At 31.4% G+C, this 57,671-nt stretch carries 50 protein-coding genes and 1 tRNA gene (1 of these 51 running past the window's edge); 48 read left to right on the forward strand and 3 right to left on the reverse strand.

Annotated features, from left to right (window positions below):
* Positions 1-440 precede the first annotated feature (440 nt).
* From KPL51_RS17120 to KPL51_RS17135, 4 genes are all read left to right on the forward strand, one after another.
* Positions 441-1,436: a Gfo/Idh/MocA family protein gene (locus KPL51_RS17120; protein ID WP_244998121.1), complete on the forward strand. Its 996-nt coding sequence runs from the start codon at positions 441-443 to the stop codon at positions 1,434-1,436.
* A 275-nt stretch (positions 1,437-1,711) separates the two neighbouring features.
* Positions 1,712-2,116: a hypothetical protein gene (locus KPL51_RS17125; protein WP_216163995.1), complete on the forward strand. Its 405-nt coding sequence runs from the start codon at positions 1,712-1,714 to the stop codon at positions 2,114-2,116.
* A 180-nt stretch (positions 2,117-2,296) separates the two neighbouring features.
* The gene (gene orr, locus KPL51_RS17130) at positions 2,297-3,367 is read left to right on the forward strand and encodes an ornithine racemase Orr (protein WP_216163997.1); all 1,071 of its coding nucleotides are present in this window, start codon (positions 2,297-2,299) and stop codon (positions 3,365-3,367) included.
* 63 nt (positions 3,368-3,430) lie between these two features.
* Positions 3,431-4,195 carry a histidinol phosphate phosphatase gene (locus KPL51_RS17135; protein ID WP_216163999.1) on the forward strand — a complete coding sequence of 255 codons (765 nt, stop codon included), beginning with the start codon at positions 3,431-3,433 and terminating at the stop codon, positions 4,193-4,195.
* A gap of 128 nt (positions 4,196-4,323) precedes the next feature.
* Here KPL51_RS17135 and KPL51_RS17140 read toward each other — a convergent pair whose 3' ends face one another.
* Positions 4,324-4,761 carry a cytochrome b5 domain-containing protein gene (locus KPL51_RS17140; RefSeq protein WP_216164001.1) on the reverse strand — a complete coding sequence of 146 codons (438 nt, stop codon included), beginning with the start codon at positions 4,759-4,761 and terminating at the stop codon, positions 4,324-4,326.
* Between the two features lie 153 nt (positions 4,762-4,914).
* Between KPL51_RS17140 and KPL51_RS17145 the strand changes: the two genes are divergently transcribed.
* Complete coding sequence (locus KPL51_RS17145) at positions 4,915-5,823, forward strand: AEC family transporter (RefSeq protein WP_216164002.1); 909 nt, start codon at positions 4,915-4,917, stop codon at positions 5,821-5,823.
* Positions 5,824-6,009: 186 nt separating this feature from the next.
* On the opposite strand, the gene KPL51_RS17150 is transcribed toward KPL51_RS17145, so the two are convergent.
* Together KPL51_RS17150 and hisS are read right to left on the reverse strand one after the other, a co-directional pair.
* On the reverse strand, positions 6,010-7,359 hold the full coding sequence (locus KPL51_RS17150; RefSeq protein ID WP_216164004.1) for an aminotransferase class V-fold PLP-dependent enzyme: 1,350 nt from the start codon (positions 7,357-7,359) through the stop codon (positions 6,010-6,012).
* Between the two features lie 122 nt (positions 7,360-7,481).
* Positions 7,482-8,798, reverse strand: a complete 1,317-nt coding sequence (gene hisS / locus KPL51_RS17155; protein WP_216164006.1) for a histidine--tRNA ligase — start codon at positions 8,796-8,798, stop codon at positions 7,482-7,484.
* Between the two features lie 328 nt (positions 8,799-9,126).
* On the opposite strand from hisS, the gene KPL51_RS17160 reads away from it, so the two are divergent.
* The 43 genes from KPL51_RS17160 to KPL51_RS17370 form a co-directional block, all read left to right on the forward strand.
* Positions 9,127-9,567: an RrF2 family transcriptional regulator gene (locus KPL51_RS17160; protein ID WP_216164008.1), complete on the forward strand. Its 441-nt coding sequence runs from the start codon at positions 9,127-9,129 to the stop codon at positions 9,565-9,567.
* Positions 9,560-10,744, forward strand: coding sequence for a cysteine desulfurase NifS (gene nifS / locus KPL51_RS17165; protein ID WP_216164010.1), 1,185 nt, complete (start codon positions 9,560-9,562; stop codon positions 10,742-10,744). Before KPL51_RS17160 ends, nifS begins: the two co-directional genes overlap by 8 nt.
* Before the next feature lies 1 nt (position 10,745).
* Positions 10,746-11,174 (forward strand): Fe-S cluster assembly scaffold protein NifU, encoded by a 429-nt coding sequence (nifU, locus tag KPL51_RS17170; protein ID WP_216164012.1) that lies wholly within the window; start codon positions 10,746-10,748, stop codon positions 11,172-11,174.
* 10 nt (positions 11,175-11,184) lie between these two features.
* The gene (mnmA, locus tag KPL51_RS17175; RefSeq protein ID WP_216164014.1) at positions 11,185-12,261 is read left to right on the forward strand and encodes a tRNA 2-thiouridine(34) synthase MnmA; all 1,077 of its coding nucleotides are present in this window, start codon (positions 11,185-11,187) and stop codon (positions 12,259-12,261) included.
* 235 nt (positions 12,262-12,496) lie between these two features.
* Positions 12,497-12,892 (forward strand): Fe-S cluster assembly scaffold protein NifU, encoded by a 396-nt coding sequence (gene nifU / locus KPL51_RS17180; protein WP_512699089.1) that lies wholly within the window; start codon positions 12,497-12,499, stop codon positions 12,890-12,892.
* A gap of 459 nt (positions 12,893-13,351) precedes the next feature.
* Positions 13,352-13,858 (forward strand): PRC-barrel domain-containing protein, encoded by a 507-nt coding sequence (locus KPL51_RS17185; RefSeq protein ID WP_216164018.1) that lies wholly within the window; start codon positions 13,352-13,354, stop codon positions 13,856-13,858.
* On the forward strand, positions 13,845-14,873 hold the full coding sequence (locus KPL51_RS17190; protein ID WP_216164020.1) for an AI-2E family transporter: 1,029 nt from the start codon (positions 13,845-13,847) through the stop codon (positions 14,871-14,873). Before KPL51_RS17185 ends, KPL51_RS17190 begins: the two co-directional genes overlap by 14 nt.
* 379 nt (positions 14,874-15,252) lie before the next feature.
* Positions 15,253-17,898: an alanine--tRNA ligase gene (gene alaS, locus KPL51_RS17195; RefSeq protein WP_216164022.1), complete on the forward strand. Its 2,646-nt coding sequence runs from the start codon at positions 15,253-15,255 to the stop codon at positions 17,896-17,898.
* Between the two features lie 182 nt (positions 17,899-18,080).
* A complete protein-coding gene (locus KPL51_RS17200; RefSeq protein WP_216164024.1) occupies positions 18,081-18,335 on the forward strand; it encodes an IreB family regulatory phosphoprotein in 255 nt (84 codons plus the stop codon).
* 73 nt (positions 18,336-18,408) lie between these two features.
* A complete protein-coding gene (ruvX, locus tag KPL51_RS17205) occupies positions 18,409-18,828 on the forward strand; it encodes a Holliday junction resolvase RuvX (protein WP_216164026.1) in 420 nt (139 codons plus the stop codon).
* 71 nt (positions 18,829-18,899) lie between these two features.
* Positions 18,900-19,157, forward strand: a complete 258-nt coding sequence (locus tag KPL51_RS17210; protein WP_216164028.1) for a DUF1292 domain-containing protein — start codon at positions 18,900-18,902, stop codon at positions 19,155-19,157.
* Positions 19,158-19,311: 154 nt separating this feature from the next.
* Entirely contained in the window at positions 19,312-19,764 is a 453-nt protein-coding gene (locus KPL51_RS17215; RefSeq protein WP_216164030.1) for a Fur family transcriptional regulator, read from the forward strand.
* 173 nt (positions 19,765-19,937) lie between these two features.
* The gene (gene typA / locus KPL51_RS17220) at positions 19,938-21,761 is read left to right on the forward strand and encodes a translational GTPase TypA (RefSeq protein ID WP_216164032.1); all 1,824 of its coding nucleotides are present in this window, start codon (positions 19,938-19,940) and stop codon (positions 21,759-21,761) included.
* A gap of 21 nt (positions 21,762-21,782) precedes the next feature.
* Positions 21,783-22,781 (forward strand): endolytic transglycosylase MltG, encoded by a 999-nt coding sequence (gene mltG, locus KPL51_RS17225; RefSeq protein ID WP_216164034.1) that lies wholly within the window; start codon positions 21,783-21,785, stop codon positions 22,779-22,781.
* Between the two features lie 89 nt (positions 22,782-22,870).
* Complete coding sequence (locus KPL51_RS17230; protein ID WP_216164036.1) at positions 22,871-23,539, forward strand: O-methyltransferase; 669 nt, start codon at positions 22,871-22,873, stop codon at positions 23,537-23,539.
* Complete coding sequence (locus KPL51_RS17235; protein WP_216164038.1) at positions 23,536-24,768, forward strand: peptidase U32 family protein; 1,233 nt, start codon at positions 23,536-23,538, stop codon at positions 24,766-24,768. Before KPL51_RS17230 ends, KPL51_RS17235 begins: the two co-directional genes overlap by 4 nt.
* On the forward strand, positions 24,768-25,403 hold the full coding sequence (gene udk, locus KPL51_RS17240) for a uridine kinase (RefSeq protein ID WP_216164040.1): 636 nt from the start codon (positions 24,768-24,770) through the stop codon (positions 25,401-25,403). Before KPL51_RS17235 ends, udk begins: the two co-directional genes overlap by 1 nt.
* A gap of 60 nt (positions 25,404-25,463) precedes the next feature.
* The gene (locus KPL51_RS17245; RefSeq protein WP_216164042.1) at positions 25,464-27,173 is read left to right on the forward strand and encodes a penicillin-binding transpeptidase domain-containing protein; all 1,710 of its coding nucleotides are present in this window, start codon (positions 25,464-25,466) and stop codon (positions 27,171-27,173) included.
* A gap of 102 nt (positions 27,174-27,275) precedes the next feature.
* Entirely contained in the window at positions 27,276-27,995 is a 720-nt protein-coding gene (gene sigK / locus KPL51_RS17250; protein ID WP_244998123.1) for an RNA polymerase sporulation sigma factor SigK, read from the forward strand.
* Between the two features lie 89 nt (positions 27,996-28,084).
* Positions 28,085-28,864, forward strand: coding sequence for a shikimate dehydrogenase (aroE, locus tag KPL51_RS17255; RefSeq protein WP_216164046.1), 780 nt, complete (start codon positions 28,085-28,087; stop codon positions 28,862-28,864).
* The gene (locus KPL51_RS17260; RefSeq protein ID WP_216164048.1) at positions 28,864-29,919 is read left to right on the forward strand and encodes a type IV pilus twitching motility protein PilT; all 1,056 of its coding nucleotides are present in this window, start codon (positions 28,864-28,866) and stop codon (positions 29,917-29,919) included. The genes aroE and KPL51_RS17260 overlap by 1 nt, the downstream gene beginning before the upstream one ends.
* 372 nt (positions 29,920-30,291) lie before the next feature.
* Positions 30,292-31,545 carry a cell division protein FtsA gene (ftsA, locus tag KPL51_RS17265; RefSeq protein WP_216164050.1) on the forward strand — a complete coding sequence of 418 codons (1,254 nt, stop codon included), beginning with the start codon at positions 30,292-30,294 and terminating at the stop codon, positions 31,543-31,545.
* A 15-nt stretch (positions 31,546-31,560) separates the two neighbouring features.
* Entirely contained in the window at positions 31,561-32,652 is a 1,092-nt protein-coding gene (ftsZ, locus tag KPL51_RS17270) for a cell division protein FtsZ (protein WP_216164052.1), read from the forward strand.
* Positions 32,653-32,998: 346 nt separating this feature from the next.
* Positions 32,999-33,805 carry a sigma-E processing peptidase SpoIIGA gene (gene spoIIGA / locus KPL51_RS17275; protein WP_216164054.1) on the forward strand — a complete coding sequence of 269 codons (807 nt, stop codon included), beginning with the start codon at positions 32,999-33,001 and terminating at the stop codon, positions 33,803-33,805.
* A gap of 55 nt (positions 33,806-33,860) precedes the next feature.
* A complete protein-coding gene (gene sigE / locus KPL51_RS17280; RefSeq protein WP_216164056.1) occupies positions 33,861-34,568 on the forward strand; it encodes an RNA polymerase sporulation sigma factor SigE in 708 nt (235 codons plus the stop codon).
* Positions 34,569-34,643: 75 nt separating this feature from the next.
* Complete coding sequence (sigG, locus tag KPL51_RS17285; protein ID WP_216164058.1) at positions 34,644-35,417, forward strand: RNA polymerase sporulation sigma factor SigG; 774 nt, start codon at positions 34,644-34,646, stop codon at positions 35,415-35,417.
* 185 nt (positions 35,418-35,602) lie between these two features.
* Positions 35,603-35,863 carry a YlmC/YmxH family sporulation protein gene (locus tag KPL51_RS17290; RefSeq protein ID WP_216164060.1) on the forward strand — a complete coding sequence of 87 codons (261 nt, stop codon included), beginning with the start codon at positions 35,603-35,605 and terminating at the stop codon, positions 35,861-35,863.
* Between the two features lie 133 nt (positions 35,864-35,996).
* Positions 35,997-36,452, forward strand: coding sequence for a transcriptional regulator NrdR (gene nrdR / locus KPL51_RS17295; RefSeq protein WP_216164062.1), 456 nt, complete (start codon positions 35,997-35,999; stop codon positions 36,450-36,452).
* Positions 36,453-36,528: 76 nt separating this feature from the next.
* Positions 36,529-37,242, forward strand: coding sequence for a peptidoglycan editing factor PgeF (pgeF, locus tag KPL51_RS17300; RefSeq protein WP_216164064.1), 714 nt, complete (start codon positions 36,529-36,531; stop codon positions 37,240-37,242).
* 28 nt (positions 37,243-37,270) lie between these two features.
* Positions 37,271-37,966 (forward strand): response regulator, encoded by a 696-nt coding sequence (locus tag KPL51_RS17305; protein ID WP_216164066.1) that lies wholly within the window; start codon positions 37,271-37,273, stop codon positions 37,964-37,966.
* A gap of 2 nt (positions 37,967-37,968) precedes the next feature.
* Positions 37,969-39,678 carry a two-component system histidine kinase PnpS gene (gene pnpS, locus KPL51_RS17310; RefSeq protein WP_216164068.1) on the forward strand — a complete coding sequence of 570 codons (1,710 nt, stop codon included), beginning with the start codon at positions 37,969-37,971 and terminating at the stop codon, positions 39,676-39,678.
* A 147-nt stretch (positions 39,679-39,825) separates the two neighbouring features.
* Entirely contained in the window at positions 39,826-40,713 is an 888-nt protein-coding gene (locus tag KPL51_RS17315) for a phosphate ABC transporter substrate-binding protein (RefSeq protein ID WP_216164070.1), read from the forward strand.
* Between the two features lie 70 nt (positions 40,714-40,783).
* A complete protein-coding gene (gene pstC / locus KPL51_RS17320) occupies positions 40,784-41,695 on the forward strand; it encodes a phosphate ABC transporter permease subunit PstC (RefSeq protein ID WP_216164072.1) in 912 nt (303 codons plus the stop codon).
* Positions 41,695-42,582: a phosphate ABC transporter permease PstA gene (gene pstA, locus KPL51_RS17325; protein WP_216164074.1), complete on the forward strand. Its 888-nt coding sequence runs from the start codon at positions 41,695-41,697 to the stop codon at positions 42,580-42,582. The genes pstC and pstA overlap by 1 nt, the downstream gene beginning before the upstream one ends.
* Before the next feature lie 12 nt (positions 42,583-42,594).
* The gene (gene pstB, locus KPL51_RS17330) at positions 42,595-43,347 is read left to right on the forward strand and encodes a phosphate ABC transporter ATP-binding protein PstB (protein ID WP_216164076.1); all 753 of its coding nucleotides are present in this window, start codon (positions 42,595-42,597) and stop codon (positions 43,345-43,347) included.
* A gap of 23 nt (positions 43,348-43,370) precedes the next feature.
* A complete protein-coding gene (gene phoU / locus KPL51_RS17335; protein ID WP_216164078.1) occupies positions 43,371-44,027 on the forward strand; it encodes a phosphate signaling complex protein PhoU in 657 nt (218 codons plus the stop codon).
* Between the two features lie 78 nt (positions 44,028-44,105).
* Positions 44,106-44,930: a substrate-binding domain-containing protein gene (locus KPL51_RS17340; protein ID WP_216164080.1), complete on the forward strand. Its 825-nt coding sequence runs from the start codon at positions 44,106-44,108 to the stop codon at positions 44,928-44,930.
* A gap of 323 nt (positions 44,931-45,253) precedes the next feature.
* Complete coding sequence (locus KPL51_RS17345) at positions 45,254-46,591, forward strand: DUF512 domain-containing protein (protein WP_216164082.1); 1,338 nt, start codon at positions 45,254-45,256, stop codon at positions 46,589-46,591.
* Complete coding sequence (gene der, locus KPL51_RS17350) at positions 46,591-47,907, forward strand: ribosome biogenesis GTPase Der (RefSeq protein WP_216164084.1); 1,317 nt, start codon at positions 46,591-46,593, stop codon at positions 47,905-47,907. The genes KPL51_RS17345 and der overlap by 1 nt, the downstream gene beginning before the upstream one ends.
* A 1-nt stretch (position 47,908) precedes the next feature.
* Complete coding sequence (locus KPL51_RS17355) at positions 47,909-48,901, forward strand: NAD(P)H-dependent glycerol-3-phosphate dehydrogenase (protein WP_216164086.1); 993 nt, start codon at positions 47,909-47,911, stop codon at positions 48,899-48,901.
* A 136-nt stretch (positions 48,902-49,037) separates the two neighbouring features.
* A complete protein-coding gene (gene spoIVA / locus KPL51_RS17360; protein WP_216164088.1) occupies positions 49,038-50,516 on the forward strand; it encodes a stage IV sporulation protein A in 1,479 nt (492 codons plus the stop codon).
* A gap of 111 nt (positions 50,517-50,627) precedes the next feature.
* Positions 50,628-50,703, forward strand: a tRNA-Pro gene (locus KPL51_RS17365).
* Positions 50,704-51,067: 364 nt separating this feature from the next.
* Positions 51,068-57,671, forward strand: the 5' portion of a protein-coding gene (locus KPL51_RS17370) for a DUF11 domain-containing protein (RefSeq protein ID WP_216164090.1). 4,061 nt of this gene lie beyond the right edge of the window; the window shows 6,604 of its 10,665 coding nt (coding positions 1-6,604); its start codon is at positions 51,068-51,070; its stop codon lies beyond the right edge, outside the window.

A 57,671-nucleotide genomic window follows, 5' to 3' on the forward strand; every position in this document is an offset into this window, starting at 1 on the left:
CCATTTTATAAGTTCTATATCTTCAGAAGTGAATTTTTTACCGGAGTATTCCATGATAATATTGTCCATGATTTTGTTCCACCTACCTTTCTAATATTATCATAACATTGCAGTTATAGGTTTGTTCAGCGCCATTTAAGAAAAAGTTTTTCAAAAAAAGTTTATAGCCCTTGATATACAAGGACTATATTATTATGCTTCAGCTCTGTCCATTGCCAGTTAGAATTTTTTTATTACTCAAAATACCACCTCGTTTATATTATTTTTACAAAGAACTAAAATTATTTTAAAATTCAATTAGGTTAAATTATTGTGAAGTAATAATTATTATTGTTGAATTAGGATAAGATTTATTGTATATTTTGTCAATAATATATTAAATAGCATAGAAGTATGATACCTTATATATATCTAAAATATATGTATAGGAGATGAGCTTAATGAATAAGAAAATTATAAGATTTGGAGTTATAGGAACAAATAATATTACAGACTGGTTTTTAAATGGTGGTTCGAAGGTTGAAGATTTTATTTTAACAGCAATTTATTCAAGAAATGAAGAAAAAGGGGTTGCCTTTGCAAAAAAATATGACGTTCAACATGTTTTCACAGATTTGGAGGAAATGGCAAAAAGTGATTTAATCGATGCAGTGTATATTGCATCGCCAAATGCAGTACATGCAGAGCAAGCTATATTATTTCTAAACCATAAAAAACATGTATTGTGTGAAAAAGCTTTTGCATCAAATGCAAAACAAGTGAATAATATGATAAATGCTGCAAAAGATAATGGGGTTATCTTAATGGAAGCAATGAAAACGACGCAACTCCCTAATTTTAAAATTATTAAAGATAATCTACATAGAATAGGTAAGGTAAGAAAATACTTTGGAATTTATTGTAAGTATTCTTCTAGATATGATAAATATAGGGAAGGAATAATACTAAATGCATTTAATCAAAAACTATCCAATGGAGGGCTAATGGATATAGGTGTTTATTGTATTCATCCCATGATACATTTGTTTGGTAAACCAAAGGAAATAAAAGCAAATGCACTAATTTTGGAATCAGGTGTTGATGGGGAAGGAAGCATAATATTTAAGTATGATGAAATGGATGCTATAGTTGTGTATTCAAAAATAACAAATTCAAATTTGTGTTCAGAGATTCAAGGCGAAGACGGAAATATAATAATTCAAAATATTAATAAATTTGAAAAAGTGACTTTGATTTTTAGAGATGGAAAAGAAGAAGATCTTACACAATTTCATAATGAACATGATATGTGCTATGAAATACAGACCTTTATAACTATGATTAAGAATAATGACATAGAGGGTAGCTCCAAGTTACTACAAAATTCTAAGTGGGTAATGGAGTCAATGGATGAAACAAGAAAACAAATAGGTTTAGTTTTCCCTGCAGACTTGTAGTAAAATAAGCTGAAATATGCCTCATGAGATAGCACCTAAACTGCAATCCTATGAGGCATTTCAACTATTTACCATATATGCCCACAATTTTTACATTCGTTATTTTCTTTTAAATCACCAGATGAGAATAAGCTAAAAATCGTAGTTAAAAAAGTTTGTACATATTACCTTTTAACTAGTTCAGCCAAATTTTTATATTGTTAGAAATTGCCACATGAGTGGCACCTAATATTATTATAAGACTTGGGTACAATATATATTAAGAGGTGATTTTTATGAAATTTAAGGTAGCGTGGATTTTATTTTTAGGTGTGTGCATTATGGGATATCATAGTAATGTAGAAGCAATATCGATGGTCAAATCCGGGAACATATCACAAAAACAATTTATAATAGCCCAAAGCCATTTGAAAATTATTAATGCTGCATCAGTTGTAGAACATGGTGGAACTGGTGTTATAACAATAAAAGGAATACCTAATACACAATATAATATAAAGACTTCATATAAGAAAGAAAATAAAACCGTCTCAGTTATTCAATGGAGAACTACAGATGCAACAGGAGTGGCTACATTTAATTGGATTGTTGACAATGACACTATTGCTGGAACATATCCTGCAACAATCTCTGGTGGCGGAGATATAATTAATACAAAGCACACAGTGCTTCAAAATTAATTTATAAAGACCGGATTTGAATGCAAAAATATTTGCATCCAAATTTGGTTTTATTATTTAAGGTGAGTGTGTTACAATTAAAGTTACTATGATTAAGTTGAAAAATATAATAGTATTCTCACTAAAATAGCACTTAAAATAAAAGGTTGCAATTATGCAACTAAAGGAGAGTCTTAAATTATGGGAACAAACTATCCATGTATAGAGGTAAACTTAAGCAAAATAACACATAATACTGTTGAAATTGTAAATATGTGCGAAAAAAAAGGAATAGCTGTTTTTGGGGTTACAAAATCCTATTGTGCCAATACTCCAGTTACAAAAGCAATGATTAAAGGTGGTATTAAGGGCATAGCTGACGCAAGAATAGGCAATCTTAAAAAGGCAAAGGATATAGAATGCGAAAAATTACTCTTAAGAATTCCTATGGGAAGTAATGCTGGGCTTGTAGTAAAGTATGCGGATATAAGCCTTAATTCAGAAATAGTTACTATTAAGAAAATTTCTAAAGCTGCAAAGAGAATGAAAAAGACCCATAGCATTATATTAATGATTGATTTAGGAGATCTAAGAGAAGGTGTACTTGAAGAGGATGTTTTAGATACAGTAAAAGAAATTATTAATATTGATAATATAGTGCTTGTAGGAATCGGTACTAACCTAACTTGTTATGGGGGAGTTATCCCAGATGAAGCCAATCTAGGTAAGTTAATTGAAATTAAAGATAAAATTCAAAAGGAGTTAGGGATTCAGTTACCTGTTGTATCAGGTGGAAATTCCAGTTCCCTTCCCCTAGTTATGAATGGTACTATTCCTAGTGGTATAAACCAACTTCGAGTAGGTGAGGCTATTGTTTTGGGCACAGAAACTGCCTATGGTCATAAAATAGACAATTGTTATAACGACAGCTTTATACTTAAGGGAGAAATTATTGAAGTTAAAAATAAACCATCCGTTCCAACGGGTACAATTGGTATGGATGCATTTGGAAAAAAACCTCATTTTGAGGATGAGGGTATAATAAGAAGAGCTATTATTGCGTTAGGTAGGCAAGATATTCAAATTGATGGATTATCGCCATTAAATGAGAAAGTTAAAATTCTTGGTGCAAGTAGTGATCATTTAATATTAGATGTTACTAAAAGTGAAAAAGATTATAAGGTTGGGGATATTGTTGATTTCAATATGAATTATGCTTGTTTAATGCAGGCTATGACTTCCCCATATGTTAGTAAATACTATTTAGATTAGTTTTTTTAAAAATTTTAATAAAATCTGTTTATAAAATTTTAAAAAGTGGGAGGAAGATGACTTATGGTAGATTCACATATACATACAGAGTTTTCTTCAGACTCTGAAATGAAGCTTCAGCACGGAATAGAACATGGTACAAAGCTTGATATAGGCATGACTATTACAGAACATCTAGATTTGAAATTTCCAACAGGAACAGATTTTACTTTTGATATAGATAAATATTTTAAAGACTACGAGAAGTACAAAAGCAGCAAGCTCATGCTGGGAATTGAAATTGGAATGCAATTGAATTGTATAGAAGAAAATAGAGAAATAATTAATAAATATCCTTTTGATTATGTAATTGGATCCATACATGCAGCTGATGGGGAAGATATTTTTAATCCTAAATCATATGAAGGAAAAAGTAAAAGTGAATTTTTTGAACAATATTTTTCAAGTATGGTTGATTGCGTAAAAAAATATGATTTTATCGATAGCTTAGGTCATATTGATTATATATCTAGATATGCTACTTATAAGGATAACGAAATAAATTATCTTGAATTTAAGGAATATATTGATGAAGTACTTAAAGCTTTAGTACACAATGGAAAAGTAATGGAGATAAATACTAGAAGACTTAAGAATGTGGAAGCATATAAAAATTTAGTCCAAGTTTATAGCGCATACAAACAAATAGGTGGGAAATATGTAACTATAGGTTCAGATGCTCATTATGCAGAGGATATTGGTAACAATTTTACGGTAGCGAGTAGGATATGTCAGGTATGTGACTTGAAACCTGTGTATTTTAAAAATAGAAAAATGGAGTTTATATAATTGTAAATAAATTTAGGCACATTAAAATACATTAGCATACTGAGTTGCTATTTATTTTAATGTGCCTTATTTTAAGGGAGGTTATAAGAAAAATTAAAACCGCCCAATGCATATTTAGTTATATTATCTTATTGAATTTTTAATACACCTATCTTAGGTAATTTTCCAATTATGTTTGAGGCCCCATGGCAGGTAGAAAAATTTTCAGTTGCGTCTGTTCCTGCAGATACACCAAAATGATATCCGCCACTCCAAGATAGAAAATTACTTACGTCATAAACCATTCCATTTATTGCCACATAGGATGGGTTACCGTTAGCACCATTATATTTTGCTAATTGTGCTAATGTGAATTCCTGCTGTCTAATTTCACTAACCTGAGAAGATAGATTACTTGAAACTTTAAAATCGTCTTCTAGCAAGTCGCTTAATTCACAAAGTTTTTCATTGAGCGAATTTTTATAAAAAATTTCATGATCAAATGTATTTGCACACATCATATTATATTTACAGTATTCAGCCTCTTTATAAAGTTCATACATATATTGGTCCATATTAATAAACACTTTAAATTCCCCCTTGCACTTATTAGTAACCTTATTTGTTTTAATATGAATTATTTATAAAGTATATGCTTAAAACTTTAAAATACTTCTTAACTGTCTCCAATTATTATGTTAATATTAAGTTACTAGTATGTTTTAATTGAGGAGAGTAAAATGGGAAATAGCCAGTTAATTAATCAAGTTTTAGTATTATTTATTATTATGATGGTGGGATTTTATGCAAAGAAAAAGAAATTTCTTAACAACGCAGTTGATAAAGGGCTATCAGAATTATTATTAAATATAACATTACCATTTATGATAGTTACATCATTTAATATTAAATATCAAGCAGAAATGGTTGGTAATGCTCAAAAAATTTTACTTTATTCTTTTTTAATACACATAAGTTTGATATTTATTAGTAAAATTCTGTTTTTTAAGTATCCCATTGGTAAACAACAGATTTTTAGGTTTATAACAATTTTTTGCAATGTAGGCTTTATGGGTTATCCTGTGCTTGAAAGTATTTATGGTAGTATAGGTGTTTTTTATGCAGCAATATTTAATATACCATTTAACATTTTAGTATGGACAGTAGGAGTGATGCTATTTACAGGAGAGAAAGATTTTAAATCTATGAGGAGAGCAGTAGCAAATCCAGCACTTATAGCAGTATTTATTGGACTGGTTTTATTCGCATTTTCAATAAATTTACCGTTACCTATTGCTACTTCGCTAAAACTAGTGGGATCTACCACAACACCAATATCTATGATAATTGTTGGCTCAATGCTGGCAGAAATGAAGTTTAAGACTGCGTTTTCTGACGTTTCTGTATATTATGCTACTGCAGTTAGACTTTTAATAGTCCCAATGATTGTGTATGTGGTGTTAAAACTTTTAAAGGTAGATGATTTATTACTAAATATATGTGTTATATTACAAGCAATGCCTGCAGCGGTAATGGCTCCTATAATTTCTGAAAAATACGGTGGTGATAGCCTACTCGCCTCACAGTGTGTATTTATAACTACAATAGTTTCTGGAATAACTATACCTATAGTAATATTATTTCTATAGAATAATCGAAAGCTCTTATAAAACATGAAATAACCATACTTTATATTATGGAGAAATAGTAGAAGCTTATATTAAGTAAAAAATTTACTATAACTACTACACTGAAAAAAATATATAAATCATATAAAAATAGTACACAAAATTTATAAGTGTACTATTTTTTATTTAACCCATAAATATCATGGATTATACGTCAAAAAGAGTTTTTTTCATATTTTGATATTTCAATATATAATAATTCCTCTTTAATGAAATTTTACTTAGGGCATAAACTAATATATCAATTTCTGAGTAGCTATTATATAGTCCAAAGCTTAATCTAACCATCCCAGGACGGTATAAATCAGGATTTGCTATGCGGTTTTGTGCAAATTCACTAGAAATATTTAATAACTTAGCCAGATAGGGCTGAGCACAAAAGCATCCACTTCTTACTGAAATTCCCCATTCATAGGAAAGTATTTTTGCAACTGTGGCATGGTGAATTCCACTAATATTAAAGGGGATTATGCTAACCCTATCAACCTCTTTAGAAATGTCACAATATATTTTTAAATTCGGAATGTTTTTCATTTGAGAGATGGCATAGGCGGTCAAATTCTTTTCTATAGACTCTACATTAGTCATACCAATCTTACTCAATGTCTTAATAGCTGAGGATAGAGCTATAGTTCCTATAACATTTGGGGAACCAGCCTCATGCCTTTCTGGAGAATCATTCCACTTTATAAAATTATGAGTTACAATATCTACTGTTCCACCACCTACCAAATCAGGATAGCAATTATCTAAAAAATTTTTTGGACCAATTAATACTCCGATGCCAAAAGGAGCATACATTTTATGAGCAGAAAAAATTAAAAAATCTATATTATATTCGGTATTGTCACTATTCATAATAAAAGGTGCGTGGGGTATTAATTGCGCACCGTCCACAAGTAGTTTGCAGCCGAATCTATGAACTAATTTAGCTATATCATAAATGGGGTTTTTATATCCAGTTATATTTGAGGCACCTGTAATTGTAACTAGTTTTACATAATTATTATATTTATTTAACTTAGATTCTAAATCATCTAAGGACAACCTACCAGATTCATCTATAGATATATAGTCTACAATAAATTTATCTCTCCAAGGAAGATCGTTAGAGTGATGCTCCATGTCTGTTGTTAGAATAACATTTTTTTTATTGGAATCGTATAATAGGTTGGAAAGCTTGTTAAAGGCTTCGGTTGAATTTTTAACATATATAACTGTATTATTGGAATCAGAATGTACGAACCTGCTAACCGTATTTCTAGAATCCTCATATAATTTAGTAGTAAGTTGAGACTTGAATCCTTCTCCACGATGAATGGAGGAATACCATGGAGCGAAATCAACAATATCTTTCATAACAGATTTAAAGGGTGGTGTAGTTGCTGCATTATCAAAATTGATTGCAGTTACACTTTTTCCAGATATAAGAGGGACCTTTTTGTTTACACCAAGAATCAGATCTCTGTAGCTTGGACTATTATCTTTATAAGACATAATAATCCTCCTTATAAAATTATTCACAGTATATAGTATTAGTTTTATGATGGGAAGGTGATTAAAAAAAATTAGTATCCCAATATATTTGTGGGATACTAATATTTTTGTGATATATTGATTTATGAATTAACTATTTTATAAGCATCATTAAAATTAACACTTGTTTGCTGGCCTGTTACCATATTCTTTATAGTAACAGTTTTATCTTCAACTTCTTTATCGCCTATTAAAATTACAAAAGGAATACCTAATTTATCTGCATAACCAAGTTTCTTTACTAGTTTAGTTTCCTCCGTGTATATTTCTGTGATTACTCCCTTATCCCTTAAAAAAGTTGCAAGAGAAATTCCATAATCAAGATTATTATCAAGTGGTATTATTAATACTTTTGTTATAGATTTATTAGTATCATTTTTAAAGAAACCAGCTTCATTTAATTGATAAAATAATCTAGTAAGGCCAATTGAAATTCCCACTCCTGGTAGTTTTTGCTTTGTATAGTACTCAGCTAAATTATCATAGCGTCCGCCTGAACACACAGAACCAATAGATGGGTATTCATTTAAAAAGGTTTCATAAACTGTACCTGTATAATAATCAAGACCTCTGGTAATTTTTAAATCTATTTTAAGATTATCATCAGGAACTCCAAACAATTTTACGTATTTAGTAACTATTGAAAGCTCTTCCATGCCTTTTTTAAAGCTATCATTTGAAATATTTAAGTTACTTAATAATAATAAAATATCTTGGTTGCTCCCACTAATATTAATAAATTTAAGAATTTTTTTTACAACTTCATCTTTTAACCCACTACCCAATAGCTCTTCTGTGGCTGCTTCTACACCAATTTTATCTATTTTATCGATAACCCTTAAAACTACCTCGCCATCTTGAATTTCTAAGGCTTCAAAAAATCCATTTAATAGTTTTCTATTGTTGATTTTTATAGTAAAATCCTTGAAACCAAGGTTATTGAATACTGAATAAATAATACTAGGTATTTCAGCATCATTCAAAATATTTAAATTATTGTTTCCAACAATATCAATATCACACTGGTAAAATTCACGGAAGCGACCCTTTTGATTTCTCTCTCCTCTATATACTTTGCCAATTTGGTATCTCCTAAAAGGGAACGTCAGTGAACTGTAATTTTGTGCCACATACCTAGCTAATGGTACCGTTAAATCAAATCTAAGGGATAAATCAGTGTTACCCTTTAAAAATCTATAGATTTGTTTTTCAGTTTCTCCGCCTCCCTTTGCCAGTAGAATTTCTGATTTCTCTATTATTGGTGTATCTATGGGCATAAATCCATAGCTTTCATAAGTTTTACGTATTGTGTCTGCCAATTTGTTAAACTGAATTTGATCTCCTGGTAGTAATTCCATGAAGCCAGGCAAAATTGATGGTTTTACAATTTGATTTATCATTTCAATACCTCCTAAATAATATATAAAAACCCATGCAAGTACGTAAGTACAAGGGTGCTAGTCCTTCAAACCATTTTTTAAATTATACTATAAATAAGAAAATTCTTCAAGAATGAATATAAATTCAAACTTAAGTGATTGTTTTCATTATATAATTTTGAGCATTATCGATTTATAGGTAGAGTATTAATGAATAATCTTATAATTTAGCCTATAGTAGGAAATTATAACGAGAAATTAAATTATTTATAGTTGACAAGATTACTAGGGTTTGATATTATAAATTTAGAAAGTATAGTAAAACACTCTACTTTGAAGGAGTGATTGAATGAAATTATCTACTAAGGGAAGGTATGGGGTTAAAGCCATGGTAGATTTAGCAATTAATTATGGAGATCAACCTGTATCTATAAAAAGCATCTCCGAAAGACAAAGTATTTCTGAATATTATTTAGAACAATTATTTTCTTCTCTTAGGAAAGCTAAACTTATTAAAAGTGTAAGGGGAGCTCAAGGCGGTTACATACTAAATAGATCACCAGAGAAAATAACTATATATGATGTTATCAATGTGCTTGAAGGTCCTATTGAGGTTTCAGATTGCCTTGAAGACGGGGCTTGTAATAATATTGATTGTTGTGCTACCAGATTATTATGGAAGAAAATTAAAGATAGTATAGATAGTGTGACTACATCAATAACTTTAAAAGATATTGTAGACGATTATAATGAAATTACATTAAATAAAGGAGTGAAACATAATGAATAAATCAATTTATATGGACCATGCTGCAACCACTTACACTAAACCAGAAGTTTTAGAAGAGATGATGCCTTATTTCACAGCATACTTTGGTAATCCATCTTCAATTTATACACTAGCAAGAGAAACTAAAAAGGCTATTGATATTGCAAGAGATAAGATTGCTAAAGCTATAAATGCTAATGAAAATGAAATTTTCTTTACTGGTGGAGGATCAGAAGCCGATAACTGGGCAATAAAGGGTATAGCTTCTGCATGCAAGCAAAAGGGAAATCATATTATAACAACAGTAATTGAACATCATGCTGTATTACATACTTGTGAATATCTAGCTAAGAATGGATTTGACATCACATATTTACCAGTAGATGAATATGGTCTTATAAATATTAAGGATTTAGAAAATGCTATTACAGATAAAACTATTTTAGTATCAGTAATGTTTGCTAACAATGAAATTGGAACAATAGAACCAATAAAAGAAATAGGAGCATTATGTAGAAGTAAGAAAATACTTTTCCATACAGATGCAGTTCAAGCTGTAGGTCATATTCCAGTAGATGTAAAAGAAATGAATATAGACTTACTATCAATAGCTGCTCATAAATTTTATGGCCCTAAAGGTGTTGGAGCATTATATGTAAAAAAAGGTATTAAAATAGACAATTTAATACATGGTGGTGGACAAGAAAGAAATAGAAGAGCTGGTACTGAAAATGTTGCTGGCATAGTAGGGTTTGGTAAAGCTCTTGAACTTGCAACTCAAAACATGGAAGAAAACAATAAAAAGATGGTTTATTTAAGAGATAAACTTATGAATGGATTATTAGAAGTACCATATACAAGATTAAATGGACCAAGAGGAGAAAAGAGACTTCCAGGTAATTCAAATATTTGCTTTAGATTTATAGAAGGTGAATCTATCCTACTTATGTTAGATGCAAATGGTATTGCAGCTTCTAGCGGAAGTGCATGTACATCTGGTTCTTTAGATCCATCTCACGTTTTACTCGCAATAGGTCTTCCTCATGAAATAGCTCACGGATCCCTAAGATTAACTTTAGGTGATGAAACTACTGAAGAAGAAGTAGATTTTGTATTAGAGACAGTACCAAAAATTATTGAAAGACTAAGATATATGTCACCATTATATGATGACTTCTTAAAGAAAGGGGAAAAATAATATGATATACAGTGAAAAAGTTATGGACCATTTTACAAATCCAAGAAATGTAGGAGAAATTCCAGATGCTGATGGAATTGGTGAAGTTGGTAATGCTAGATGTGGAGATATTATGAAAGTTTATTTAAAAGTAGAAGATAACATAGTAGTAGATGCAAAGTTTAAAACCTTTGGTTGTGGATCTGCTATAGCATCATCTAGTATGGCTACAGAACTTATAAAAGGTAAATCTGTAGATGAAGCATGGACACTAACCAATCAAGCTGTAGCTGAAGCCTTAGATGGTCTTCCTGCAATAAAAATGCATTGCTCAGTACTTGCTGAAGAAGCTATTCACAAAGCAATTAATGATTATAGAAGTAAGGCTGGACTTGAAGTATGGGATTACAAATCACATGATGATATACATGCCGAGGTACACGGAGAATAGGGGATATTAGATGAAAAAAAAAGTAGTTATAGGAATGAGTGGGGGAGTAGATAGTTCTGTGGCAGCATACCTTTTGAAAGAGCAAGGATATGAAGTTATAGGAATTATGATGAAACTCTCTGCAGATAATCCTGATTATGAAGAAAACGAAGGCGGATGTTGTTCTATTTCTGCAGCAAATGATGCAAGGCGAGTTGCAGATGTATTAGATATACCTTTTTATGTTATGAATTTTAAAGATGCTTTTAAGGCAAGCGTTATTGATAACTTTATTGATGAATATATGGAAGGAAGAACTCCAAACCCATGTATAGTATGTAATAAGGATATCAAGTTTAAAGAATTTTTAAGAAAAGCAGAGGCACTTGGAGCTGATTATATAGCTACGGGCCACTATGCTAAAATTGAAAAGTGCGATGCTAGATATGTTCTTAAAAAAGCAGATGATAATCATAAAGATCAAACCTATGCTTTGTATAGTTTAACTCAAGATCAATTAAGTCACACTTTAATGCCTTGCGGAGATTACACTAAGCCAGAAATACGCAATATTGCAGAGAAAATTGGATTAGAAGTTTTTAGAAAAAAAGATAGCCAAGAAATTTGCTTTATACCTGATAATGATCACGGAGCTTATATTAAAAAGTATAGTGGTAGGGAAATTAAGTCAGGTAATTTTGTTGATAAAAAGGGAAAAGTTTTAGGGAAGCACAAAGGAATAGTGTACTATACTATAGGACAACGAAAAGGGCTAGGTATAGCACTAGGTAAGCCTGTTTTTGTTACTGATATCAATCAACTAACTAATCAGGTAGTAATAGGAGACGAAGAGGATATTTTTAAAACAGAGCTTATAGCTAAAGATTTAAATTTTATTTTGTTTGATAAACTTAAATCAAACTTAAGAGTTACAGCTAAAATTAGATATTCTGCAAAACCAGAACTCGCTACTTTAATTCCATTAGAAAACAATAGAATAAAACTTGTTTTTGATGACAAGCAAAGAGCTATAACAAAAGGCCAATCAGTAGTTTTCTATTTAGAAGATTTAGTAGTAGGTGGGGGCATAATAGAAGAAGTTTTATAAGTGTAATACACATTTAATAAATAATAAGTTGAAATTTATATCATAATGACTTGTTATTTATTTGAATGTGTCTAATATAAATAAAACTATTTTGGTGGATAATAAATACAGAGGGGTATCTAGTTAAAAAACTAGGTATCCCTCTGTATCTATAGGAGATAATACTAGAACTTAAAATAGTTAGAAAATGAAAAATGCAAACTATTTTTGCTATAAGAAAAGGAGAAAAATTATGATGTATAGTGATAAGGTTATGGAACATTTTTATAGTCCAAGAAATGTGGGAATATTAGGTGATGCTAATGGTATTGGAGAAGCAGGAGACCCTAATTGCGGAGATATAATGAAAATCTATATAAAAGTTGAAAATAACATAATAAAGAGTGTTAAGTTTAAAGCGTTTGGCTGCGGATCAGCCATAGCATCTTCTAGCATAGCTACAGAGCTTGTAAAGGGCAAAACCACGGAGGAGGCATGGAAACTAACTAACAAATCAGTTATTGAAGCTCTGGAAGGATTACCAACTTCAAAAGTGCATTGCTCAGTATTGGCAGAACAAACTATACATAATGCAATAAATAATTATAGAGGGTCACAAAATCTTGAGCTTTGGAAAGATAATTTGAAATAAGAAAAAACAGCTTATTTCAGAGATTTACACTGCGTTTCAATAGCTGATAATGATAACAGAAATTTAAATTTATGCGGTTAGTAAATTTATCATCTTCTGTTATTGATAATATAAAATTTAAAGCATATGCACCACATCTGCAGCCTACCGGCTAAAAGATTTTTTGTGGGAATTATTGCGATTTAGTGTTTTTTTTAGTTGCTATCCATAGTAGATACATCTTAGTATAAATGTGATATAGTATGAATTTCTTCGGAGGTTGACTTCAAATAAAAAGCATAGAAACATTGAAATTACATTTAGAGAGCCTCAATTCTATCCTTTAAGGTGAAGAAATCATTATTCTAGCTTTTCCTATTACAAAAATTGTGAATTTAGTTTTAGTTTATGTAATAATTCTTAGACTAATTGGAAAACATAACTATAAAGTAAATGATTGGTTTTCATATAGGAGATATTATGTTTAAAAGTAAGGATTTTATATTTATGGATGTTATTACTGTAGAGGGCAAGAAAATCGGGTTTATCAAAGACTTGTTAATAGATTTTAATAATGGGAAAGTAATTGGGTTTTTAATATCTCCAAATAAACTTTTTCACAAAAATGTAAGTGTATTAAAACAAGACATTATATATGCAAATAAACGCATGATAGTTAAGAAAGTGGATAAAAATGAATATTTATGTCTGCATAGCTTTATTAATATGGACGTAATAGACAAATGTAATAATATATTTGGTATGGTGGAGGATATTACTTTTGCTCAAGATACCTTTGACATAAAGGGTGTCATAGTGTCTTCAGGATTTATTATAAATTTACTTAGAGGTAAAAGAATAATGCTAATAAATGAACTAATTCTTGGTGAAGAAAACATATTATACATTCCTAATTGTAGTGAGTACTCTTTTAAAAGTGTGCCACATAACTTTTTTGTCGAGGCTAAAACCAATGAAAAAAATTAATAAAAGAAAACTTCTTATTACCATTGTCTGTATTATTATTTTTGTACTAATAATCACTATGGCAATGAAAATACCTATTGTTAAACAATTAATAAATCTAGTTTTTATTTCCTTCATTTTGGCTTATATATTAAAACCTATGTATATGTTTTTAATTGGGAAAGGTATAAATAAAAAATTAGCATCTTCTTTAATAATAGTTGGGTTAGTAGGTTTTGTTGTAGTATTATTTATGTTACTTATTCCAGCCTTATTTAGTGAAAGTTTAAATATGGATAAGTCACTTAATGATTTAGGGAATCATTTGATTAATTTAAATATGAAGATAAAAGTATTAAATAAAAATAAAGTTATGAGTAATATTCTAAACATCATAAACCACAAAGCAAATGGTCAAATAGTTGTAATATTCGATAAAGTATTAAATTCTATTATGAACCTTGGTGAAAATATAATAACTTACACAGTAGCGCCTTTAATAATATATTATTTTTTATGGGATAGTGAAAATATGATAAATAAGTCATTAATAATTTTTCCACCAGAGAGTAGAAATGTGATAAAGAAAATTATAGAGGATATTGATAAGGTTCTGGGGAAATATATTATAAGTCAACTTATTTTATGTGGATTCATAACTATTGCTAGCTTTTTAATTTTGATATTTTTGAAAGTTGATTTTCCATTAATACTTTCCTTGATAAATGGGATTTTTAACATAATACCTTATTTCGGACCCATATTTGGGGTAATACCTGCTATTTTAATAGGGCTTTTAATTTCTCCTAAGACAGCTTTATATGTAACATTATGTTTTTTTGTACTTCAACAAATTGAAGGCGATATATTATCACCAAAAATAATTGGAGACAGTATAAGTATGCATCCCTTAACGGTAATATTATTATTAATTTTAGGTGGAAATCTTGGCGGAATTTTAGGGATGATTCTTGCGGTGCCACTGGGAGTAGTGATTAAGGTCATATATAAGGACTTAAACTATTATCTGTTTTAAAGATTACAATATTACAAATATATTCTTTTATATATTGTATATATTGTATATATTGATGTGTTAAGGCAAAATATGCTATAATGTAGTTGTATAATTAAATACTCGGTAATGATAAGAATTAATAAATATATTTGTGCATTTAGAGAGGGAGTGGATGGTGAAAACTTCTTGCTAGATATATTGAAGCTATCTTTGAACCATGTTTCTTGAGAGATATTGCATTGTAATTAATTTTGTTAATTATATAGCGGTATAATTAGGGTGGTAACGCGGAAAACTTTCGTCCCTTGTTTTGGGGGAGTAAAGTTTTTTTTATTATAGAAAATTATGAACTTTTGAAATCTAGAACAGAATGTAATAAATAAACGGAGGAGATATTATGGAAAAATTAGGACTTAATGAAATTAGAGAATCCTATCTTAAATTTTTTGAAGGTAAAGAGCATCTTAGGCTAGGGAGTTTTCCTCTAGTACCTAAGAATGATGCTAGTTTATTACTAGTAAATGCTGGTATGCAACCCCTTAAACCGTATTTTACGGGAATGCAAACACCACCGAGTGTTAGGGTGACTACTTGCCAAAAGTGTATTAGAACAGGGGATATTGAGAATGTAGGCAAGACTTCAAGACATGGTACTTTTTTTGAAATGCTTGGAAATTTTTCTTTTGGAGATTATTTTAAAAAGGAAATTATTCCATGGGCTTGGGAGTATATGACAGAGGTTTTAATGATACCAAAAGAAAAATTATATGTAACTGTATACCTAGAGGATAATGAAGCTTTTGATATATGGAGTAAAGATACAGACATTGATGCGACCCGTATTTTTAGATTAGGAAAAGAAGATAATTTTTGGGAAATAGGTCAAGGACCTTGTGGACCAAGTTCTGAAATACACTTTGATAGAAATGTAGAACTAGGTCAGATAAAAACTGCTGAAGAATTTGTAAAAGCAGGAAATGAAGATAGGGTAATAGAACTTTGGAATTTAGTATTCACCCAATTTGATAAGGATGCCAGTGGCAACTACAACAAATTAAAGAATCCTAACATAGATACAGGTATGGGTCTTGAGAGAATAGCGGCTACAATGCAAGGTACTAAAAGCATATTTGAAGTAGATACTATAAAAAATATTTTAGAAGAAGTTTCTAGGGTTTCAAAAGTAAAATATGGAGAAAATCATAAAGATGATATATCACTTAGAATTATAACAGATCATGTTAGGAGCACAACATTTATGATAAGTGATGGAGTACTTCCATCTAATGAAGGAAGGGGCTATGTTCTTAGGCGTCTACTTAGGCGCGCAGCAAGGCATGGTAGATTACTTGGAATTAAAAATACTTTCTTAAATAAACTTTGTAACACAGTTATTGAAAATTCATTTAAAGCTTACCCAGAATTAAAAGAAAAAGCAGCCTACATTAAGAAGGTTATAAAGCTAGAAGAGGAAAGATTCACAGAAACTTTAGATTCTGGTATGGATATTTTAAAAGTTTATATAGAAGAGCTTGAGAACAATAATAATAAAATTTTGAGTGGAGATAAAGCTTTTAAATTATATGATACTTTTGGTTTTCCATTTGAACTTACAGAAGAAATATTGGAAGAAAAAGGTATAGGGATTGATTTAGAAGGTTTTAATAGTGAAATGCAGAGTCAAAGACAAAGAGCAAGAGCCGCTAGAGGACATTCAAATTACATGGGCAACGGAGAAAGTCAATTGAATTTAATTCCTAAAAATATAGAAACAAAATTTGATGGATATGATAAAACAAAGCTTTCAGCTATAGCTAGAGTTTTAATTAGAGGGGAAGAGATTGTAACAGAGCTTTCAAAGGGTGTAAAAGGAATTATAGTAACAGAAGTTACTCCTTTTTATGCTGAAATGGGAGGCCAAATCGGAGATAGAGGAATAATATATAATGACAATTTCAAGGCTGAAGTTGAGGATTGTCAAAAGAATGCGTCTGGTAAAGTTGCACACTTTGTTACGGTACTAGAAGGAACACTACAAAAGGATGAAACCGTAACACTTAAGGTTGACAAAATTAGACGAACTGAAATTTGTAGAAATCATACTGCAACTCATATGCTACAAGAAGCATTAAAAAGAGTATTAGGTGATCACGTTCATCAATCAGGTTCTTATGTAGATGAAGATAGAATAAGATTTGATTTTACACATTTTTCTGCATTAACTGAAGAAGAAATTGTTAAAGTTGAGAAAATTGTGAACGATAATATTATGCAAGTATATAATGTTGATACTAATGTTATGACCATAGAAAAAGCCAAGAAAAGTGGTGCTATAGCATTATTTGATGAAAAGTATCAAGAGGATGTTAGAGTAGTTTCTGTGGGAGGATTTAGTAAAGAATTGTGTGGAGGTACTCATGTAAGAAACTCAGGGGAAATAGGAATGTTTAAAATATTATCTGAAGCAGGAGTAGCAGCAGGAGTTAGAAGAATTGAAGCTATAACAGGTAGTAATTCTATAAAATATTTAGAAGATAAAAATATTTTATTAAGAGAAATTGCTAGTACTCTGAAATGCACAGAAAAAGACATAACCAATAGATTGCAAATTCAATTAGCAGAATTAAAAGACAAAGAGAAAGAGATAGCATTATTAAAAGGTAAGTTAGCTACTTCTTCAGTAGATGAAATTTTAGATAATGTTAGAGATGTTAAAGGAGTTAAGGTTATTTGTGGAGTTGTAAAAGGTATAGACGGTGACGCACTAAGAGATTTAGCTGATAAACTTCGTGATAAACTTGGTGATGGTGTGGTGGTAATTGGAAGCCGCGTAGATGACAAAGTGGAATTTGTTGCAATGGCCTCTAAGTCTGCAATAGATAGTGGAGTACACTGTGGAAAAATAATTAAAGAAGTTGCTAAAATTGCTGGTGGCGGCGGTGGTGGAAGACCTGATATGGCTCAAGCGGGTGGGAAACTTCCAGAAAAATTAGATGACGCAATAGATAAAGTACCAGCTATAATAGAAACATTTGTAAAATAGTATACTTTTTGCTACAGTTGTTTTATAATATAATTAGTGATAAGTAAATTAATTATCGTTAACATGTAATTATGAAACTTAGTATAACTAAAAAACTGTAATAACTATAAAATTTTTATTTTAAATAATAAAATTGTATAATTTACAATATTTAGTTTATAATGAGGAAAGGAGTATATATAATGGATAATGAAAATACAGTCCAATTTGATTTTGTAAAAGATAAAAAAGATTTAACAAAAACTATTTTGACTGATGTATATAATTCACTTATAAAAAAGGGATATAACCCAGTAAATCAAATGGTAGGTTATTTAATTTCTGGGGATCCGACATATATAACGAATTACAATGGAGCAAGAGCGTTAGTAAGAAAGCTAGAGAGGGATGAAATCTTAGAAGAGGTTTTGAAATCTTATCTAGACATTAAAAAATAAAATGCCCTAGTGGGCATTTTATTTTTTAATAATGATGCTATATTAATTAGGCTGTTACAAAAGGAGTATGTGAATGAGAATATTAGGACTAGATATTGGAGACAGAACAATAGGGATAGCTGTATGTGATCCTTTAGGATTAACCGCACAAGGAATAACAACAATTAAAAGAAAAAGCATAGTTTTAGATATTGAGGAAATAGCAAAAATTTGCAAGCAGTATGATGTAGAAAGTTTTGTCTCTGGACTTCCTAAAAACATGAATGGAACTATAGGACCACAAGGAGAAAAGGTTCAAAGGTTTTGCACGCAGCTAAGGGAAACTTTGAATTTAGAAGTGAAAATGTGGGATGAAAGGTTAACAACAGTTGCAGCCAATAGAGTTATGTTAGAGGGCGATTTATCAAGAAACAAAAGAAAAAAAATAGTGGATAAAATTGCAGCTACATTTATTTTGCAAGGGTACTTAGACAGTTTAGGTACACGTCTATAAAAAAACGCATACAAAATATGTAACTGAAATTAAAATATCATTAAATGTATAATCTGAAAGGGGATAATAAGATGGATAACAATGTTGAAACTATACTATTAAACGATGAAGAGGGTAAAGAAATAGAATTTGATGTACTAACTAAATTAGACATTGAAGATAAAGAATATATTATAGTTGCACCAACTGGAGAAGAGGATATTGATGCAATTGCACTAAGAATTGATAAGGATGCAGAGGGTAATGATATTCTAGTAACAATAGAAGACGACGAAGAATTTGAAATGATTTCAGAAGCTTATGAGACTGTTTTTTCTGAGGAAGATTAACTCCTTTTAGTGGAAATTTAAACTAGTTAACCTGTTTTCTTAAAACTAAATGATTATCAATTGACAAAATCTTAAAAAAGTATTAAAATAAGAGTATATTAAATGTAATTTACAGTGGTAAGTCAAATGATAATTGTGGAAGAGGGGTACATATATGTCAAATTTATCTCCAGAGACTATTGAGAGTTTAAAAGAAACCTTAAAGCAAGAGGGATATAAGCTTACTCCGCAGAGAAGAGCTATTTTAAATGGAATAATTAAGAGTGAAGGTAGCCACCTTACTGCGGAAGAACTATATGACTTGGTTAAATCTGACTGCCCAGAAATAGGTCTTGCCACAGTTTATAGAACAATTCAACTTTTAGAAGAAATGAATGTAATTCGAAAGCTAGATTTAGATGATGGATGTAGTAGATACGAACTAATCCATGAAGATGAAAACCATCAACACCATCACTTAATATGCAATCGCTGTGGTAAAGTGTTGGAGGTACAGGGAGATTTGCTTGATGAATTAGAGACAATAGTTGAAAAAAAATATAATTTTAAGGTTGAAGATCATAGTTTGAAATTCTATGGTATTTGCGACAAATGCTTAGATAAATAATCGAATTTTTTTAGTCATTTGGTAACAATGTATAATACACCTAGTTGACTTTTTTGCAAGATAATATTAGAATAAGTATAGTAAATGCGAAAATTGGATACTTCAAGACGTATCCAATTTTTGTTTGTGTAAAATGTGTAAACTACTTACGAAAAAAAAATTGGAGGATTAATATGAATTTATTTACAAGAAATGATGTTAGAAATATAGCAATAATTGCGCACGTAGATCACGGCAAGACTACACTCGTGGATTGTCTACTTAAGCAAAGCCATGTTTTTAGAGAAAATGAAAAAGTACAAGAAAGAGTAATGGACTCTAATGACCTAGAAAAAGAAAGAGGAATAACAATTCTTTCTAAAAATACAGCAGTAATGCATAACGGAATTAAAATTAACATAGTTGATACTCCTGGCCACGCAGACTTTGGTGGAGAAGTTGAACGAGTACTTAAGATGGTTGATAGTGTACTTCTTGTTGTTGATGCATATGAAGGCGCAATGCCACAAACTAAATTCGTTTTAAAAAAGGCATTAGAATTAAATCTTAAACCTATCGTTGTTATAAACAAAATTGATAGAAAAGATGGTCGTCCTTCAGAAGTACTTGATGAAGTCTTTGACCTATTTGTAGAACTTGGAGCAGATGATGAACAATTAGACTTTGCAGTGGTATATGCTTCTGCTAGAGAAGGGTATGCTAAATTAAATGTTGAAGATGTAAGTGACAACATGGAGCCATTATTTGATTCTATAATTAAAAATGTAAAAGCACCTGAAGGATATTTAGATCAGCCTCTTCAATTGCTTATTTCAACTATTGATTATAATGAGTATGTTGGAAAAATTGGAATTGGTAAAATTGAAAGAGGATCAATCAAAAAAAATCAACAAATAGCACTTATAAGAAAAGATGGAACAATAAACAATGTTAAAGTTTCAAGCCTTTATGTTTACAATGGTCTTAAAAGAGAAGAAACTGAAGAAGCAATGCTTGGTGATATCGTAGCAGTTTCTGGTATTCCAGACATTAACATCGGAGAGACAATAGCTGATATTAATGAGCCAGAAGCACTTCCGTTCATTGAAATTGATGAGCCTACACTAAATATGAATTTCATGGTTAATAATTCTCCTTTTGCAGGCCAAGAAGGAACTTTTGTTACATCAAGACACATAAGAGATAGACTTATGAAAGAACTTGAAACCAATGTTAGTTTGAGAGTAGTAGAAATTGAAGATGGTTTTGAAGTAAGCGGAAGAGGAGAACTTCATCTTTCAGTTCTAATTGAAACTATGAGACGTGAAGGATATGAATTCCAAGTGTCAAAAGCAAATGTTATATATAAAGAGGAAAATGGACATAAAACAGAGCCAATAGAATACCTTACAATTGACGTTCCAGAAGAATTTATGGGTGTAGTAATGGAAAAAATGGGACCTAGAAAAGCAGAAATGGTAAATATGACTTCAGCTATAAATGGTTACACTAGATTAGAATTTAAAATACCATCAAGAGGTTTAATTGGATTTAGAAGTGAACTTATGACTGATACTAAGGGTAATGGTATAATGAATCACGTTCTAGATGGTTATGATAAATATAAAGGTGAAATTCCAGATAGAAGTAGAGGATCATTAATTGTATTTGAAACAGGAGAATCAATTACTTACGGATTATTTAATGCTCAAGATCGTGGTACTCTTTTCATAGTGCCAGGAGTACCTGTATATGCAGGAATGATTGCAGGAGAATGTGCAAGAGCAGGAGATATGGAAATAAATATTTGTAGAAAGAAACAATTAACAAATACTAGGTCTTCAGGAGCAGATGAATCACCTAAACTAGTTCCAGTAAAACAAATGACACTAGAACAATGTTTAGAATTTATAGCTATAGATGAACTAGTTGAAATAACTCCACTAAATATTAGAATGAGAAAAAGAATATTAGATTCAGGGGAAAGAAAAAGAGCAACTACTAGAAAAAGTAAGTAGTTTTAATTATGGGGTGGTTTAATGAAAAAGATAGGGCTATTAATTGGAATTTTAATAGTTTGCGTGTTAGCTGGGATTTTCCAGTATAATAAAATAATACAGCATCCTATTAAAGCCGGAAAAGATATCCATGTTATTGTTAAAAATGGAGACACTTTATATAGTATACTAGATAATTTAAACCAAAATGGGGCTATGAAAAATTCAAGTATTATAAAGCTTTATATTAAAAAAAATGGTATCAAGTCCAATATACATATGGGAAAGTTTTTTGTACCGAAGGATGCTACAGTTACAGAGTTTGTAACTATTTTATCAACTGTAGGACATGAGGAAGATATTATAAAAGTAACTGTACCAGAAGGATTTGATGTAAATGATATTGCAAAGCTTCTACAAGAAAAAGGCATAATAGAAAGTGAAAAGTTTAAAGAAAGTTGTAAAGATTACAAGCTACCAATTTATATACAAAACAAAGAAACTCGAAAATTTAACTTGGAAGGGTTTCTCTTTCCTGCTACATACCAACTTAAAGCTGGTATGAGTGGAAATGAAATAATTAAATCCATGGTGGATGAGTTTTACACAACTATAAATGAGATAAACAAAGAAAAGCCTATAGATATGAAGAAATTGGACAATATAATAATAATGGCATCAATTGTTGAAAAAGAAGCTAGTGATAGAGACGAAAGAGACAAAGTAGCATCAGTTTTTTATAATAGATTAGGAAAAAACATGCAGTTGCAATCTTGTGCAACTGTTATATATTCACTTGGTGAACATAGAGAAAAACTATATAATAAAGATTTAAAAGTTAAATCACCTTATAATACCTATATGGTGGATGGTTTGCCTGTAGGACCAATATGTAGCCCAGGAAAAGAATCTATTAAAGCAGCTTTATCTCCTGCTAAAACAAATTATCTATACTTTGTTTCCAATAATGATGGAAAACATTTTTTTACAGATAACTATGATAAATTCTTAAAAGTTAAAGCTGTAACACAAGGATTTTAGTTAACTGTGTTAGGCACATGAAAATATACTAACAGCTTTGACTTGTTATTTATTTTCATGTGCCTAAATTTATTTTTGGAGGAAATTAAATGAGTGGGATAACATATGATTATATGGAACAATATTTAAGAAAATTGATTCCTAGTAATACTAGCATTTTAGAAGAATTAGAAAATTTTGCTCTAGAGAATAGAGTGCCTATAGTTCAAAAGGAAACTGCAAAATTTTTAGAATTAATGGTAACTATGAATAGACCGAGTAGAATACTAGAACTTGGAACTGCCATAGGATATTCTGCTATTTTAATGAATCAAGCTATGGGTGGGAACTGTCAAATTACCACTATAGAAAGAGACGAAAAAATGATAGATCTTGCAACAGCTAATATAGAAAAATATGGATTACAAAATAAAATCACTATTCTACAAGGAGATTGCCTAGAAGTTTTAGAGAATCTTCGCGGTGAATATGATATGATTTTTATAGATGCAGGTAAAGGGCACTATAATCATTTTCTTCCACACTGTTTAAGACTTTTAAAAAAACAAGGAGTTCTTATTGCTGATAATGTCCTATTTAGAGGAATGGTTGCATCAAAAGAACTTGCAACACGTAGAAAAGTAACTATAATAAAACGCATGAAAAGTTATTTAGAATTAGTATCTAGTAATGACGAGCTTATAACTTCTGTAATACCAATGGGAGATGGTATTTCAGTTACAGTAAGAAAATGTGCAGAGAGTAGCAAGGAGGAATGAAACTAATGAAACCAGAAATATTAGCACCTGCAGGTAATTTAGAGAAATTAAAAGCAGCTATAAATTTTGGAGCAGATGCAGTTTATTTAGGTGGAAGCAAATTAAATTTAAGAGCTTTTGCAGACAATTTTAGTACTGAAGAATTAAAAGAAGGTATAGAATTTGCACATTCAAAAGCGAAAAAGGTGTATGTTACATTAAATGTTTTTCCTCACAATGAGGATTTAGATGGCCTTGAAGATTATCTAAAAGAGGTATATGAAATAGGTGCAGATGCCATTATTGTATCTGATCCAGGAATTATTATGGTAGCTAGAGAAGTTGTACCAAATTTAGAAATTCACTTAAGCACTCAGGCTAACAATGTAAACTATAAATCGGCTATTTTTTGGCATAAGCAAGGAGTAAAAAGAATTGTTCTTGCAAGAGAATTATCCTTAAAAGAAATAAAAGAAATTAGAGCAAAATTACCTGATACTTGTGAACTAGAAGCTTTTGTTCATGGGTCTATGTGTATGTCCTACTCAGGAAGATGCCTTATGTCAAATTACATGACGGGTAGAGATGCTAATAGGGGACAGTGTGCTCAGCCGTGTAGATATAAATATTTCTTAATGGAAGAAAAAAGAGATGGGGAGTACTTTCCTATAATTGAAGATGATAAAGGTACTTACATAATGAATTCAAAGGATTTAAACATGATAGAACATATACCGGAACTTATGGAATCAGGGATAATGTCTTTTAAAATAGAAGGAAGAATGAAAAGCTCATATTATGTTGCCTCTGTATGTAAATCTTATAGAGAAGCTGTGGATAGCTATTTAGAGGATCCGGAAAACTATAAATTTCAGCCAAAATGGATGGATAATCTCCTAAAACCTAGCCATAGACAATATTATACTGGATTTTACTTTGGAGATCCTAACAAACAAATATATGAATCCTCTTCATATATTAGAGATTATGATATCGTTGGAATTGTAAGGGAATATAATGAAGAAAATAATATTGCAACAATAGAACAAAGAAATAAGGTATATCAGGGTGATACTGTTGAGGTACTAAGGCCTGTGGGAGATAATGTATTAATTGTTCTCAAAGATATGAGAGATTCTAGGGGGGAAATCATAGAATCCGCTCCAAGAGCTCAGATGTTATTTACCGTAAATGTTATGGAAAAACTTCATGAGAATGATATACTTATAAAATCCAAGGAGGAAAAATAATGCATCGTCCGATTTCAATAGGGATAACTGGAGGAACGGGTTCAGGTAAAAGCACCATAGCTAGAGAAATCTATAAACAGTTTGATGACTCATGTATTGCAATGCTTGAACAGGACTCTTATTATAAGGATCAAAGTGACCTTTCTTTTGAAGAAAGGATAAAAACTAACTATGATCATCCAGATGCTTTTGACACTTCACTTTTAGTTGAGCATCTAAATCTCCTTTTAGAAGGACAATCTATTAAGAAGCCTATATATAATTTTGAGGTACATAATAGGATGAAAGAAACAGTTTCTGTGGAGCCAAAAGAAATTATTATAGTTGAAGGAATTCTTGTACTTCAGGAAAAGGTTCTTCGAGATATGTTAGATATTAAGATATATGTAGATACGGATGCAGATGTGAGATTTATAAGAAGGCTTGTTAGAGATATTAATGAAAGAGGTAGAACAACAGATTCTGTTATAAAACAATATTTAAATGTTGTTAAGCCAATGCATGAACAATTTACTGAGCCTACCAAAAGATACGCAGACATTATTATACCAGAAGGTGGACATAATAAAGTAGCTATAGATATAATTACTTCAAATATAAGGCAAACGCTTCAGAAGCACCAAGGCCAAAAATAACAATTATAAAGTATAAAACATCTCATTCCAGGCTAGAATTAGTCTAAGTGAGGTGTTTTTATGTATAGTAGAAATAATATTTTTGGATCATCAAATCAAAGGAGAGAAAATCAAAAAAGAACTTGGATGCTAATGATTATATTTATGTTACTATTTTGTTTTTTAATTTGGAAAATAGTTAATTACATGTATTTTAAGGCTGAGCCTTTGAAAGCAATGTTTAATGCGCAATATACAATAGATGAAAAGTACGGTCTTCAGTATAATTTACTTGATCGCAATAATGTACCTCTTTTAGAGTATAATGTTAACTATTATGCAATTATTGACCCTGTAGATTATTTTAGATTTAATGAATATACCAGTAAATTTGATTTGCAAGCCTTAACATTTACTTTAAGAAATTATAATAGTAATTATGATCTAGAAAAGTTAAAAGGTAATAGTAATGGGGAGAAAATAAAATATAAAGTTGATGAAGTGACTTTTGAAAAGCTTAAGGATATTAAAAAAGTAAGAGGTTTTTATACTTATGCAGCTAATGAGATAAAAGAAGATAATAATAAATATTGGAATATTGAAAATATATTGACAAAAACAAAATATAATAAAAATAGTATTGATCCAATAACGAAAAAGTACTTTAGCAAACTAGTATCTAAAAGTGCTGATTCTTTAGAAATGCAAATATATAATAAAACTAAAAATAATGAATTTACAAAAATAAGGTTTGTTAAAGGTGTTGATGGTGAAATATCTGAAGGTAAAATTATTGAGCCTGAAAAAAATATTAATGTGAGACTTACCTTAGATAAAGAAATTCAAGATAGTGCTTTAGATATTCTTCATGAGAAAAAATATGAAAAATATGACCAAATTGGTGTTGTACTAATGGAGAGCAGTACTGGTAAAATAAGAGCAATGGCTCAAAAGGATGATAGTTTATCCAATGCTAATTTAGGATATCCAAGTACTTATGGCGCTTATCCAGGATCGATATTTAAATCTATTGTGGAAGAAGCTGGTCTAGATATGGATTTAATAAACAAGAATGAAATATATACAATAATTCCGGGCTTATTCCCAGAAGACTCACATAATTATAACAACAAAAATAAATTTACAGTTGGTGAGGCTTTTCGGGATTCTTCCAATAACATCTTTGCTCAATTAGGCTGGAAGGTAGGATTTCAAAATATATATAATTATGCAGAAAATCAAGGTATGTTAAACAAAGTGCTAAATTTGGAACAGGAGCAAAGTGGTAAATTTGAAGTGGGTTTATCAAGTCCACAGACAGATTTAAGTCAAACGGCTATTGGACAGAAGATTAGAATAACACCGATACAAGCAATTAGCATTCCCAATACTATTACAAATAATGGAATATATGTTAAGCCAAGCATAATAGATGCATATGTAAATGGTGAGAATAAAGTTTTAGAGAGAATTACTTCTAAAACTTATCAGGTGTTAAAAAAAGAAACTGCAAGAGAAGTTAAACTTGATATGATGGATGTGGTAAAAAATGGGACAGGAAGAGAAGCTATTGTTAAAGACATGGATATAGGTGGGAAAACAGGCACTAGTATGTATCTTGAAGAGGGAATAAAGTATTACGATGGGTGGTTTGTTGGTTTTTTTAATTTGCGGGGAAAAAATTACTCTATGGTTGTTTTCGTGAATAAAATTGATAAAGAAGAATCTGGTGGGAGTACAGCTGCTCCTATATTCAAAGAGATAGTTAATGCATTTAAAGATATGGATTAAATATATCTACAAAATATTATTTTTTTTAGTATACAAGCACTATTAATAAAATAAATCATATTATATTAATAAGCACTATTAGGAGGAACTTCTGTGTTTTTCATGAATTGTTTATTAGATATGATTGGAAATGTTACATTTTTAACTGCTTATATAACTGGTAGTAGTTCATTTCCGCAACCCCTAAGTGAAGAAGAAGAAAAATGTTATTTAACAAAGTTAAAAGAAGGCGATTTACTAGCTAAAAGTATATTAGTTGAGCGGAATCTAAGATTAGTTGCTCATATAGTAAAAAAATATTCCTACCCAGGAAAAGATGTAGATGATCTTATATCCATTGGAACTGTAGGACTAATTAAAGCTATTGATTCATTTGATACAAGTAAGGGAACAAGGCTTGCCACCTATGCAGCAAGGTGCATTGAAAATGAGATACTCATGCTTATTCGTAATAATAAGAAAACAAAGGGTGAAGTGTATTTGCAAGACCCTATTGGCATTGATAAAGAGGGAAATGAGATATCTCTGATGGATGTATTAAGTAGCGATGAAGATTCTATTATTGAGATAGTAGAAAATAAAATACAAATTAAAAAACTTTATAATAAAATTAATGTAGCTTTGATGGATAGAGAAAAAATAATAATTCAAATGCGCTATGGTTTACTTGATGGCAATCCTAGAACTCAAAGAGAAATAGCATTGATTCTAGGAATTTCTAGGTCCTATGTTTCTAGAATTGAAAAAAGAGCATTAAAGAAGCTTTACAGAGAATTAAATTGCACTAGTAAAACTAAATTGAATAGTCCAAATAAATTATGATATGGATAAGAAAAAAATAAAAGAGGGTAATATTATAATTTTGTCGAATATTATAATTTCATCTAATTTTATAACCTGGAGATGATAAAGTGAAGTATACTGGATTGCTTGGAAATAATATACAATACTCTCAATCACCACTAATTCACAAGGAGTATTACAAATTAAATGGATTTGATTTTAATTATAAGTTATTCGATTTACAAAAAAATGAAATAACTTATTTTATTGAGAATTTAGATAGAAATAATATAATTGGCTTTAATGTAACTATACCCTATAAAGAGCATATTATTAGCTATCTAAATAAGATAATATATCCAGCAAACGAGATAGGTGCTGTTAATACTGTTGCTGTAACAAATGGTAAGCTTGTGGGATACAATACAGATTATTTAGGTTTCATAAAAAGTCTTCAAGTAGAGGGTGTTAAATCGCTAAAGGGTAGAGCACTAATAATTGGAAATGGAGGCGCAGCAAAAAGCATATTTTTTGCACTTAAAAATTTGGGGATACAGTTTATAGATATTGCAGGACGAAACAAACAAAAAGTTATGGAGCAATTTTCTGAAATGCATAAATTTGTGGAGTTTAATTCTAGCATAAATTGCAATAACTATGATATAATTATTAATTGTACACCGCTTGGTGGGATGAATAATCTCGAAGAGTTTCCATTAAAACTAGAAAATACTTCAGAAAAAAATATATTATACGATTTAATTTATATACCCGAGAAAACAAGGTTTCTGCAGCAAGGTGAGGAAAATGGAGCAAAGATTATAAATGGCAAGAATATGTTAGAATTTCAAGCTCATTTTGCCATAGATATTTGGGAAACTTCATTAGAAGAACAGGAGGATAAATAATGATATCACTTAGCGAATTACTAGAAAAAACCACAGAACAGAATGCGTCAGATCTACACCTAACAGTTGGATCTGTACCAATTATTAGAGTTAATGGGCATCTAATGCAAATTGGCAAAGACAAATTAACTCCAGGGGATACTGAAAGGTATTCAAGAGAAATTTTAGAAGATTCTTATGAAGAATATTATGAATGTGGAGAAATTGATACTTCTTACTCTATTGGTGGACTTGGAAGATTTAGAGTCAATGTTTATAAGCAACGAGGAAGCGATACTATAGCTATTAGAGTAGTTGCACTGAAAATACCTACACTCAAACAACTTGAGTTTCCAGAGGTTGTTCGGGAACTTACCACAAAACAAAGAGGGTTAGTTTTAGTAACGGGACCTACAGGCAGTGGTAAAAGTACTACATTAGCTGCTATGGTAAATGAAATTAATTCTACTAGAGCCTGTAATATTATAACATTAGAAGATCCTATTGAGTATTTGCATAAACACAACAAATCTATTATAAATCAAAGAGAAATTGGCAAAGACAGTAAAAATTATAAAAATGCTTTAAGAGCAATACTTAGAGAAGATCCGGATGTTATATTAGTTGGAGAAATGAGGGACCTTGAAACAATTTCCATTGCTATTACAGCAGCTGAAACTGGACATTTAGTTTTCTCTACTTTACATACTATAGGTGCTGCGAAAACAGTAGATAGAATAGTGGATGTTTTTCCTCCACATCAGCAGCAACAAATTAAAGTCCAATTAGCTGCAGTAATGCAAGGAATAGTTTCTCAGCAATTAATACCTAAAATTAATGAAAAAGGAAGAGTGGCAGCCCTTGAGATAATGATATCTACTCCTGCAATTCAGAATCTTATTCGGGAAGGTAAAACCCATCAATTGCAGTCCTGCGTTCAAACGGGAGGGAAATATGGCATGAAAACTATGGATATGTCAATTGCGGAGTTGTACAAAAAAGGTATTATATCCAAAGACGAAGCAATGACTTACTCAGTTGATACTGAAATGATGATAAGAATGCTTTCACTTTAGTGAATAACTAAATGAATCTAAAAGCATGCATGATTTATAACTTTTGGCTTTGTATTTTTTTTGTTATAAATTATTTACCCAATATTAATTGGGTATAATAACCTAAGTAATATAATATTGCTTTTTTTAGATATTGCTATTATACTAAGTCTAGAAGAAAAAGTTATTTTTTTTAATATTAATATAATTTGGCTTACAAATTTTAAATTAAGTTTATAAATATCCGTAAAAATGCAATTAAATTATATCTGCTTTTAATTGTATTTAAATTTATAATAAATATTATAAAAAAACGATTTAAATAAGAGGAAAATTTATTTTTTTGTTGAATATATACATTTGAGGTTTCTCTTATGAGGGGGGATAAACTTAATGAAAGAACATATAGTAGGAATTGATTTAGGATCGTCAAAGATATGTGGAGCAGTTGGTAAGATTAGTAGCAATGGAAAACTTCAGATTATAGGCATTACATCAGTGATATGTAGTGGTTTAAATAAATCAGTTGTAATAGATATTGATAGCACAGCTGAAGCTATAAAACAATGTGTCATACAATTGGAACGTATGACTGATACACAAATAAGCGAGGGATATATATCTTTACCTGGAGGAATTTGTGAATTAGTAAGAAATACGGGAATGATTGCAATATCTTCTGAAGACAGAGAAATCAAACAAGGCGATGTGGACAGGGTAATTGAAGCCGCTAAGCTAATATCTGTTCCACCGGATAAAGAAATAGTCGGTGTTGAACCTGAACAATATATTGTTGATGGATATGACAATATCAAAGACCCTAGAGGCATGAGTGCAGAAAGACTGGAAGTAGAAGCACAAGTAGTCATGGCACAAACCACAGTAGTTAGTAATTTATTGAAAAGTGTAAGGCGTGCTGGAATTAAAGTTAATGGTATAGTACTTCAGCCATCAGCTATAGCAGAGGCAGTAATAAGAAAAGAAGAGAAAGACATGGGTATAGCGATTGTAGATGTTGGCGCAGAAACCATTGATATCTCTATTTACAAGGGTGCAAAACTAAAATATACATCTATTCTTCAACTAGGTGGCAATAATATAACCAACGATATATCAGTTTGTCTTAAAATCCCATTTAGTGAAGGCGAAAAACTAAAGCTTAAATATGGAAGTTTAGTTAAAGGAAATGAGATGGATATGGAGAAAATTAGAGTTAAAGATTCATATGATAATTTTATGGAAATTGATAATAATTTATTAGTTGATATAATTGAGGCTAGAGTAGAAGAATTATTACATTTAATTAAAAAGAACTTATTAAATAGTGGATATTACAAAGAAATTTCTGGTGCAGTTATAGTTGGTGGAGGGATATCTTTATTTAGAGGTACCACAGAACTTAGCAAAAAGATACTGGACAAGCCTGTAAGAATAGGCTCTCCAGATTACGTAGGAGCGGCTAGCCCTATATACGTTACAGCTGTGGGAATAGTCATACAAGCTGTTAATAATCTTAGAACTAGTAGTAGTCTATCTGAAGAATTAGATGAAAATTCATACGAAGACAAATGGTCAAAAAACCAAAATAAAAATGGAAAAAATGGATTTGCATCAAAAATTAAAGGTTTTTTTGCAGATTTTTTCTAAAAAGGAGGCAGTGTTGTGCTAGATTTTGATGTTGAAGTTCAAGAATTTGCTCAAATTAAAGTAATTGGTTGTGGAGGCGGAGGAAACAATGCTATAAACAGAATGATTATGGAGGGACTTAAAAACGTAGAGTTTATAGCTATAAATACAGATAAACAGGCTTTAATTCTTTCTCAGGCGGTTCAAAAAATTCAAATTGGCGATAAATTAACTAAAGGGCTAGGAGCTGGTGCTAATCCAGAAATTGGTATGAAAGCAGCGGAAGAAAGCAAAGATGAAATTTCAGCAGCCATAAAAGGAGCCGATATGGTATTTATTACTGCTGGTATGGGCGGCGGTACAGGAACTGGTGCTGCACCTGTGGTTGCAGAAATTGCTAAGTCAATGGGAATACTAACTGTAGGAGTTGTAACAAAACCATTTCCTTTTGAGGGCAGAAAAAGAATGATTAATGCTGAAATAGGAATAAAGACACTTAAAGAAACAGTAGATACATTAGTAACAATTCCAAATGAAAGATTATTAACTATGGTAGATAAGAAAACTACATTAATGGATTCTTTTAAAATGGCAGATGATGTTTTAAGACAAGGTATACAAGGTATATCTGATTTAATTACTATACCAGGTCTTGTAAATCTAGATTTTGCAGATGTGAGAACAATTATGCTTGCTAAAGGTCTTGCACATATGGGTGTAGGTAGAGCTTCAGGTGATAATAGAGCACAAGAAGCAGCAAAACAAGCTATTTCAAGTCCATTACTCGAAACATCAATAGTTGGTGCTACAGGTGTTCTTTTAAATATTACTGGTGGAATGGATTTAGGGTTACTTGAAATAAATGAAGCAGCAGAGATTGTACAAGGTGCTGCTGATCCAGATGCTAATATTATATTTGGTGCAGTTATAGACGAAGACTTAAAAGATGAAATAAGGATAACAGTTATTGCAACTGGATTTGAAAATGAAAATATATTAAAAAATAAAACTATTCCAAAGTCTAAAGAAAAAGAATTTGTGAAACCTATTGAAGAAGCGGCTTATACTAAAAATTATGAAGATTCCGATTTAGAAATTCCAGCTTTTTTAAGAAGACAAAGTAAGTAATTCATTTCAAATAAAAAGACAAGTATGCTGATTTATTATTTATTTGGATATGCACAACAAATAAAGTGCCGTATAGGCGCTTTATTTGCGTTTAAAATGATTTTGATTATTAATAGGACCAATTACCTCTAAAACAACATTACTTTGACTAGAGACCTTATAATAGGCTTTATTATGGTGGTAGATTTGTAGGTGGTAGGTCTTTTTTTATTACTTTTACCTGTTCATTTAAAATAATATAGAAATTAGTGACGATTTATAGAAGAATAAAATTAAAAAAATGTGGTAAAAAATGACAAAATTTTGATTGCATAAGTAATATAATAATTTAAAGGAGGAAGGGCCGGTGATAGTATATGTAGATGTTTTAATATTAGTAAACTTTATAGTTAATCTATTCATATTACATGTTACTGTTCAAACATTAAGAAAAAGAGTAAGGCTTATATGGTTGTGCCTTTCAAGTTTTTTAGGAAGCTTATATGTTTTAACAGTAGTTTACCCAAAGCTTAAATATTTGACATATACACCTTTTAAAATATTAGTAGTTATTGCAATGATTTTAATTGTTTTTAGAGAAAAAAGTATTTTATTCAATATTAAAGCTTCTTTAATTTATCTATTATATTCAATTCTTTTAGCTGGAATGTGTATGTTTATTCAAATAAGCAATAGTAAAGATATGTCATTTAACGTAATCATAATAAATTTTCCCTATGAAAAATTATTACTCTCAGTAATGATAATATATATCTTGATATATAGGATAATGATTTTTGTGGTGGATAGAAAAAAAATATCCACACTTATATACACCGTTGATATAATAAATAAAAATTATAAAAAAACTATTAGGGCATTTTTAGATACAGGAAATGAGCTTCGAGAGCCTGCTACTAATTTACCAGTATTAATTGTTGAAAGGAACATTTTAAGTGAGATAATGCTTGAAAAAAATAATACCTATCAGATTCCCTATACTGTAGTAAATGGAAGTGTTGGTAGACTCACCGGTTTTAAACCAGAGTATATTAATATTCATATTGATAAAAAAAACATTGAAACAAGGAATGTAATTATAGCCTTTTGTGAGTATAAATTAAGTAAAGATAATGACTATAATGCGCTTATGTCTAGAGGACTATTAAACTAATGAGCTAAAACATCAACAATTATTATATGCTAATAATAGAAATAAGGAGGAGATTATGTTTAATTTCAAAGTAATGTTAAACAAGTTATTTGTTAAATTCAAAATGTTTTCAAAAAATTTGTTTTATATTGGGGGTAATGATGCACTACCGCCTCCTTTGACTAAGGATGAAGAGGATGAATTAGTAATTAGGTTAGATACAGGAGATAAAAAAGTTAGAGCCACCTTAATTGAAAGAAATCTGAGACTGGTAGTTTATATAGCTAGGAAGTTCGAAAATACAGGCGTAAATGTTGAAGATTTAATTTCTGTAGGGACTATAGGACTTATAAAAGCAGTTAATACCTTTGATCCTAGTAAAAAAATTAAGCTAGCTACATATGCCTCAAGATGTATTGAAAATGAAATTTTAATGTATCTTAGGCGGAATAGTAAGATTAAAACAGAAATCTCTTTTTACGAGCCCTTAAATGTTGATTGGGATGGCAATGAACTGCTACTTTCTGATATTCTTGGTACAGATAATGATGTGGTTTATAATATTATAGAAGATGATGTAGATAAACAATTGCTTTGGCTTGCTATGCAACGTTTAAATGCAAGAGAAAAAGAAATTGTGCAATTAAGATTTGGGTTAAATGGTACTACAGAAAAAACACAAAAGGAAGTAGCGGATATACTTGGAATATCTCAATCGTATATCTCAAGACTTGAGAAAAGAATTATAAAAAGATTGAAAAAAGAAATAAATAAAATGGTATAGGGTTGTCTTTGGTATAAAAAATAAATCATAAGGACATAATTTAAATGCAATTACTCAGAAGGGAATGATGACCTTATGATGATCAACAAAGTAGAAATATGTGGAGTAAACACTTCAAAATTACCAGTATTAAAAGAAAAGCAAATGAAAGAATTGTTATATAGGATACAAAATGGTGAGTATGAGTGTAGAGACACATTTATTAACGGAAATTTAAGATTGGTTTTAAGTGTGATACAGCGCTTCAATAATCGAGGAGAAAATGTAGATGATTTATTTCAAGTAGGCTGTATTGGTTTAATGAAGTCCATTGATAATTTCGATTTAAGTCTAAATGTCAGGTTTTCAACATATGCAGTTCCTATGATTATTGGAGAGATTAGAAGATACTTAAGAGATAATAACTCTATAAGAGTTAGCAGATCACTTAGGGATATTGCATATAGAGCATTGCAAGTCAGAGATAGATTGGTAAATCAAGATAATAAAGAACCTACTGTATCTCAAATAGCAAAAGAGCTAGAATTACCACGAGAAGATGTTGTATTTGCACTGGATGCGTTGCAAGACCCAGTATCTTTGTTTGAGCCAATTTATCATGATGGTGGAGATGCTATTTATGTAATGGACCAAATAAGCGATACTAAAAACTTAGATGATAGTTGGCTTGAAAATATATCTATTAAAGAGGCAATGAAAAAATTAAATGATAGAGAAAAGTTAATATTAAATTTAAGGTTCTTCGATGGTAGAACTCAAATGGAAGTTGCTGGTGAAATAGGCATATCACAAGCACAGGTATCACGGCTTGAAAAAACTGCATTAAAGCATATGAGAAAATATGTTTAGGGTCCCTTAAAGGGGCCCTTTTTTTGAAAGGATTTTTAATTGTTTTATTACAACAAATAAGAAATATTCGTAATTAAAATAATATTTTAATTAACTGATGAATATAAATAGTATAAAGTATTAGTCAGCTAAAAAAAAGTACAATAAGTGCTTGTTTTAAAGAATCCATGTAAGGGGGTAATAAAATGGAAAGCTTAATGTTTGCAATAAATAACTTAAGACAGATGGAAATTATAGATATAAATTCAGGCTCTAAAATGGGATATATTAAGGATTTAAAAGTTGATTGTGAAGAGTATAGAATTATTTCAATTTTACTTCCAACTCAAAAATCCTCTTGGTTTAATAAAAATAATAGTATTGAGATACCTTGGGAAAAGGTAAAAAAAATTGGTGTGGATGTTATTCTTGTAGATGGTAGTGATATAAATATTGGAAATGAATAATTAAGCGCTTAAAAATAATAACAGGTTAGTACTTGTTATTATTTTTATGGGACTAAACTATTTTAATTTATATTAAAAAGTGTATAATGTTAGTATATTTGCTAACTATATTAGAAAAAGGACGTGAAGAACATTGAAGTGTCCATATTGTAGCTGTGAGGAAAGTAAAGTAGTTGATTCTAGATCAACAGAAGATAATATTGCAACTAGAAGGAGACGAGAGTGTTTAAGTTGTTTTAAAAGATATACCACATATGAAAAGGTGGAAGATATCCGAATTTTAGTAATAAAAAAGGATTTCAATAGAGAATATTTTGATAGGACAAAAATAATAAATGGACTTATGAAGGCCTGTCAAAAGAGACCCGTATCAAGAATGCAAATAGAAGACATTTGTGATGAAGTAGAAAAACAATTAAATAATGAAATGCTTACAGAAGTAAAATCTGACTATATTGGAGAAATTATTATGAGCATTTTAAAAAATGTAGATGAGGTTTCTTATGTGAGATTTGCTTCAGTTTATAGGCAATTCAAAGATATTAATACCTTTATGGAAGAGATAAGAAAGTTAATGTCTAAGGAATGAAAATGCCTTTAGGCATTTTTTGTATTTTGGGAAATTACAGGAGTTTAAAGATGGTCATTAAAAATGAGGTGAAATAATGGAGATTGAAACTATTAATGATTATGAATTTATAAAGTTCCAGCAGGATAATGCAGTGGTTTTGTTTTCCACAGCAAAGAATGGGCTCAATTTTAATAAAAATACTAGGCAAGGGTTAATAAATCTAGCAAAAATTAAGGCGTATTATAATTTGCAATCTATTGGTTATTTAAATCAAATTCACAGTGACAGGATTTTCACTTTTGATGAAAATGTTAAAGATGGAGATGCACTAATTACAGATAGAACCAAAACGGCAGTGGGTGTGTTTACAGCGGATTGCGTTCCTGTAATTTTAGTAGATATTAAGAATGGAGTAATAGGAGCAATCCATAGTGGGTGGAAAGGTACAAAAGCACTAATTGTAAGTAAAACTATTGACAAACTAGAAGAAGATTATGGCTCAGTAGCTGATGAAATAAGAGCTTTTATTGGTCCACATATTAGAAGCTGTTGTTATGAAGTTAGCAGGGAATTAATAGAAGAGTTTACTAGTGAGGATATTTATAGTAATATTAAAATAAGTAATAACAGTAAATTAGATTTAGAAAAATGCATTTTGAAACAGCTTGTAGACAAGGGAGTTAAAAAAGAAAACATTAGTACTACCAATACTTGTACTGCTTGTAATAAACAATATGAGTTATATTCCTATAGGAATAGTGAAGATAAACAAGGGCGTATGTTTTCTTTTGTTTATTTGAAACAATAATTTCAACGAAAAATATGGAGGTATTTACATGGCTGAAGAAAAAATATTAGTGGTGGACGATGAAGAACATATACAGGAGTTAATTAAATTTAATTTAGAGAAAAATGGGTATAAAGTTATATGTTCTGGCAACGGTATAGAGGCTGTAAAGCTTGCGAAAGAACAATTACCACAATTAATGTTATTAGATTTAATGTTACCTGGAATGGATGGGTTAGATGTTTGCAAGGAAATCAGAAAAGACACCTCATTGTCAAATATGCCTATAATAATGATAACAGCAAAAGGAGAGGAAATAGATAAAATAATAGGACTTGAATTAGGTGCAGATGATTATATTACGAAACCTTTTTCAGTAAGAGAATTAGTTGCAAGGATAAAGGCTATACTAAGAAGAACTAATATGCAGCTAATTGAGAAGACTTTCAAAATTGGTAATTTGGCTATTGATTTTGGTAAGCACGAGGTTATTAAAAGTGAAAATAGGGTTGATTTAACATTAAAGGAATTTGAATTATTAGAAATATTAATTAAGAATAAAGGTAGAGTAATGACTAGAGATTTCTTACTAGATAAAATATGGGGTTATGAATACTTAGGGGAAACAAGAACTGTTGATGTTCATATTAGGCATCTAAGACAAAAAGTTGAAGACGATGACAAAAATCCAGTCTATATCCAGACTATTAGGGGTATAGGATATAGATTCAATTTTGGAGAATAATCATGAAAAAAAAATTATTGATATATTTGTTAAGTACTGTAATTTTTATATTTGCAGTAGTAACTGCACTATTTGTATCTATTTTTAATTATGAATATCAACAAAATCTAAAAGATAAACTTCAAATAAATAATAATATGATAATTAGTTTATTGCAAAGCAATAATTTAAGAGACCAAGAGAAATTTTTTGTGGAAAACTTAGGCCATTCGGAGTTAAGAGTAACCTACGTAGATAAGGTTGGTAAAGTTATTTATGATTCATTTGTAAACGGTGAAACTATGGGAAATCACAATGATAGGCAAGAAATAATAGTTGCAAGAAAAAGAGGTAGTGGATATTCAATGAGACATAGTGCATCTACTGAGGAAAATATGATGTATTTTGCCACTTCTTTTGATGATGGACATATTATTAGAAGCTCCATGCCTCTTAAAATCGTAAATGGACTAGGCAGTAAATATTTTAAGTTTTACATAATAGCCATAATATTTTGTGCTGCAATATCAATTTGGTTTTCTCTAAAGCTTTCTTATATTATAGTAAAACCAATTACAGATTTGATTTTTATTACTTCAAGAATTAGTAAGGGTGAGTTCCATAGAAGGGCTAGGATACTATCAGATGGTGAAATAGGTACGTTAGCTAAGAATTTTAATGAGATGGCGGATAAATTAGAGTTTACATTAAATGAAGTCACAGATAAGCAAAACAGGCTAGAGGCAATTCTACAAAGTATGGACAGTGGAGTAATTGCTGTAGATAGAAAAAATAAAGTGATAATGATTAATCCCTATGCTAAAAAGATGTTTGGAATCACCAAAGATATTATAGGACAAAATCTTCTAGATAATATAAGAGACTTTCAATTAGAAGATATTTTCAATCAAAGTGATGATGATTATAAAGAAATAAAGATAGGTTGGCCACAAGAAAGATCACTTAGAATAAAAACTGCAGATATAATTAATAGAAGCGAGCATATTGGTACCGTTGCTGTAGTACAAGACATTACTGAAGTGAAAAAATTAGAGCAAATGAGAACACAATTTGTTGCTAATGTCTCACATGAACTTAAAACACCGCTAACATCTATTAAAGGGTTTGCAGAAACTTTAAAATATGTTGATGATTATGTCACAAAGGAAAAATTTTTAAATATAATCAATGAAGAAGCTGATAGATTAACTAGATTAATTACAGATATTTTAACACTTTCACATATAGAACAACAAAAGGAATTTAAGGAAGAACAAATTGATGTTAATGAAATTGTAAGAGACGTTTATAATCTAATGAAAAATACAGCAGATGTAAAAGGAATCCAGCTATCCATTGAGCAGCAGGACATAAAACCATGCCTGGGTGATGCTGATAAGTTTAAACAAATGTTAATTAACTTAGTAGGTAATGCAATAAATTATTCGGAAACAGGTGATAGTGTTTGTATTGGAACGCAGGACTGCGCTGATAAATTTATCTTATGGGTTGTGGACACTGGAGTTGGAATAGCTAAAAAACAAATTCCGCGTATTTTTGAGAGATTCTACAGAGTTGATAAGGCTCGTTCTAGATCAAACGGCGGCACAGGCCTAGGCCTTGCTATTGTTAAACATATAGTGCTTCAATTAAATGGAAAAATTTCTGTAGAAAGCGAGCTAGGAAAAGGCAGTAAATTTACAATTGAAATCCCCTATAATTACAAAAAATAATAATATATTCCATTGTAAAGTTTAATTAACATAAGTTAAACTTTACTTAACTTACACATAATACAAAGTTAACTTTCGGGGTATAATATTAGAGGTGTGATGAGTAGTAAATAAAGAAATTTAAATAAATGAACGGGGGAATTGTCAATGAAGAAAAAAAGTTTGAGATTAATGGTAGCTACACTAGCAGTTGCAATGACAGCAGGAATTTTTACAGGCTGTGCAAGTAAAGATGGAGCAGATAAAACAGGGGCTAATTCTGAACTATCAGGTTCAATAACAGCAGCAGGGTCAACTGCACTTCAGCCTTTAGCGGAACTTGGCGCTCAAAGTTTCTTAGATAAAAACCCAGGAGCAACTGTAAATGTTCAAGGTGGTGGAAGCGGTACTGGACTTAAACTAGTATTAGAAGGCAGTGCAGAAATAGGAAATTCAGATATATATGCCAAAGATAAAGAAGGTATTGATGCAGCTGCATTAAAAGATCATAAGGTATGTGTTATAGGAATTGCTGCAGTAACAAACCCTAAAGTTAAAGTGCAATCTTTAACTAAAGCGCAATTATTAGATGTATTTACTGGAAAGATAAAAAATTGGAAAGAAGTTGGAGGAGCGGACATAGCGGTTACAGTTATAAATAGACCAGCATCTTCAGGAACTAGAGCAACATTTAAAAAATATGGATTAGATGACACAGAAGAAGCAGCAGGCTTAACTCAAGATTCAAGTGGAGCTGTTAAACAAGCGGTTAAACAAACAGCTGGGGCAATTAGTTACTTAGCATTATCATACTTTTCTGATGCAGCTAATAAAGAAGGTTTAAACGTATTAAAAATTGATGGTGTTGAAGCCACGGTTGAAAACATAAGCACAGATAAATATAAAATTTGGGCATATGAGCATATGTACACTAAAGGCGAACCAACAGGAGTAACAAAAGCATATTTAGATTATATGATAAGTAACGAAATGAAAGCAGGAATAACAAAATTAGGATATATTCCAATGGCAGATATGAAGGCTAAAAGAGATTAATGTTCTTTGAAGGCTGGGTTAAACCAGTCTTTATTTTTCATTAAAATAATTTTTTTCGAGGTAAAATAATATGAAAAAAAATGATACGAAATCAATATTTTTAAAACTTAAAAATGAATATTTAGGACGTAGTTTTGCAATATTTTGTGGTGCGGTTATAGTCATACTTACTTTTTCAATCATATTATTCCTGACTACAAAAGGTTTAAATACCTTTATAAAACATGGATACTCAATATTCCAATTTATATTCTCTGGAAATTGGAAACCTGAGGGTGGTGGAGATTCTTTAAGTCCTCAATTTGGAACTTTGATATTTATATTTGGATCAACGGTAGTATCTTTCCTTGCGGTGATAGTAAGTGCACCAATAGGAGTAGCCCTGGCAGTATTTATGAATGTGATTTCGCCAAAGATTGGAACAAAGGTTCTTCAACCTGCCATCGAGCTATTTGTGGGAATCCCATCCGTTGTTTATGGTTGGATAGGTGTAAGTGTATTAGTTCCTATTATTAAGATTTTTTTCGGAGGGATCGGGTTTAGTTTACTTGCAGGAGTATTAGTTATTAGTGTAATGATCTTACCTACAATTACAAGCATATCTTCTGATGCTATAAAAACTATACCAAAAGATTACATAGAAGCATCCTATGGACTTGGAGCAACTAGATGGCAAACTATAATTAGAGTAATTATTCCTGCAGCTAAAAGTGGAATATTAACAGGAATAGTCCTTGGAGTTTCAAGAGCCTTTGGAGAAGCACTAGCAGTGCAAATGGTTATAGGAAACTCAGTTACTTTCCCTAAAGGATTACTTGGAACCACAGCTACATTAACAAGCATACTAACTATGGATATGTCAAACACTCTTGATGGCACACCATGGAATGATGCATTGTGGTCTATGGCTCTATTACTTCTAATAATATCATTTGTATTTATACTTATAATTAGAAAAATTGGAAAAAGAGGTGAGATATAATGAGTTCTAAGGCTAAAGACAAAATAGCAACTATAGTTCTTTATATAATTTCTGCTTTAGTAATTCTTTTGCTTGCAAGCCTCGTAGGATATATAATATATAATGGAAGGCAATCCTTGAATTTAAAGTTTTTATTAGGTGAACCAAAAATTCTTGAAGCTGGTGGAGGAATTGGACGTCAATTGTACAATTCAATACATCTACTTATAGTAACTCTTATAATTACAGTACCTCTAGGAATAGGGGCTGGGATATATTTAGCTGAATACGCAAAAGAAGGTAAGTTGTTAAATATTATTAGATTAAGTATTGAAACTATGGCTTCATTACCTTCTATAGTTGTTGGTTTATTTGGGTTATTAGTTTTTGTTAACATGGCACAATGGGGATATTCTCTTATAGCTGGAGCATTAGCTATAACTATAATAAATCTACCCGGTATGACTAGAGTTTGTGAAAATGCTATTAAATCAGCCGCTTTTGGTGTTAAAGAAGCCAGCTTAGGCCTTGGTGCTACAAGGTGGCAAACTATTAAAAATGTTGTATTACCATCTGCAATGCCTCAAATTCTAACAGGTGTTATATTAGCAGCAGGAAGAATATTTGGTGAAGCAGCAGCTTTACTGTATACTGCAGGTATGAGTGCACCAACTTTGAATTTTAATAATTTGAGTTTGACTGGTAAAGCTTCAGCATATAGTTTGTTAAGGCCTGCTGAGACTTTGTCTGTATATATATGGAAGCTAAATTCTGAAGGAATGGTGCCTGATGCTGCTAAGATAGCAAACGGAGCTTCAGCAGTTCTAATAATAGCAGTGCTTATATTTAATGTAACTGCAAGAATAATCGGGAAAAAAGTATATGATGCTCATTCAGGGAGTAAATAGGAGGCAAGCAATATGGGAATAGTTATAGCAAAGAATTTAAACTTATATTATGGAAATGTTCAGGCACTTAAAAATGTAAATATAAGTGTAGAGAAAAATTCAGTTACTGCACTTATAGGACCATCAGGGTGTGGTAAATCAACATTTTTACGTACTATCAACAGAATGAATGATTTAATAGATTCTGTTAAAATAGATGGAGAAGTTTTATATGAAAATAAAAACATATACAGTTCAGATTATGATGTTATAGATTTAAGGAAAAAAGTAGGTATGGTATTTCAAAAAGCTAATCCTTTTCCTATGTCAATATACGAGAATGTAGCTTACGGCCCTAAAATTCATGGCCTAACTAATAAAAAACAACTTGATGAAATTGTAGAAGAAAGTTTAAGGGGTGCTGCACTTTGGGATGAAGTGAAAGATAGGCTTAAAAAGAGTGCACTAGGATTATCTGGTGGACAGCAACAACGTCTATGCATAGCTAGAACTTTAGCGGTTCAACCTGAAGTCTTGCTAATGGATGAGCCTACTTCTGCCTTGGATCCTATTTCAACCTTAAAAATTGAAGAATTAATGGATGTGTTGAAAAAAAAGTACACTGTTATAATTGTAACGCATAATATGCAACAAGCAGGTAGAATTTCTGATTATACAGCATTTTTTCTCAATGGAGAAATTGTTGAGAATGGAAAAACGGAAAATATATTTTATAAACCTCAAGATAAAAGAACAGAGGATTATATCACAGGAAGATTTGGTTAAAATATAATAGGGAAGGTGATAGTATGGCAAGAAAAGTATTTGAAGAAAATCTTGAAGAACTTCATAATGATCTAATTAGAATGGGTAGCATAGTGGAAAAACAAATTCATGATTGTATAGATGCCTTAGTTACTCAAAATGTTGCGAAGGCTGAAAAAATTATGATTGATGATGACATAGTTGATGCAATGGAGCGAGAAATAGAAGATAAAGCAATAAGACTCATCGCTATGCAACAACCCTTAGCAATAGATTTAAGAAACATTTTCACAACTACAAAAATAGTAACGGACCTTGAAAGAATGGCTGATTATGCTGTGGATGTTGCTAAAATTACAGTAAGATTAAAAGATGAAAAATATATAAAAGAGTTAATTGACATTCCTAGAATGGCTGAAATAGTAATACTTATGATAAAAGATTCCTTGGATGCTTATGTGGCAGGAGATGTTGAAAAGGCATATGAGGTTTGCAAAAGGGACGATCAAGTAGATGATATATATAAGGAAGTATTTGATGAACTCCTACAATTAATGTTTAAAAATCAAGCCACAGTAAATCAAGCTACTCAATTTCTATTTATTTGTAAGTGGTTAGAAAGAATTGCTGATCATACAACAAACATATGTGAATGGACAATTTATTTAGTTACTGGAGAAAAAGTTAATTTAAACGAATAGTTTTTAGAAGAAATACAGAAACTACAATTACAATAAATAAGAAAGCTTATATTAAAATATTGTAGTGGAGTAGTGATTATGAGGAATAAAAATTTAAAAGCTATTGGGATGATTTTTAGCATTATTATTTTAATGCTAAGTGCAGGTTGTAAAAAAGAGGCAGAAACTAAAGAAAAAAAATCTGAAAACATAAAAATAATTTGTGAAGACACAGCTTTGCCCATGGTAAATGATTTAGTACGGGATTATAATTTAAATAATGATCCTGTAGTTACCGTGGAATATCTAGACAGAGAAAGAGCTTTTAATAAGCTGAATAAGTCTGAAGTGGATGTAGTAATTGGATATGTTCAGCCTGACAATAAGGAAATAGAGACAGAAATGTTAGCTTATGATGGCATAGGAATTATTGTTAACATTAACAATAAGTTAAGTGGGATAGGTATTGAAGAGTTAAAAAAAATATATACTGGAAATATAATAAATTGGGAACGATTAAAAGGAGAATCAAAATTAATAGTACCTGTAGCATATAAAAATACTCTGAATTCAGTTCAGAAGCAATTTGATTTGAAAATAATGGATAATCCTGTAAAAGAACAAATGGGTAATAGTATGCAGTATGTATCCAGTATTGAAGAAATGAAAATTTTTATTGCTCAGAATCAAAATGCTATAGGTTTTATACCAGGACAGTGGTATAATAAAGAGATTAATTTTTTAAAAATAAGTGGTATTGAAATCACTACTTCAAATTTAAAAAACAAACTATATGCTTTAAGATTCCCAATAAAAATGTATTATTCTAAAGAAAAAAAAGATAGTTTAAAGGATCTTTTTCAGTATTTTATAAGTGAAGACGGTAAGAAGATTGTAAGAAAATATTGTATAGAAGCTTTTTAGTACCTCCTTCTTAGGAGGTATTTTTAGTCTGTAGTAAATTATGTGATATTTTTAAATTTAACAGTTAAATACGTGAAAAAGCGCGGAATTTGCGAATATATACATTGTTTCTTCTTTTAAAGAGTAATAACGTTGACTTAAATATTTAATTCATGTAAAATTACTTAATGGAATGCTATAATTATTATTGAACTAATTGATTATTATAAATTAAATAATATATATTTAACACTATATATAGAGTGGATTTAATTTTGATATAATATTTCTAATTCCTCATTAGACTTTTCGTATGAAAGGTTATTGTTAAACAGGAGGTAAAAATGAAAAACCAAATTGCAAAGATACTTCCAGGAAGTATCGCGGAAGAAATTGAGTTGGAAGTAGGAGATAGATTAATTAGTATAAATGGCAATGCTGTAATAGACATTATAGATTACAAATTTTTAATTACGGATGAGCTTATTAATATTGAGATTAAAAAGAAAGATGGAGAAGTTTGGGACATCGAAGTTGAAAAAGAATATGATGAAGATTTAGGAATTCAATTTATTGATCCCATTTTGGATAAACCAAAGAGTTGCCATAATAAATGTATATTCTGTTTTATTGACCAATTACCAGAAGGGATGAGAGAGACTCTTTATTTTAAAGATGATGATTCAAGATTATCTTTTTTTCAAGGTAACTTTGTAACTTTAACTAACATGAAGGAGGAGGACATTGAAAGGATAATTAGGTATAAGATAAGTCCGATTAATGTTTCAGTCCACACTACGGATCCAGAGCTTAGAAAGATAATGCTTAACAATAAATTTGCTGGAGATGTTTATGATAGGTTAAAGAGGCTAGCCGAAGCTGGGATTAAAATTAATTGTCAAATAGTTTCTTGCCCAGGGATTAATAATGGTAAAGAACTTATAAAAACAATTGAAGCTTTGTATAAACTATATCCTAGCATTGAAAATTTAGCGGTTGTGCCAGTTGGAATAACCAAGCATAGAGATGGCTTATTTAATTTAACATTGTATGACAAGAACACTTCGGAAGAGGAAATTGAAAGTGTTAAGAAGTTGCAAGAAAAATATATTAGTGAAATTGGCTCACCTTTTGTACGGTTGTCCGATGAATTCTATGTTACAGCACGAATTGATGTACCAGGAGAAGCTTTCTATGATGGTTATGATCAGTTAGAAGATGGCATTGGGATGATAAGGTTACTCAGAAGTGTTATTGATGAAGATGTAGCAAATCTAAAACTAAACAATGCTGGAAGCTTCACATTTATAACAGGTACCTCAGCTTATGGAGAAATACTAAAGGTAGCTGAGAAGATTACGCAAACAAACAACAAAATTAATATCAATGTTAAAAAAATAGTTAATAATTTTTTTGGAGAAACTATTACAGTAGCTGGTCTTTTAACAGGGAAAGACATAATTATGCAACTGAAGGACGAAGAGCTAGGAGAATATTTAATTATTCCTAGTAATATGCTGAAAAAGGGATATGAACTTGGAAACTACGAGGAGCAAATATTCTTAGATAATATTACAGTAAGTGATATAGAAAAAAGCATAAGTACAAAAGTTTTAATATGTGATTATTCAGGCGAAGATTTAATTCATATTATAAACGAAAATAGTCAGGAGGAAAAATAATGGCAAAACCAATAGTAGCAATAGTAGGAAGACCTAATGTAGGAAAATCTACATTATTTAATAAATTAGCAGGTAAAAGAATATCAATAGTTGATGATAAACCAGGTGTAACAAGAGATAGGGTGTATGCTGATGCAGATTGGCTTAGACACAATTTCACAATAATTGATACTGGTGGTATCGAAGTTGAAAGCCAAGATATTATCTTAGCTCAAATGAGAAGACAGGCTCAAATAGCTATAGAAACAGCAGATGTTATAATATTTATTGTAGATGGTAAACAAGGACTTACAGGAGCAGATAAGGAAGTTGCTCAAATGCTTAGACAAAGCAAAAAACCAGTAGTACTTGTAGTAAATAAAATAGATCATCTTGCATTAGAAGCTAATGCTTTTGAATTCTATAATTTAGGTATAGGTAATCCTCAAGCTATTTCTGCAACACAAGGGTTAGGACTTGGAGACATGTTAGATGAAGTAGTAGCTCATTTTGATAGTGTTTATTCAATTACAGAAGATGAAGAATATATCCAAGTTGCAGTGGTAGGTAAACCAAATGTTGGTAAATCATCATTAATAAATAGAATGCTTGGAGAAGAAAGAAATATAGTAACTAATATAGCAGGTACAACAAGAGATGCCATTGATAGTAAACTAGAGACACAGGAAGGCAAATTTATTCTTATTGATACTGCAGGAATAAGAAGAAAAAGTAAAGTAGAAGAAGGAATTGAAAGATATAGTGTTATTAGATCCTTAGCGGCAGTGGAAAGAGCTGACGTAGTTATACTTATACTTGATGCACAAGAGGAATTAAGCGATCAAGATGAGAAAATTATAGGTTATGCTCATGAGATGAAAAAAGCTATTTTAGTAATAGTGAACAAATGGGATCTTATTGAAAAAGATGACAAAACTATGCTTGAGTATAAAAAGAGAATACAAGCAGGATTAAACTTTATGGCATATGCACCTTATTTATTTATATCTGCTAAAACAGGCCAAAGAGTACATAAGGTACTTGCAACAGTAAAAGAATGTTTTGAAAATTATTCAAAGAGAATTTCGACAGGCATACTTAACGAGGTTGTAAATAAAGCTGTATTAATGAAAGAACCTCCAACAGTAGCAAACAAGAGATTAAAAATATTCTATGTGACTCAAGTAGCTTCTAAACCACCAACATTTGTATTCTTTGTAAATAATGAAAACTTATTGCATTTCTCTTATGAAAGATATTTAGAAAATCAATTGAGACTTGCTTTTGAATTTAAAGGAACAGGTATAAAACTTATATTCAGGGAAAGGAAGGAATAGAATGTCAACAGTTGCTTTTTTAGGTGGTGGAAGTTTTGGCACCGCATTATCAATAATGCTTGCCAAAAAAGGACTGAAAGTTAATATTTGGGATAGAAAACTTAGTGTTATTGATGATATTAACATCAAAAGAGAAAACATTAAATATTTACCAAACGTTATGGTACCAGCAGGAGTAACAGCATTCATTGATATAGAAAAAGTTATAAGTGATAGTGACATAATTGTATTGGCTGTGCCCTCCCATGCAATAAGAGACTTAAGTAAGGTAATAGCACCGCATATAAAAGAAAATCAAATTGTGGTTAGCATTGCAAAAGGTATTGAAGAGGGTTCATCAAAAAGAATTTCACAGGTTATAGAAGAAGAGATTGCGAGTAATCCTATAGTAATATTATCAGGCCCTAGTCATGCAGAAGAGGTTGCCTTAGATATACCTACAACAGTAGTAGTTACATCTAAGAAAATGGAGTATGCAAGGATTGTTCAAGATGTATTTATGACTAGTAAATTTAGAGTTTATACTAATGAAGACATTATTGGAGTAGAAATAGGCGGAGCAGTTAAAAACATTATTGCGCTAGCTGCCGGTGTGTCAGACGGTATAGGTTATGGTGATAATTCTAAAGCTGCACTAATGACAAGAGGAATGAGTGAAATCATAAAAATAGGAACAAAACTCGGAGGTAAAACTGAAACCTTCTACGGATTAACTGGCATGGGTGATCTTATAGTAACTTGTACTAGTATGCACAGTAGAAATAGAAGAGCTGGTATTTTAATTGGAAAGGGTATTCCAATGGACGCGGCTTGTGAGGAAGTAGGAATGGTAGTCGAGGGTATAAAAGCTACAAGAGCCTTTTATGCACTTAAAGAAAAAGAGCAGATTTCTATGCCTATTACAGATGTGCTTTACAAAGTACTATTTGAATGTAAAGATCCTAAATATGGAGTACACGAATTGATGTCAAGAAATAGAAAAGACGAGTTTTAGTAAGAAAACCCCGATTTTTCATTAAGAAGTTAATGAAAAATCGGGGTTTTCTTATATATTTTCTAACTGGAGTAATAATTTATTGTTCTCTAAAATATAATTATAATGTTAGTAATAAGTATTGGGAGGGAATATCTTGGATAATTTCGATATATACAAAGATATAGCAGAGAGAACTCAAGGGGATATTTATGTAGGTGTTGTAGGTCCCGTGAGAACTGGAAAATCAACATTTATAAAAAGATTTATGGAGCTCATGGTAATTCCTAGAATAGACAATCCTCACAAAAAAGAAAGAGCAAAAGATGAACTTCCTCAAAGCGGTTCAGGAAAATCAATTCATACCACTGAACCTAAATTTGTACCCAACGAGGCAGTTGAAATTGATTTTGACGGTGGAACTAAATTCAAAGTTAGAATGGTTGATTGTGTTGGATATATTGTTAAAGGAGCACTGGGATACGAAGACGGGGAGACACCTAAAATGGTAACAACTCCTTGGTATGACTATGAGATTCCATTTGAGGAAGCGGCAGAACTTGGAACAAAAAAGGTTATAAATGAGCATTCAACTATTGGACTTTTAATTACTACAGATGGTTCTATCACAGGCATAGAAAGAGAAGAATATTTGGAAGCTGAAAAAAGAGTAGTTGATGAACTTAAATCCATCAATAAACCTTTTATTATGGTGTTAAATTCTAAAAATGCAGTGTCTCCTGAAACAGAAGCTTTGGCAAGAAATTTAGAAGAAAAATATGATGTTCCAGTTCAAGCTATGGATGTTTTAAATATGAAAGAAGAGGATATAGCTGATATATTCCAAAGAATTCTTAAAGAATTCCCAGTTAAAGAAATTAACATAGATATGCCAGAATGGATTGAAAATTTAAGTTCTAAGCATTGGGTAAAAATTAGCTTTATGAAGTTCTTGAAGGATATGTGTAAGGATATTTTTAAAGTTAGGGATATAAATAAATCTCTATTAAGCTTTAAAGATGTTGACTTCTTAGATTATGCAAAACTTGATGAAATGAATATGGGAGAAGGTACTGCTAGAGTTAATATTACTCCTAAACATGAATTATTTTACAAGATACTAGGTGAAACTTGTGATTGTGAAATAAAAGGTGAAAATGATTTATTAACATTAATGGGAGAATTCTCTAGAGCAAAAGTCGAGTATGATAAAATTGCAGATGCACTCAGAGATGTTAAGGAAAAGGGATATGGCCTGGTAGCACCACAACTTTCAGAAATGACATTAGAAGAACCTGAAATGATACAACATGGCGGTAGATATGGAGTTAAACTAAAAGCTTCAGCACCATCACTCCACTTTATCAAAGCAAATATAACAACAGAAGTATCACCTATTATGGGTACAGAAAAGCAAAGTGAAGAATTCTATAATTCCATTTTAGAACAGTTTGAAAATGATAAATCTCAAATTTGGCAGAGTAATATGTTTGGAAAATCTTTAGAGGTATTGGTTAAGGAAGGCCTTCAAAATAAATTATTTAAAATGCCTGATGATGTTCAAGTGAAAATTCAAAAGACGTTACAAAGAATTATAAACGAAGGTAATGGAAGTCTGATTTGTATTATATTATAATAATATTTTTTATTATATAGTAGTTTTGAGTTATAGGAAATGTTTCTTATAACTCAAAGCTAAATTTAATATTGAATTAGTACGAAATTTCATGTTATAATAAGTTGTTAGCTGGGTGTAGCGCAGTTGGTAGCGCGCATGAATGGGGTTCATGAGGCCGCAAGTTCAACTCTTGTCACTCAGACCATTGAAAACATAGGGGTTTAGAAAGTTAAATATATTAAAAAAGTACGGGAATCATTTTAAAATGAATTCCGTACTTTTTTATGGTTATGTTACAGAAAAAAACAAATAAGACTATATAAACACTCGAAAGGGTGCTTTTATACTTAACACAGAGTCATAGAACAACTATTATCTAAGGGTTAATACAATTATGCATTTTAAAGTTTAAACTTTTAGAAAGGCTATAAATGAAAGGGAGAAAGGATAAAATGAAATGTTAAAAAAATAGCTTATATTGATATTAGAAATCTTAAATAGGCACTTATTTCACATCCTTAGAATACTATATACTGTGATTTTTATAATAAAACTAAGGAAGTGTTTTTATGGCAATAAATCCTAATGATTTTACCCTAAGCATATCACCAAACCCAATAAGCGTGGTTATCGGGATGACTAGAAATGTAAATTTATCTTTTTCTAATACAAGCCCAACCGAAAGAGGTTATAACCTAAAATCAGTTTTAACTCTTCCTGATGGTGTTTCTTATGCGGGAGGACTTATCCCTCCAACATCTATTGTAGATGGACCAGGGGGGACTCTAATTCTTACTTGGATTAATATAAAAGATTTGGCACCTAATGAAATTGGATACATCCTTGGAGTTACTTTAAAAGCAGATGAATTTTTTAGAGTTAGTGGACTTCCAGTACCTTTTGATATACCGATTGTAAGCGTTTACCTTGAAGGAATAGTAGATACCCTTCCAAGAGGCAACGATGATCCTGGGAACGTTGAAATAACTAAAAATGCTTCTGCTAATTTTATACCACTTAGATACAGTCTTACAAAAGCTGCTCCAGGGAAAATGCCAAAAGGTGCAGGACTTTTAATTCCTGTTACATCCCCTCTTTGGCCTTATCAATATACATTAACAGTTATGAATAATAGTTTGCTAGCTTCTACAGTCACTTTAGTTGATAACCTTCCAAACGGAGTAAGATATCTTGGAGGACTTTCGGTTGTTGGACCAGACAGTTTGGCACTTTCTTCGCCTACAGTGACTATTCCTTCTGTAGGTCCTGGTTGTCAAAATTTTGTAACCATTGATTGGGGAACAGTTACATTGTCACCACTTAGTGTAAATACAATTGTATTTAATTCTGCTATCTGGGATAACTATACAGCTGGCTGCGTTGAGAACAGTGGAGCTAAAATTCCTCATATGGCATCACTTCAAAATGTTTCTACGTTAAATGGCCTGTCAGGACCAGTTCAAGGTATAGCTACTACTAATGCCATGGATGCAACTATAGATAAAAGTGCAAGTCCCTCACCTGTTACAGATGTAAATGTTACAAATGATTATACATTGACATATAGAATAAACCAATATGATAATGTAGGAAATGTTATTATAACAGATACCATAAGTGACGGTCAGACTTATAATGTAGGCTCCGCGTCTTTAACACCTGTTGATCCAAATCCACCAAGAAATATTGATGGTACAACAACATTATCCTGGAACCTAGGAACACTGACTACTGGTACAACTGGTAGTATTACTTTTAATACTACAACAAGCACCAATTACTTCTCAGGATTACCTGTTGTTGCTGCAGACGGACTAAGCAACGATGTTATTATTACAGGAACAAATCAGACCACTTTAACACCTACACCGGATAGCTCTAGTGTAAGTTTAGAAATAATCGTATCAAGTATTACAAAAGAACTAATTGGATATTTTTATAAAGATGGAAGCCCTAAAACAATTAATGTTGCTGCGCCTGGAGATGGAGTGGAATTCAAAATCACTTATAGTGCTACAGGAATAGCTGCTGCGCAACGAGCTGTTGAAATAGATGAATATGCACCACCAAATATGGGACCACTGACTGCTTTACTCCCTGTAACCTATGGAGGAACCCTTGGGCCTGGACCTTTCCCACTAGTTACAGTAGCACCAAACGGATTAAGATGGTCCCTGGGCACAGTGCCGGGTAACACTTTGTGGACTGCTGATTTTACTATTCCTGTTCAAAATATAGATTTTGTAGGTACAAGTAACAACCTTGCTAAACTTGCAGGTATCAATACAGATGGGTTTTCTTATAGCCGTCGTGATCAAGTAGAAGTAGACTTTGGTCAGCCAAATATAACCTTTGCTAAAACAGCTGTCGGGCCTGATGTAAATGCTATAAAGTCTGGGGAAACCTATACCTATTCAATTACAATAGCTAATCCTCAAAACTTAGAAGGAAATGTAACAGATGCTTTTGAAATGGATTTCACAGATGTAATACCTACTGGGCTCACCTATACAGGTACCTCCAGCATTACAGGGACAGGAACCTATACTGCACCTCTGTTTATAGGTCAAAATGTATCCATGACAATTCTTAAACTTGCACCTGACGAAAGCCTAATTTTAAATTATGATGTTCTAGTTACAGCGCTTGTTGTTAGTGGGCAAAGTTATATCAATAGTGCTTCACTTCCAAGGCCTTATTCACAACCAGACAGATCATACCAATTTCCAGGTTTACCTTTTACTGCATCTACTACACTAAAAGCTTTAGGTCTCACTATGACAAAACTAATATCCCCACCATCTGCTAAAATAGGAGACGCAGTGACTTATATACTTCAAGTGACAGTTCCTCTTGGAACTACCGCTTATAATGTTCAGGTAGTAGATACCTTTCCTATAGCTTCCCAAACCTATTTAGGAAATGCTACTGTGGATGGTAATCCTGTATTTCCAATTGTTGCTTTAGGTACTGTAACCTTTCCTACCATACCTTTTGTTGATGCAACAGTTGCAGGCGTTACTATAATTTATTCTTTTGATGTAAGAGTTGTAAATGGAACTCAAGTTTCTCCTTTTATTGAAAATCAGATTAATAATGCCACTGTAAATTGGGATCTTGATAATATAGGAACTCCTGCAGTACCTTTTAGTACTTCCGCTATACTTCAAGTAAGAACTCCAAACCTTGTCGGAACAAAACAACAAAGAAACGCCACAACTGGGGGTACTTTTACATCTGGAAACGTAAACTATGGTATAGGTGATATTATTGAGTATAGGATCACTTTGAATAACACCGGAGCTGAAGCAGCTTATAATTCAGTTTTAACAGATGTACTAAATCTACTATTATCCTTTGTGCCAGGATTCATTACTATCCCTGTCGGTACAACGGCATCTTTCGCACCAAATACTGTTACCTGGAATATACCGTTTCTTGATACAGGTAATAGTATTACAATTGTGTTTGGGGTAACTACACTAGCTGGGATAGGAGCTGATGGTAGAATTACAGATAGGGCATCTTTTATATATACTACCAACGATAATGGATTTGAAGTAAGCTATGGACCAACAAATACAAACACTGTGACACTTATAGCTCCAGCAGTAACTATTTCAAAAATTGCATCAATTGCAGAGGGAGAAATAGGTGATGATATTACCTATACAATTACCTATACTGTGCCCAGTGGAACTATAGCATATAGCCCTATAGTAACCGATACATTACCTGTGGGGCAAACCTATATTGGGCCAGCCACAAGGAAAGATACTGGAGGACCAATAGTCCCAGTAGTACCAGGTGTTGTAGGACTAAATATTACTTTTCCAACTGATCCTGATATAAATGCAACTGCAGGAACGCGAACACTTATATATACTTTTGTGGCAAGAATAACAAGTGCCACCCATAACCCTCCTTTCCAGGAAACTCAAACAAATACAGCTAATATTAACTGGGGTCGTACTTCAGTCGGAAACAGAGTAAATAGATCATCCAGTGTTAGTATTACTGCAAAAACTCCTAATATTACTATTTTAAAACAGCAAAGAAATGTTACTACTGGAGGAAGCTATACCACATCAAATATTTCTGGAATACCAACAGATGTTATTTATTACAGATTTACAATAAATTCTAATGGAGCTTCACCTGCTTTTAATATAATATTGAGTGATATACTAAGCAGTAAAATTTCATTTATTTCAGCTATATCCGGTCCTACGGCAGGCATAGTTACGCCACCGCCACCAGGACCAGGTGGAACATTAACTTGGAATATACCTCAGTTAAATAATGGCTCTAATGCAGTTTATGAATTTCAAATAGCTATAAATAGTGGCACTGGTGCTGGTGATAATATACCTGATATTGCAACTTCTACCTATGATTCTAATGATGTTAATCCAATAACCTATAACCAAGATTCAAATCAGGTTGTTATAGACGTGCCTTTGATTGACTTTTCGAAAACTTCTCCTACTAGCGTGGCAGCAATAGGAAGTACAATAACCTATACTTTAACCGTAACAATTCCAAGTGGAGTTGCCGTAAATAATTTATCTATTACAGATGTTATTCCTGCTGGACAAAATTATGTACCAGGAACCTTTGCGCCAATTCCACCACCACCGGGATCACTTATTGCAACGCCAAATCAGTTAATTTACACAGATAATTTACCATCTAGAGTTGGACCATTAATTCTAATATATACTTTTGATACAATTGTAGTTAGCGGTGTTACAGTACCACCATATACCCAAAACCAACGAAATATAGCCGATGTACAATGGGATATTACACCACTAGGACCTAGTGCAACCGTATCTGATTTCCATGATATAGAAATACGTACACCTCATATCCTTTCATTTAAAGAACAGAGGAATGTAACTACTGGGGGTAGCTTTACAACAGCTCCACTTTTAGGTATAGCAACTTTTGATGTAGTTGAATACAGAATAACCATTACAAATGATGGATCAGGAGCTGCCTATAATGTAGTTACTACAGACATTTTAAATCCAGCGCTAACTTATCTTAGTTTAACAAGTGTATCAGCAGGAGTAGTAACCCCTCCTCCACCAGGACCAGGTGGTACAGTTAATTGGACTATTAATCCTGGCCCAATTGTCCCAGGAGGATCTGAAATCCTTGTGTTCCAAGTTACAGTAAATGCAGGATATGCACCTGGTACACAAGTAATTGATCAAACTTCAACACTATTTGATACCCTTGATGTAAACCCTACAACATTAGGACCTGTATTATCTAATCCGGTAGCCTTTAACTTCAATAATCCTGAAATTCTAAAGACCGTAGATAAAAATGCAGTATTTGCTTTCGATACAGTTAATTACACCGTGGCAGTGACCATTCCTCTAGGTAATATTGCATATAATGTTCAGATTACAGATACCTTCCCACCAGAACAGACCTATAATAATCTTAGTTTAAAAGTGGATGGAGTTGACACAATTCCACTATCAACAAGTCCGCTGGTAACACCTTTTATTAATGTAATCGATGCTACTTTAGCTGCAGTAACTGTAATTTACACATTTTCAGCAACCGTTAACAGCATAGCAGCAAGTCCTCAGCAGGCTCAAATAGATACTGCAACAGTGAATTGGACATTAGATCCAGGCGGGCTTATTCCAGGAACACCTGAGAGTAGTGACGCTACGGTGTATGTTACAGATAGCGATATTACTGTATTAAAAACACAAAGTAATGATATAGGCGGACCATATGTTTTAACTCCTATTTCAACCTCAGTAGGAAGTATAATTTACTATAAACTATCCGTTACAAACCCAGGCTCAAATACAATATTTAATGTAGTTGTTACCGATATTGTAGACCAACTTCTACAAATAATTAGTGTTACTCATTCTGTTGGTGCTTCAAATGTAGCTTTAAACACAGTAACTTGGGCAATAGAGTCTATTCCAACCTTAACAACTTATGAAGCTATAGTAGAGGTGTTAGTTTTACCTGGAGGTGGTTCTGGCAGTACAATACCAAATTTCTTTACAGCAGTATTTGATGCCGTAGCTGAACCGCCAGAAATTGAATATGGACCAAGAACTTCAAACACTGTTTTAGCAGATTTACCTTCTCTGGAATTTAGTAAATCCGTTTTAAGTAGCATCGTGGAGCTTGGCGAAGTTATAACTTATACTTTATCAGTAATTGTACCAAATGGAACCATAGCCTATAATGTGATAGTTTCTGATACACTACCTGCTGGCCAGAATTATGCAGACAATGCATCTATAGGTGGGACTCCTGTAGTACCAGACCAAGTAGGGCAGCTTATTACTTTCCCAACACAAACAATTATTGATGCCACCGCTGGGGAAGTTACACTGGACTTTAAATTTTATGCAAGAGTAGTAACAGGAAATCCGTCTCCTCCATATACTCAAATTCAGACTGATAATGCTAATATGAATTATGCAATAAATCCACAAGGTGATCCTGGTACTCCTTTATCAGATGCTTTGGATGTTACAGTAAATAGTCCATCATTGTCCGTAATTAAAACTCAAAGTCACGTTACTCTAGGCTCTGGCTTAGGACTGGACCCATTTATAGTAAATGTTGGAGATATAGTAAGGTATCAGCTGGAAGCAACAAGTTCAGGAGCATCTCCTGCTTATAATGTGGTTCTAACAGATGTACTTGGTCCTTTTGAAGGGTTTGTGGGAATAGTAAGTGTTTCAGCAGGAATAGCAACTTACAACGTTCTCACCCGTACTGTTACCTGGACAATTAATATTATACCACCTGGCACTATTTACGCTATGCAATTTGATATACAAGTACTTCCAGGAGTTGCAGCCGGTGGCAGCAACACAGATGTTGCAACCTATATCTATGATAGTAATACAACAACTCCAATTGTAATTGGTCCTACAGATACAAATGAAGTAATTCAGACTTATCCTGGTATACAGATTGCAAAAATGTCTAATATAAACAATACTGTGGTAGGAAATGTGTTAACTTATACAGTTATGCTAACAGTTCCAAATGGTACGATAGCATATAATGTTCAACTTTCTGATATACTTCCTGTAGGCCAACAATATAACAATAATGCCACCTTGGATGGTGTGCCTATAATCCCTGATTCTGTTATCGGGCAATTAATAACTT

This window comes from Clostridium bowmanii, from assembly GCF_018861315.1.
Classification (GTDB): Bacteria; Bacillota; Clostridia; order Clostridiales; family Clostridiaceae; genus Clostridium_AD; species Clostridium_AD bowmanii.

Excerpts from the sequence above, each read along its gene's own strand:
- KPL51_RS17120 (WP_244998121.1), top strand. The coding sequence starts at position 441 with ATGAATAAGAAAATTATAAGATTTGGAGTTATAGGAACAAATAATATT.
- KPL51_RS17125 (WP_216163995.1), top strand. The coding sequence starts at position 1,712 with ATGAAATTTAAGGTAGCGTGGATTTTATTTTTAGGTGTGTGCATTATG.
- orr (WP_216163997.1), top strand. The coding sequence starts at position 2,297 with ATGGGAACAAACTATCCATGTATAGAGGTAAACTTAAGCAAAATAACA.
- KPL51_RS17135 (WP_216163999.1), top strand. The coding sequence starts at position 3,431 with ATGGTAGATTCACATATACATACAGAGTTTTCTTCAGACTCTGAAATG.
- KPL51_RS17145 (WP_216164002.1), top strand. The coding sequence starts at position 4,915 with ATGGGAAATAGCCAGTTAATTAATCAAGTTTTAGTATTATTTATTATT.
- KPL51_RS17150 (WP_216164004.1), bottom strand. The coding sequence starts at position 7,359 with ATGTCTTATAAAGATAATAGTCCAAGCTACAGAGATCTGATTCTTGGT.
- hisS (WP_216164006.1), bottom strand. The coding sequence starts at position 8,798 with ATGATAAATCAAATTGTAAAACCATCAATTTTGCCTGGCTTCATGGAA.
- KPL51_RS17160 (WP_216164008.1), top strand. The coding sequence starts at position 9,127 with ATGAAATTATCTACTAAGGGAAGGTATGGGGTTAAAGCCATGGTAGAT.
- nifS (WP_216164010.1), top strand. The coding sequence starts at position 9,560 with ATGAATAAATCAATTTATATGGACCATGCTGCAACCACTTACACTAAA.
- nifU (WP_216164012.1), top strand. The coding sequence starts at position 10,746 with ATGATATACAGTGAAAAAGTTATGGACCATTTTACAAATCCAAGAAAT.
- mnmA (WP_216164014.1), top strand. The coding sequence starts at position 11,185 with ATGAAAAAAAAAGTAGTTATAGGAATGAGTGGGGGAGTAGATAGTTCT.
- nifU (WP_512699089.1), top strand. The coding sequence starts at position 12,497 with ATGTATAGTGATAAGGTTATGGAACATTTTTATAGTCCAAGAAATGTG.
- KPL51_RS17185 (WP_216164018.1), top strand. The coding sequence starts at position 13,352 with ATGTTTAAAAGTAAGGATTTTATATTTATGGATGTTATTACTGTAGAG.
- KPL51_RS17190 (WP_216164020.1), top strand. The coding sequence starts at position 13,845 with ATGAAAAAAATTAATAAAAGAAAACTTCTTATTACCATTGTCTGTATT.
- alaS (WP_216164022.1), top strand. The coding sequence starts at position 15,253 with ATGGAAAAATTAGGACTTAATGAAATTAGAGAATCCTATCTTAAATTT.
- KPL51_RS17200 (WP_216164024.1), top strand. The coding sequence starts at position 18,081 with ATGGATAATGAAAATACAGTCCAATTTGATTTTGTAAAAGATAAAAAA.
- ruvX (WP_216164026.1), top strand. The coding sequence starts at position 18,409 with ATGAGAATATTAGGACTAGATATTGGAGACAGAACAATAGGGATAGCT.
- KPL51_RS17210 (WP_216164028.1), top strand. The coding sequence starts at position 18,900 with ATGGATAACAATGTTGAAACTATACTATTAAACGATGAAGAGGGTAAA.
- KPL51_RS17215 (WP_216164030.1), top strand. The coding sequence starts at position 19,312 with ATGTCAAATTTATCTCCAGAGACTATTGAGAGTTTAAAAGAAACCTTA.
- typA (WP_216164032.1), top strand. The coding sequence starts at position 19,938 with ATGAATTTATTTACAAGAAATGATGTTAGAAATATAGCAATAATTGCG.
- mltG (WP_216164034.1), top strand. The coding sequence starts at position 21,783 with ATGAAAAAGATAGGGCTATTAATTGGAATTTTAATAGTTTGCGTGTTA.
- KPL51_RS17230 (WP_216164036.1), top strand. The coding sequence starts at position 22,871 with ATGAGTGGGATAACATATGATTATATGGAACAATATTTAAGAAAATTG.
- KPL51_RS17235 (WP_216164038.1), top strand. The coding sequence starts at position 23,536 with ATGAAACTAATGAAACCAGAAATATTAGCACCTGCAGGTAATTTAGAG.
- udk (WP_216164040.1), top strand. The coding sequence starts at position 24,768 with ATGCATCGTCCGATTTCAATAGGGATAACTGGAGGAACGGGTTCAGGT.
- KPL51_RS17245 (WP_216164042.1), top strand. The coding sequence starts at position 25,464 with ATGTATAGTAGAAATAATATTTTTGGATCATCAAATCAAAGGAGAGAA.
- sigK (WP_244998123.1), top strand. The coding sequence starts at position 27,276 with ATGAATTGTTTATTAGATATGATTGGAAATGTTACATTTTTAACTGCT.
- KPL51_RS17260 (WP_216164048.1), top strand. The coding sequence starts at position 28,864 with ATGATATCACTTAGCGAATTACTAGAAAAAACCACAGAACAGAATGCG.
- ftsA (WP_216164050.1), top strand. The coding sequence starts at position 30,292 with ATGAAAGAACATATAGTAGGAATTGATTTAGGATCGTCAAAGATATGT.
- sigE (WP_216164056.1), top strand. The coding sequence starts at position 33,861 with ATGTTTAATTTCAAAGTAATGTTAAACAAGTTATTTGTTAAATTCAAA.
- sigG (WP_216164058.1), top strand. The coding sequence starts at position 34,644 with ATGATGATCAACAAAGTAGAAATATGTGGAGTAAACACTTCAAAATTA.
- KPL51_RS17290 (WP_216164060.1), top strand. The coding sequence starts at position 35,603 with ATGGAAAGCTTAATGTTTGCAATAAATAACTTAAGACAGATGGAAATT.
- pgeF (WP_216164064.1), top strand. The coding sequence starts at position 36,529 with ATGGAGATTGAAACTATTAATGATTATGAATTTATAAAGTTCCAGCAG.
- KPL51_RS17305 (WP_216164066.1), top strand. The coding sequence starts at position 37,271 with ATGGCTGAAGAAAAAATATTAGTGGTGGACGATGAAGAACATATACAG.
- pnpS (WP_216164068.1), top strand. The coding sequence starts at position 37,969 with ATGAAAAAAAAATTATTGATATATTTGTTAAGTACTGTAATTTTTATA.
- KPL51_RS17315 (WP_216164070.1), top strand. The coding sequence starts at position 39,826 with ATGAAGAAAAAAAGTTTGAGATTAATGGTAGCTACACTAGCAGTTGCA.
- pstC (WP_216164072.1), top strand. The coding sequence starts at position 40,784 with ATGAAAAAAAATGATACGAAATCAATATTTTTAAAACTTAAAAATGAA.
- pstA (WP_216164074.1), top strand. The coding sequence starts at position 41,695 with ATGAGTTCTAAGGCTAAAGACAAAATAGCAACTATAGTTCTTTATATA.
- pstB (WP_216164076.1), top strand. The coding sequence starts at position 42,595 with ATGGGAATAGTTATAGCAAAGAATTTAAACTTATATTATGGAAATGTT.
- phoU (WP_216164078.1), top strand. The coding sequence starts at position 43,371 with ATGGCAAGAAAAGTATTTGAAGAAAATCTTGAAGAACTTCATAATGAT.
- KPL51_RS17340 (WP_216164080.1), top strand. The coding sequence starts at position 44,106 with ATGAGGAATAAAAATTTAAAAGCTATTGGGATGATTTTTAGCATTATT.
- KPL51_RS17345 (WP_216164082.1), top strand. The coding sequence starts at position 45,254 with ATGAAAAACCAAATTGCAAAGATACTTCCAGGAAGTATCGCGGAAGAA.
- der (WP_216164084.1), top strand. The coding sequence starts at position 46,591 with ATGGCAAAACCAATAGTAGCAATAGTAGGAAGACCTAATGTAGGAAAA.
- KPL51_RS17355 (WP_216164086.1), top strand. The coding sequence starts at position 47,909 with ATGTCAACAGTTGCTTTTTTAGGTGGTGGAAGTTTTGGCACCGCATTA.